Source organism: Mycolicibacter heraklionensis (assembly GCF_001021505.1).
Lineage (GTDB): Bacteria > Actinomycetota > Actinomycetes > Mycobacteriales > Mycobacteriaceae > Mycobacterium > Mycobacterium heraklionense.
In genome coordinates, this window is sequence record NZ_LDPO01000019.1 from 1 (window position 1) to 57,671 (window position 57,671).

Sequence of the window (57,671 nt, forward strand, 5' to 3'; positions counted from 1 at the left end):
CGCCCCCGCCCACGCACCCTCGGCCCGCCATTCCGCCGGCGCCGACGGGAGCGAGCAGGGCCCCAGCACCGGCGGTCAGTCGGTGGCCGACCTGTTGGCCCGGCTGCAGCCCACCCCCGGCGAAGGCCGCCGACGCCGACGCCGCGAGGACTGATCCGCGGTCAACTGCGACCAACGTCACTCGCAGTGCCGGGACCGATCGGGATAGACTCTCCCGCGACCGTCCGGTACCCGCAGCGCGGGACTGGAACGAATACCAAGAGAACCTGTGAGGTCGTCTGCATGGCGCAGTTCGACGGACTGCGGCCCGCCCGGCTCAAGGTCGGCGTCATTTCGGCTGGCCGCGTCGGCACCGCACTCGGTGTTGCGCTGGAGCGCGCCGAGCATGTCGTGGTGGCGTGCAGTGCGATCTCCGAGGAGTCGCGGCAGCGCGCCCAGCGTCGGCTGCCCGACAGCCTGGTGCTGCCGACGCCCGATGTCGCCGCGGACGCTGAATTGCTGCTGCTCGCCGTGCCCGACACCGAACTGGCCGGCATCGTGTCGGGTCTGGCCGCCACGGGCGCGGTGCGCGCCGGCACGATCGTGGTGCACACCTCCGGCGCCACCGGGATCAGCGTGCTGGCGCCGTTGACCGAGCAGGGTTGTCTGCCGCTGGCCATCCATCCCGCGATGACCTTCACCGGCTCGGATGAGGACATCGACCGGTTATCGGAGAGCTGCTTCGGTATCACCGCCGCCGATGAGATCGGCTATGCCGTCGCCGAGGCGCTGACGTGCGAGATCGGCGCCGCGCCGTTCCGGGTCGAGGAGTCCGCCCGCACCCTCTACCACGCCGCGCTCTGCCACGGCGGAAACCACGTGGTCACCGTGATCGATGACGCGCTGGCGGCGTTGCGGGCGGCGTTGCCGGGACGGGTCGGCTCGGCCGTGGCCGATGACCCCGACGGTATCGCCGAGCGGGTGCTCGGACCGCTGGTGCGCGCCGCGCTGGCCAACACCCTGCGTGACGGCCGGGCCGCGCTGACCGGGCCGGTGGCCCGCGGAGACTCGGACACCCTGGCCCGGCACCTGGGGGCGCTGGCCGACGTGGACCCAGACCTGGCCGAGGCCTATCGCACCAACGCACTGCGCACCGCGCACCGTGCCGGTGCCGCCAATGACGTGTTGGAGGTGCTGGCTCGATGAGCTCGAACACGGCCCGGGGTCCGCAGCCCACCTTCACGGCCGGTGCGCTCAACGTCTACGAGCGCCCGGACGATGTCGCGCGCGTCAGCCGCGCGCTGCGGTCGACCGGTCGCCGGGTGATGCTGGTGCCGACCATGGGTGCCCTGCACGAGGGTCACCTGTCGCTGGTTCGTGCGGCGCAGCGGGTGCCCGGTTCGGTGGTAGCGGTGTCGATCTTCGTCAACCCGCTGCAGTTCGGCGCCGGTGAAGACCTCGATGCCTATCCGCGCACTCTGGACGACGACCTGGCTGCGCTGCGTGCCGCAGGGGTCGACCTGGTTTTCACACCGACTGCCGCGGCGATGTACCCGCACGGCCCGCGGACCGCCGTGCACGCCGGTCCTCTGGGAGCCGAACTCGAAGGCGCCGCGCGCCCGACCCACTTCGCGGGCATGCTCACCGTGGTCGCCAAATTGTTGTCGATCGTGAGCCCCGACCGGGTGTTCTTGGGCGAGAAGGACTATCAGCAGTTGGTGTTGGTGCGCCAAATGGTCGCCGACCTCAACCTCGACGTCACCGTGGTGGGCGTGCCCACCGTGCGGGAATCCGACGGCCTGGCGATGTCGTCGCGCAACCGCTACCTCGACCCCGCGCAGCGCGAAGCCGCGACGGCCCTGTCGGCCGCCCTGGCCGCCGGTGAGCGCGCGGCCGCGGCCGGCGCGCAGGCGGCGCTGGACGCCGCCGCCGCGGTGCTGTCCGCGGCGCCCGCCGTCGATGTCGACTACCTGCAGGTGCGGGGTGTCGATCTCGGCCCGGCGCCCGCCGATGGGCCCGCGCGGCTGCTGATCGCCGCCCGCGTCGGTGCGACCCGACTGCTCGACAATGCCGCGATCACACTCGGACTTCCCATCGACGCCGATGTGGCTTTGGCCGGTTCGGAGGCCGGTTCAGACCGATATCACGCAACCCGGAGGAATTGATGTTTCGGACGATGCTCAAGTCGAAGATTCACCGTGCCACGGTCACTCACGCGGACCTGCACTATGTCGGCTCGGTGACCATCGACGCCGACCTGATGGAGGCCGCCGACCTGCTCGAAGGCGAGCAGGTCACGATCGTCGACATCGACAACGGTGCTCGGTTGGTGACTTACGCCATCACCGGGGAGCGGGGCAGCGGTGTCATCGGAATCAACGGTGCGGCAGCGCATCTGGTGCATCCCGGTGACCTGGTGATCCTGATCGCCTACGGCACCATGGACGACGCGGAGGCGCGGCGCTACCAGCCGCGGATCGTGTTCGTCGACTCCGAGAACAAGCAGGTGGACCTCGGCAACGACCCGGCCTTCGTGCCCGACGACGTATCGGACCTGCTCTCACCCCGAAGCGTGCGGTAGCCGTGCTGCTGGCGATCGACGTCCGCAACACCCACACCGTCATCGGCCTGATCGCGGGTTCCGGTGACAATGGAAACGTCGTGCAGCAGTGGCGGATTCGCACCGAAGCGGAGATCACCGCCGACGAGCTGGCGCTGACCCTGGACGGGCTCATCGGCGACGACGGCGAACAGCTCACCGGGGCCGCCGCACTGTCCACCGTGCCGTCGGTGCTGCACGAAGTCCGGCTGATGCTCGACCAGTACTGGCCCTCGGTGCCCGCGGTGCTCATCGAGCCGGGTGTGCGCACCGGGATACCACTGCTGGTGGACAACCCCAAGGAAGTGGGGGCCGACCGGATCGTCAATGGGCTGGCTGCGTTTCACAAGTTCAAGACGGCGGCGATCGTCGTCGACTTCGGTTCGTCGATCTGCGTCGACGTGGTTTCGGCCAAGGGCGAATTCCTGGGCGGCGCCATTGCGCCGGGCGTCCAGATCTCGTCGGACGCCGCCGCAGCTCGCTCCGCCGGCCTGCGCCGGGTCGAACTCACCCGGCCGCGCTCGGTGATCGGCAAGAACACCGTCGAATGCATGCAGGCCGGCGCGGTCTACGGGTTCGCCGGTCTGGTCGACGGCCTGGTTCGCCGGGTCCGCGAGGAGGCCGCGGGCGCCGGGGACGACGTCACCGTGGTGGCCACCGGGCACTCCGCACCGCTGTTGCTGGCCGATCTGGAGACGGTCGACCATCACGACGCCAACCTCACCCTGGACGGACTGCGGCTGGTGTTCGAACGCAACCGGGACAGCCAACGGGGCAGGCTTCGCCCGGCGCGCTGAGCGCCGCCGGCTTTTCGTTCTGCCGTCCCTGTTCCTCTAAGCTGGCGGGTCGTGAGCTCCGCCGATGTATCCCCTGAGACGCAGGACGAATCCGACCTCCCCGAGCAGTTCCGGATCCGCCGCGACAAGCGGGCTCGATTGCTGGCCGAAGGCCGTGATCCTTACCCGGTGGCAGTGGACCGCACCCACACGCTTGCCCAGATCCGGGCCGACTACCCCGATCTGGTCGCCGACACCGCCACCGGCGACGTCGTGGGTGTCGCCGGCCGGGTGGTGTTCGCCCGCAACTCGGGCAAGCTGTGCTTCGCAACCCTGCAGGAGGGCGACGGCACCCAGCTTCAGGTGATGATCAGCCTGGCCAGTGTCGGCGAGCAGGAACTCGAGGCGTGGAAGGCCGACGTGGACCTCGGCGACATTGTCTACGTCCACGGCGAGGTGATCAGCTCCCGCCGCGGCGAGCTGTCGGTGCTGGCCGACTCCTGGCGGATGGCCTCGAAGTCATTGCGGCCTCTTCCGGTCGCGCACAAGGAGATGAGCGAGGAGTCGCGGGTTCGGCAGCGCTATGTCGACCTGATCGTCCGACCGGAGGCGCGTACGGTGGCGCGTCAACGTATCGCGGTCATTCGCGCGGTGCGTAACGCCTTGGAGCGCCGCGGGTTCCTCGAGGTCGAAACGCCGATGTTGCAGACATTGGCCGGCGGAGCGGCCGCTCGGCCTTTCGTCACCCATTCGAACGCCCTCGACGCGGACCTTTTCCTGAGAATCGCACCAGAACTTTTCCTGAAACGGTGCGTTGTCGGTGGGTTCGACCGGGTCTTCGAACTGAATCGGGTGTTCCGGAATGAAGGCGCGGATTCCACACATTCGCCCGAGTTTTCGATGCTGGAGACCTACCAGGCCTACGGCACCTATGACGACTCGGCGGTGGCCACCCGCGAGATTATTCAAGAGGTCGCCGATGAGGTGATCGGTACCCGGCAACTGCCGCTGCCCGACGGCAGCATCTACGACATTGACGGCGAATGGGCGACGGTCGAAATGTACCCGTCGTTGTCGGCCGCACTCGGCGAGGACATCACACCGGCGACAGCGGTGGCCGACCTGTGGGCGATCGCGGATCGCCTCGGCGTCGAGATACCCAAAGACCGTGGCTTTGGTCACGGCAAACTGGTCGAGGAACTGTGGGAACATGCCGTCGGCCACGCCCTGAGTGCGCCGACTTTCGTCCGGGATTTCCCGGTCGAGACGACGCCGCTGACCCGCCAGCACCGCAGCATTGAGGGCGTCACCGAGAAGTGGGATCTCTATATGCGCGGTGTCGAACTGGCCACCGGCTATTCCGAACTCATCGACCCAGTGGTGCAGCGTGACCGTTTCGCCGCTCAGGCGCGCGCGGCGGCCGCCGGAGATGACGAGGCGATGGCGCTCGACGAGGACTTCCTGGCAGCGATGGAACATGCGATGCCGCCGTGCACAGGTACCGGAATGGGTATCGACCGCCTGTTGATGGTCTTGACGGGTCTATCAATTAGAGACACCGTTTTGTTTCCGATTGTTCGTCGTCACGGCAACTGAACTGCACCGAGGCCTGTTGTGTTGAAGCAGGCGTATTTTTATGGCAGATTAGTCGGCGAGGTCGAATACGGCTTTGCGCACCGATTGCGCGCAGGAAAGCTAACCAAGGGGTACCAATGGCGAAAAAAGTGACCGTCACCTTGATCGATGATTTCGATGGTGAGGGTGCCGCCGACGAAACGGTCGAATTCGGCCTGGACGGGGTGACCTACGAGATCGACCTTTCGAGCAAGAATGCTACGAAACTGCGCGCAGAACTGAAGAAGTGGGCCGACGCGGGCCGTCGGGTGGGAGGCCGTCGGCGTGGACGGTCCGGTGGCGGTCGCCGCGGCACCATCGACCGTGAGCAGAGCGCCGCGATCCGCGAATGGGCCCGCCGTAACGGGCACAATGTGTCCACCCGCGGGCGTATCCCGGCCGACATCATCGACGCATTTCACGCCGCGACCTAAACCCGGCGGTTTAGCGAGCCTCGACGAAGGTTTCGCTTCTGGCGAACCGGATGATCCCTGGGAAACGCATTCGGGGGTTTAGGCGTTGTGCCCTTGCATCCGGTGCCAGGTCCTTCGGGGCCGGCCACCGGGTGGTCGATTCAGTACGCGCTGCAAGGCAGGTCACAGCGCGCTGCGTCGCCCACTAGAGTGGACAGCAGGCACGCCGGCCGAGCCGAGGCCGATCAAGTGCCGATCGCGAGGGAGAGCAGGTAGCCACCGATGTTCGAGAGATTTACCGACCGCGCCCGCAGGGTTGTCGTCCTGGCCCAAGAAGAGGCCCGGATGCTCAACCACAACTACATCGGGACCGAGCACATCCTGCTGGGCCTGATCCACGAGGGTGAAGGCGTAGCCGCCAAGTCGCTGGAGTCGCTGGGCATCTCTTTGGAAGGGGTGCGCAGCCAGGTCGAGGAGATCATCGGCCAGGGCCAGCAGGCGCCGTCCGGGCACATCCCGTTCACCCCGCGCGCCAAGAAGGTGCTCGAGCTGAGCCTGCGTGAGGCGCTGCAGCTCGGCCACAACTACATCGGCACCGAGCACATTCTGCTCGGCCTGATCCGTGAGGGTGAGGGCGTCGCCGCCCAGGTGCTGGTCAAGCTGGGTGCTGACCTGACCCGGGTGCGTCAGCAGGTGATTCAGCTGCTGAGCGGCTACCAGGGCAAGGAGACCGCGGAGGCCGGCACCGGCGGACGCGGCGGCGAGTCCGGCTCACCGTCCACCTCGCTGGTGCTCGACCAGTTCGGCCGCAACCTGACCGCGGCCGCCATGGAGGGCAAGCTCGACCCCGTCATCGGCCGGGAGAAGGAAATCGAGCGGGTCATGCAGGTGCTGAGCCGCCGCACCAAGAACAACCCGGTGCTGATCGGTGAGCCCGGCGTCGGCAAGACCGCTGTCGTCGAGGGCCTGGCCCAGGCCATCGTGGCCGGCGAGGTCCCCGAGACGCTGAAGGACAAGCAGCTCTACACCCTGGACCTGGGGTCGCTGGTGGCCGGCAGCCGTTACCGCGGTGACTTCGAGGAGCGCCTGAAGAAGGTCCTCAAGGAGATCAACACCCGCGGCGACATCATCCTGTTCATCGACGAGCTGCACACCCTGGTCGGTGCCGGTGCGGCCGAGGGCGCGATTGACGCGGCCTCGATCCTCAAGCCGAAGCTGGCCCGCGGGGAGCTGCAGACCATCGGTGCCACCACTCTCGACGAGTACCGCAAGTACATCGAGAAGGACGCCGCCCTGGAGCGCCGGTTCCAGCCGGTGCAGGTCGGGGAGCCCACCGTCGAGCACACCATCGAGATCCTCAAGGGCCTGCGGGACCGCTACGAAGCCCACCACCGGGTCTCGATCAGCGACTCGGCGATCGTGGCGGCGGCCACCCTGGCCGACCGTTACATCAACGACCGGTTCCTGCCGGACAAGGCGATCGACCTGATCGACGAGGCCGGTGCCCGGATGCGAATCCGCCGGATGACCGCGCCGCCGGACCTGCGTGAGTTCGACGAGAAGATCGCCGACGCGCGCCGGGAGAAGGAGTCCGCGATCGACGCGCAGGACTTCGAGAAGGCGGCCAGCCTGCGGGACCGGGAGAAGCAACTGGTCGCGCAGCGCGCCGAGCGCGAAAAGCAGTGGCGCTCCGGGGATCTGGATGTCGTGGCCGAGGTCGACGACGAGCAGATCGCCGAGGTGTTGGGCAACTGGACCGGCATCCCGGTGTTCAAGCTGACCGAGGCCGAGACCACCCGCCTGCTGCGCATGGAAGACGAGCTGCACAAGCGGATCATCGGGCAGGAGGACGCGGTCAAGGCGGTCAGCAAGGCCATCCGGCGCACCCGCGCCGGGCTGAAGGACCCCAAGCGGCCGTCGGGCTCGTTCATCTTCGCCGGCCCGTCCGGCGTCGGTAAGACCGAGCTGTCCAAGGCGCTGGCCGAGTTCCTGTTCGGCGACGACGACGCGCTCATCCAGATCGACATGGGTGAGTTCCACGACCGGTTCACCGCGTCGCGGCTGTTCGGCGCCCCTCCGGGCTACGTCGGCTACGAAGAGGGCGGTCAGCTGACCGAGAAGGTGCGGCGCAAGCCGTTCTCGGTGGTGCTGTTCGACGAGATCGAAAAGGCCCACGCCGAGATCTACAACAGCCTGTTGCAGGTTCTCGAGGACGGCCGGCTCACCGACGGGCAGGGCCGCACGGTGGACTTCAAGAACTGCGTGTTGATCTTCACCTCCAACCTGGGCACCTCCGACATCTCCAAGGCGGTCGGACTGGGCTTCACCCAGGGCGGCGGGGAGAACAACTACGAGCGGATGAAGCTCAAGGTCAACGACGAGCTCAAGAAGCACTTCCGCCCGGAGTTCCTGAACCGTATCGATGACATCATCGTCTTCCACCAGCTCACCAAGGAAGAGATCATCGAGATGGTCGACCTGATGATCGGCCGGGTGGCCAAGCAGCTCAAGGCCAAGGACATGGACATCGCGTTGACCGACAAGGCCAAGTCGCTACTGGCCAAGCGCGGCTTCGACCCGGTGTTGGGGGCGCGTCCGCTGCGGCGCACCATCCAGCGCGAGATCGAAGACCAGCTCTCGGAGAAGATCCTGTTCGAAGAGCTGGGTCCTGGTCAGCTGGTCACCGTCGACGTCGACAACTGGGACGGCGAGGGTGCACACGAGAACGCGGTGTTCACCTTTGCCGGTAGCCCGAAGCCGACGGCGGAGGCTTCCGACCTGGCTAAGGCCGGCGCGGAGTAGTTGCTACTGACGCGAAACGGGCGGCACACCTTCACGGGTGTCGCCCGTTTCGCGTCCAGCAGGGCCGTCAGCTGAGACCTCGGTGCCAGAAGAAGTGATGCACCATCCCGCTGGGGCTTGGGATCTGCTCAAGATGGAACCGGTCCACCAGTTCGTCGGGGCTCGTCCACAACCTTTCCCCGCGGCCGAGTTCGGTCGGTGCCACCGCGACATGCATCGTGTCGATGAGATCGGCGTCGAGGAACTCCCGAACCGTGGCCACGCCGCCGCCGATGCGTACGTCCCTGCCGTCAGCTGCAGACAGTGCTCGCGCCAGTGCGTCCTCGGGGGAGGCGTCGAGGAAATGGAATGTGGTGTCGCCCAGTGTGAATGATGGCCGCACGTGGTGGGTGAGGACGAACACCGGTGTGCGAAACGGCGGCTCGTCGCCCCACCACCCTTGCCAGTCATAGTCTTCCCACGGCCCGCGCTGCGGACCGAATTTGTTGCGCCCCATGATCTCTGCGCCGATATTGTTGGCCCAGTCGCGGGTGATGTAGTCATCGAGTCCGAAGCTGCCGCCGGGATCGGTCCGGTTGACCCAGTGCGCGGTGGCGCCTGCCCAGGACATGAAGTCCGCCGGATCGGCGTGACCGAACGGACGCTCGACGCTTTGCCCCTCGCCGGCGCCATACCCGTCGCTGGAAATGCTGAAGTTCTGCACACGAACCAGTTGTCGCATGGGGTCCCTTCCCGGGCTAGCGCTGGACGGGTAACAGGCCGAACGCCTGCTTGGCGACCTGCAGCATCCAGCTGCCGACGCTCTTGCCGTGGTCACGCGGCCAGTTGAGCTGGAAGCTGACCACCCACGGCTGACCACCCCGGTCGACGGCGTACCAGCTGAAGGTCAGGTCGCCGGGCAGGCCGCCCGCTTTGGCGCCGATATAGGGCCAGTCGGTGCGCGGCAGATCGATGCCGCGAACCGCGGACAGGATCTCGCGGACCGGTGCGGCCTTGTCCACCGCGGCGGCCTGCAGCGCGACGTGCACCCGGCAGATGTCCTCGGCGCTGCCGTACCACTCGGCGCCGTAGGCGGATGCCGGGATGTGCGCTCGGATCGGGTCGGGCTCATACGGCCGGGAGTCGGCCTGCCGCAGCAACTTCGCTCGCTCCTGCGGCGAGCCGTGCTGCCACTGCTCGCGCAGGTCGGGCTTACCCCAGCCCACCGAGAACAGTTCATACATGGTGGGAAACGGAGTCATGCTGGCCGGGTCGTGGTGGCCGGCCGCGGCCAGTGCGCGCTCGACCGCGCGCGTGCCCACCCGGCCGATGAGCAGATCGGTCGCCATGTTGTCGCTGGTTGCGATCATCTTCTCGGCAGCTCTGCGCACCGAGACATGGGCGCCGTCGGGCAGTTCCTCCAGCCCGGATGAGCCGACCGCCTTGGCCCGGCCGGTGATGGTCAGCGGGTCGTCCCAGGACACCGTCCCGGCCTTCACCTCGTTGGCCACTGCCAGCAGCACATACAACTTGAAGATCGATGCCAGCGGCAGGGACTGGGTGGTGTTGGCGCCGGCCACCGGCTTGCAGACGCCGTGCTCGACGCGCGACGCCTGGTAGGAGTACCGGGCACCGGTCTTGTTCAGCACCGAATCAAGGTCATGCCAGGAGCGGATGTCCGGTGCCTCGGTGGTCGGTTTGAACAGGTCCACCATGCCGTTGTCGTCAGTGCGGATCCGGATGTCCTGACGAGCACCGTAGGAGGTGGTCAGGTGCAGGGTGGCCGCTCCGGCGCGAATGTCGACGCTGTCGAGGTGGAACGGTCGGTCCCACCACAGCGACTCCATGGTCGCGACCACCTGCTCGACCTTGTCCGGCGCGGCCAGCGTTGCCACCCCGATCGGACCGATCGGCCAATCGGAGTTCAGCATGTCCATGGTCTGCTTGGCGCGCAGACCGGGCGGCGTCTTGGTCGAAATAGTCACGCCGCCCGCGGAACCGGGGTCGCCGGGAGATGCCGGCGAGGGTGCGCAGCCGGCGGCTGCGGCTGCCAGCGTCGCCGTCACTACCCAGGCGGCCAGCGGTCGCCTCATCGGGCTAGCCCTGTGCGGCGGTTCCGGCGACGTCAAGCACGACCTCGAACTCCAGCAACGATGCCCCGGTCGCCACCGGCTTGGCGCGCTGGCCGGCGTGGGCTTCGACGGCGGGCCCCTGCGCCCAGGCCTGGAACGCTTCGTCGGACTCCCAGTGCGTCACCACGAAGTAGCGGTCGTCGCCCTTGACGGGGCGCAGCAGCTGGAAGCCAAGAAAACCGGGCTGGTTCTCCACCGCGTGCGCGCGATTTGCGAACCGTTTCTCCAGTTCGGGCCCGGCATCGGCGGGCACCTCGATTGCATTGATCTTCACCACTGACATGGGCCTAGGCTACCGTGCCCTGGGTGGGGATCGCGTCGACCGAGCTGCTGACCTACCGCGGCGGGCACGGGGCGCCGCTGGTGCTGGTTCACGGACTGATGGGCCGTGGCACCACCTGGCCGCGCCAACTGCCATGGCTGACCAGGCTGGGCGCGGTCTACACCTACGACGCCCCCTGGCACCGTGGCCGTGAAATCGCCGACCCCCACCCGATCTCCACCGAACGCTTCGTCGCCGACCTGGCCACCGCCGTGGAGCAGTTGCCGGGCCCGGTGCGGCTGATCGGGCACTCGATGGGCGGCTTGCACTCGTGGTGCCTGGCGGCCCGTCACCCCGAGCTGATCTCCGCACTGGTGGTCGAAGACATGGCGCCGGACTTCCGGGGCCGCACCACCGGACCCTGGGAGCCGTGGGTGCATGCCCTGCCGGTGGAGTTCGCCAGCGCTGAGGAGGTGATCGCCGAATTCGGCGACATCGCCGGACGGTACTTCCTGGAAGCCTTCGACCGCACCGAGACCGGCTGGCGGCTGCACGGCCGCCCCGAGTGGTGGTTGCAGATCGCCGCCGAGTGGGGCACCCGCGACTACTGGGAGCAGTGGCGCGCGGTGCGTGTGCCGGTGTTGCTCATCGAGGCCGGCAACTCGGTGACCCCGCCGGGGCAGATGCGCGAAATGCACCGCATTGCAGTCGACAGCAGCTATCTGCACGTCCCCGATGCGGGGCACCTGGTGCACGACGAGGCGCCGCAGATCTACCGCGAGGCTGTCGAGTCGTTCCTGTCCTGACCGGGCAGCGCGAAGCGGCCGTCGGCGAGCTGTTCCACCAGGCCGTCACCCAGCAGCGAGGTCAGGGCGCGTTCGCGTTGCACCGCGTCCACCGGCCAGGCCAGGTCAAGGTCGGCACGTGTCACCGCAACGGCGTTGTCCCGCAACACATCCAGTAGTCGCCCACGGACCTGACGGTCGGTGCCGGCATAGCGTTGGGCGGGACGCTTGGGTCCGGTGCCCGGCGGCGAACCGGCAAGCCGCCAGCTGCAGGTGTGGCGCAGCGGGCAGCCGTCGCAGCGCGGCGACCGCGCGGTGCACACGATGGCGCCCAGCTCCATCAGCGCCGCGGAGAACCGGGCGGCCCGGTCGGCCTCGGGCAGCAGGGACTCGACGTCGGCGTGGTCGCGCTTCGCCGACGGGGCACCGGCGTCGGCCTGTCCGTGCACCGCCCGCGCCACCACCCGGCGCACGTTGGTGTCCACCACCGGAACCGGCCGGCGGTAGGCGAAGCTGGCCACCGCTCTGGCGGTGTAGCTGCCGATCCCGGGCAGCTGCTGCAGAACATCGACGTCGTCGGGCACCACGTCGGCGAAGTCCTGAGCGATCACGGTCGCGCATTCGTGGAGCCGTTTGGCGCGGCGGGGATAGCCGAGCTTCCCCCATGCCCGCAGGACGTCGGCCTGGCTTGCGGCCGCCGTCGCCGACGGTGTCGGCCAGCGCGCCACCCAATCCGGCCAGATCGGCAGCACCCGGGCGACCGGAGTCTGCTGCAGCATGAACTCGCTCACCAGGATCTGCCACGGCGTGACATCGCCCGCCCGCCAGGGCAGATCGCGCTCGGCCACGGCGAACCAGCTGAGCAGATCGTCGGCTTCGACGCTCATCGAGCGCCCGGACCTGATCCCGTGCACAATGTCGGGCATGCCCAATTCAAACCCGATATCGGCGTGGAAAGCACTCAAGGAGGGTAACGAGCGCTTCGTCGCCGGCGAGCCCAGCCATCCCAGCCAGGATGTCGCGCGCCGCGCCGCGCTGGCCGCCGGTCAGAAGCCGACCGCGGTGGTGTTCGGCTGCGGGGACAGTCGAGTGGCCGCCGAGATCATCTTCGACCAGGGTCTCGGGGACATGTTCGTGGTCCGCACCGCCGGTCACGTGATCGACTCGGCGGTTCTGGGTTCGATCGAGTTCGGGGTGGAGGTGCTCGACGTGCCGCTCATCGTGGTGCTGGGCCACGACAGCTGCGGGGCGGTCAAGGCCACCTTGACCGCCCTCGACGACGGTGTCGTGCCGGGCGGCTACCTGCGCGACATCGTCGAGCGGGTGACGCCGTCGATCCTGGTGGGCCGCCGCGAAGGTCTCAGCAGCGTCGACGAATTCGAGGCCCGCCACGTCAACGAGACCGTGACGCAGTTGGCCGGGCGTTCCCGGATCATCGCCGACCAGATCGAACAGGGGCGGCTGGCGATCGTCGGCGCCACCTACCACCTGGCGGACGGCCGGGTGTCGGCTCGCTACCACCTCGGCGATATCGGCGACGAGTCGTAGCTCAGCTGCCGTACCGCGGTGTGACGATGCCGTGGTCGTAGGCGTAGACGATGGCCGCCGCACGGTCGCGCAGGTCGAGTTTGGCGAAGATGCGACCGATGTGGCTTTTCACCGTCACCTCCGAGATGTAGAGCTCGTCGGCGATCTCGCCGTTGGAGCGGCCTAGCCCGATCAGCCCGAGGACGTCGCGCTCGCGTGCGGTCAGTTCTGCCGCCGCATCGGTACGGTGTGCGACGGCGACGGCCCGGTAGGTGTTGAGCACCCGGGCGGTGACGGCCGGGTCCAGGTAGCCGTCGCCGCCGGCGACTGCGCGTACCGCGCGGATCAGCTCCTCGGCCGAGGAGTCCTTGAGCACGAACCCGGACGCGCCGGCCCGCAGCGCCCCGGACAACAGCTCGTCCTCGTTGAAGGTGGTCAGGGCCAGAACCGGCGGTGAGCCGGGCGTAGCGGCGAGTCTGCGGGTGGCTGCGATGCCGTCCACCCGTTTCATCCGTAGATCCATCACCACCACGTCCGGCCGGTGTTCGGCCACCGCACCGGGTACCTCGTCGCCGTCGGCGCATTCGGCGATGACGACGAAGCCGTCCTTGCGGCGCAGTATCCGGCGCAACCCGGAGCGGACCAGGTCTTGGTCGTCGACCAGCAGCACGGAGATCTCAGGGTCGGTCATGCCCACACCGCCGGCGTTGCGGGCCCGGGTCGGTCAACGGGATCTCCGCGCGCACCGACCAGCCCTGCGGGCCCGGTCCGATGTCGATGGTGCCGCCGAGCAGCTCGACCCGTTGGCGCATTCCGGTGATGCCGTGGCCGTCCGCTGGTGGCCAGACCAGCGCGGCGGGCGTCCGGTTGACAACCGACAGCACGACCGTCGACGGGGAAACCGCGAGGTCTACCAAGGCTTTCGAATCCGGGGCATGCTTGGCGACATTGGCCAGCGACTCCTGGGCGATGCGGTAGAGGGCCAGGCCCACCGCGGCCGACACCGTCTCGATCCGGCCGTCGCTGCGCAGTTCGGCGTCGACGCCGGCCTGCCGGTAGTCGACGACCAGCGTGGGGATGTCGGCGACACCGGGTTCGGGTGCGTTGCCGGTGCGGCCATCGTCCAACAGCCCGACCGTGCGCCGGATGTCGGCCATCGCCTGGCGGCCCAATCGCTCGGCATCGGTCAGCGCCTCGACCGCGTCGTCGACGTCGCGGTCCTGCTGCAGGGCGCGGCGCGCCCCGGTGACGTGCAGCAGGGTGATGCTCAGCGAATGGGCGATCACGTCGTGCACCTCGCGGGCGATCCGGCGACGTTCGTCGGCCGCGGCAGCCCGGGCCAGATCTGCCTGCAGTTCCTGCTGGTGCACCAGCAAGCCGGCCTGGATTCGGGTCAGGATCCCGACCAGCCAGCCCATCGCGGCCATGCCCAGATACAGCGTCGGAGATTCCAGGCGGTGCGCCCCCGCGGCTGCCATCAGCAGTGCGGAGACCAAGCCGAGCGCCACCGCCCCGGACAGCAATGGGGACAACGCCGCGAACGCTCCCAAGGCCACCACCAGCAGCACCGGCGCGAGATCACCCGGGACCGGGGTAGAGGTGGCGAAGAGCAGGACGGCGGTGGCCGCGGCGGATGTTGCCAGCACCAGTCCGGGCAGGAATTTGATGCCGGCCAGGAAGAACAACAGCAGGGGCGCCGACGCCACCACCGCCGCCCCGATGCCGACGGGCAGATCAGCACCGGGCCGCTGCAGCAGCGCCGCTGCCAACCCGGCCAGCATGGCCCCGTCGATCAAGAGCACGAACAACCAGGAGTACCCGGGCGGGATGAGCGTGCTGCGATGCCGGAGCTGATCGCGCACGAACGTGGTTACCACCCGCAGCATCGGCTCATCGTAGAAGGGGCACCGCCCGGCGCACATCCTGCCGTGGTCGGATTTTCACTGCGACCGGAGTAGGAGACCGAAAACGGGACCGCGGCACGATGTCGAGGCGCTCGCCGATTCTTAGCGTTGTCGGCATGAGTTGGAATCACTTTCACGAGCGGATGGCCTTCATGGCCGAGCTGATCGACCGGGCCGCCGAATCCCCGGACTCGGCAATGCATTTAGATGGAGACCCCTCGGACATCGAGCGATTGTTCGGTAGCGAGGAAGGACTACTGCTGGCGTTGCAGCACCGCTGGATGACCACTTTGACCGCCAGGCTCGACCAGGCGCACTACGAAGGCATCCCCGCCGAGGTCGCTGTCGCCGAACTGGCAGCACAGCAGCCGGGCCTGCGCGCCCTGCTGGACGCCGCCGGGGCATGGTCCACCCGGATCCGGGGGCTGCAGCGCCGGGAACCGCAGCTCGCCGTGCAGTTCGACGGAACCCCATTCGGGCAGCAGTACATTGCCTGACCTGCTGACCCGTGTCGCGCGGTGGCTGCAGCGCCGGGCCGTCGTGGTGGTGCTGGTGTGGATCGCGGTGGCCGGCCTGGCCAACGTATTCGTGCCGCAGCTCGAACGGGTCGTGGTGTCGCACTCCGGGTCGTTCATGCCCGCGGACACCGCCAACAACCTCGCTGCCCTGCGCTCCTCGGAGCTGTTCGGCAACGCACCCGGAAACAACATCAATTATGTTGTGCTGGAACGAGAAGAGCCGCTGCAGACCGAAGACCGGAACTATTACCAGGCGCTGGTCTCCGCACTGCGAGCCGATACCCGCCATGTCGATGCGGTGACCGAACTGTGGACATCGCCGCTCACCGCGGCCGGCGTACTGAGCGCTGACGGCCGAGCAGTCGACCTGATGGTGCGGCTGTCCGGGGCGCTGGGCACTTCGGCCGCCGCCGATTCCGTCACCGCGGTGCGGGATGTGGTCCAGCGACTCGGACCGCCGGCCGGTCTGCAGGTGCTCGTAACCGGGCCCGGCGCCACCCTGGTCGACGAGTTCGCCGCGATCGATCACCAGATGCTGGCCATCACCGCCGCCACCGTCGTGGTGATCCTGCTGTTGCTGCTGGTCGTCTACCGTTCCCCGGTCGCCGCGGCGGCCCCGCTGATCTCGGTCGGCCTGGCGTTGGCGGTGGCCCGCCCGTTGGCCGCGATACTCGGCGACCGCGGACTCGTCGAGGTGTCGTTGTTCACCGTCGCGCTGATCGCGGCGCTGATGCTGGGCGCCGGAACCGACTACGCGATCTTTCTGATCGGCCGTTACCACGAGGGCCGCCGCGGTGGGGACCGTCCCGACGACGCGCTGGCCGCGGCCTACCGCGGTGTCGCCCCGGTCGTCATCGGGTCCGGACTGACCATCGCGGCGGCGCTGGCCTGTTTGAACCTGGCTCGGATCAGCATGTTCCGAAGCGCCGGATTGCCGTGTGCGATAGGAATTCTGGTCGTGGTCATGGCGGCGCTGACGTTGACGCCCGCGTTGGTCTCGCTGGCAGGCCGCCGTGGTCTGCTGGAACCGCGCCGACCGGTCATCGCTCGCCGGTGGCGCCGGCTCGGGGTGATGATCGCTCGCTGGCCCGCGCCGATAATGGCCGTGAGCGCGGGACTGATCCTGCTCTTGACGGTACCGCTGGCCGGGATGCGTACCGGGTGGAACGAGCCGTCGGCGACCCCGGCCGGTACCGAGTCCAATCGTGGTTACGCCGCGATGGACCGCCATTTCGCGGTCAACCGGCTACTGCCGGACTTGGTCACCATCGAGGTGGACCATGATCTGCGCAATCCGGCCGGTCTGATCGCCATCGAACAGATCAGCAAAGGGCTCATGGCAATTCCCGGAGTGCGCGGTGTGCAGTCGGCGAGTCGCCCGGCCGGCACGGTGCCCGAGGAGGCAACCCTGACCCACCAGTCCGGGCTGGTCGGTGAGCAGATCGCAGACGGAATGGGTTCGCTGACCGAACGGCTGTCCCGGGTGCTCGACATCGAGGCCGTGCTGTCGCAGGTGGCGGAAACGCTGGATTCGCTGGAGAACGGATTGGTTGGCGGTACCTCCGGTCTGCGCCAGATCGACGCGGCCGCAGGCGATATGCGCGCCGGAATGGACGGTATACGGCACAACCTCGATACGGTCTCGGGATATCTCGATCCGCTGCGCGGCTTCGTCGACAACACCCCGGACTGCGCGGCCAACCTGATCTGTTCGGTGGTGGGCCGGGTCGTCGAACCCGTCGACGACGTCATACGCAACTCGGCGCAGCTGTCCGACGGCGCCGCCAGGTTGACCACGGGATCCGATATCGCGAACACCGCGCTGGCCGGCATACCGGCGGCGGTGCGGTCGATGCGGGAGGTGGTGAGCCGAGCCCGCAGCGCCACTGACGAATTGCGCGGGGTGGCGGAGGGCCTTGCGCCGCAACTGGACGGACTCACCGGATACCTGCGTGAGGCCGCCGGCGATTTCCGGGACAGTGCTGCCGGCGGCTTCTACCTGCCGTCGCGGGCGCTCTCGGACCCGAGATACGCCGAGGTCCTGCGCACCTTGGTGTCGCCGGACGGCCGGGCCGCCCTGCTGCTGGTGTACGGCGACGGCCAGGAGTGGGGTGCGGACGGCGCCCGCCGGGCCGGGCAGATCGAGCAGGCGGTGGTCGAGGCGACTAAGGAGGGCACGGTGACCGGGGTGGCCGTGCATCTGGCCGGCGTTGGGCCGGCCACCCGGGATCTGCAGTCGCTGGTTCGGGGCGACATCACGCTGCTGGTCGCGGCAACGCTGGCATTGATCTTCGTGATCGTCGCGGTGATGCTGCGCAGTCCGGTGGCAGCGATGGCGGTGGTCGGCACCGTGATCGTCTCCTATGCGTCGGCGCTGGGGGTCAGCGTCTTGGTGTGGCAGCGTCTGCTGGGCCTGCCGCTGCACTGGGCGGTGGCGCCGATGGCGTTCATCGCGCTGGTGGCCGTCGGCACCGACTACAACCTGCTGCTGGCGCTCCGGATCCGTGAGGAGGCGGTCGCCGGAATCGGCACCGGGCTGATCCGCGCCTTCGCCGGAACCGGCGGCGTGGTGACCACCGCCGGCATCGTGTTCGGGATGACGATGTTCGCGCTGGTGGGCAGCAGCGTGCTGAGCATCACCCAGATCGGCGTGACGGTCTGCGTCGGGCTGCTGCTGGACACCCTGGTGGTGCGGACCTTCGTGATGCCCCCGCTGATCATGCTGTTGGGCCGCTGGTTCTGGTGGCCGCGCCGGGCCGCTGGCACAGCTGAATACTCGGGCCAGGTCACAACGCGGCTACGACACGCCGCGAAGGGTCGGACAACTCGCGGTGAGGTCGTCCTACCGTGAGAACGTGCTCGATTTGGAACCGCAGGGTCCACTGCCTTCGCAGATCTATTGGCGACGACGTGGCCTCGCGCTGGGCATTGTGCTCATCGTGATTGCAGTCGTGTCGGCCATCATCTTCGGCATCGTCCATGGCAGCGCCGGTGCCGACAATGCCGACGGGAAGAAGACCGCCGCCGCGCAGCACGCCAAGCCACAGAACTCCTCGCCCGAAGAGGTCAAGACGCCCGTGGTGGCGCCCGCCGAGCAAGCCCCACCGCAAGCGCCGACGCCGACCGCCGCGGTGACCCCGCCTCCGGTGCTCAAGGAGGGCGACGACTGCCCCGACTCGACGCTGGCGGTCAAGGGATTGACCGGCCCGCAGTACACCGTGGGTGAACAGCCCCAATTCACCATGGTTGTCACCAACATCGGGCTGGTCGCCTGCAAGCGTGACGTGGGTGCCGCGGTGCTGGCCGCCTACGTCTACTCGCTGGACAACCAGCGGTTGTGGTCGAACCTGGACTGCGCGCCGTCCAACGAGACCCTGGTGAAGACCTTCGACCCCGGCGAGCAGGTGACCACCACGGTGACCTGGACCGGAATGGGTTCGGCGCCGCAGTGCCCGCTGCCGCGTCAGCCGATCGGACCCGGCACCTACAACCTCGTCGTCCAACTCGGCAATCTGCGATCCGCGACGGTGCCGTTCATGCTTACCGAGCCGTCACCGGACATGCCGCCGCCGGGCCAGGACGTGCCCCCGCCGGACGCTCCGCCACCGGGCAACTGAGCTAGCTTCGATCCAGTAGCTGCGGCGGCGCCAGATGGCCGCCGCGCCGGTCAGCGATCTCGACCAGGTGGTGCAGCGCCGCAACGATGTTGGCGGCCGGCACCGTGCGCAGGCCGCCGACGGTGGCCGGGGCGCCCGGGGGAGTGAGCGCGGTGGTGAATCCCAGCCGGGCCGCCTCGGCGAGCCGGCGGTCCATCCCGCTGATCGGCCGCAGGTCACCGGCCAGGCCGACTTCGCCCACCACCACGGTGGTCGCCGGCAGCGGCAGATCCGAATACGCCGAGGCCAGCGCGATGGCGACGGCCAGGTCCGTGGACGGGTCAGTCAACCGCATACCGCCGACCGTGGACAGGTAGATGTCGCCGGCCGCAATCGGCAGCTCGGCGTGCTTGTCGAGCACCGCGGTGATCATGGCGGCCCGGGCGTGGTCGATACCGCTGACCGCACGCCGCGGCGAGCCGCCCGCCGGTTTGGCCAGCAGCGCCTGGACTTCGCCGATCAGCGGGCGCTTGCCATCCAGGGCGACGGTGATTGCGGTGCCCGGCACCGGCTCGCTGCGCTGCTCCAGGAAGAGACCGGACGGGTCGGCGATCCCCTCGATGCCGTCGTCGCGGAGCAGGAAGCAGCCCACCTCGTCGGTGGCGCCGAACCGATTCTTGACCGCCCGCACCATCCGCAGCACCGAGTTGCGGTCGCCCTCGAAGTGCAGCACCACATCGACGAGGTGCTCCAGGGAACGCGGGCCGGCGATCGCGCCGTCCTTTGTCACGTGTCCGACCAGGACCAACGCCACATCGGCACTCTTGGCGGCCGCGGTCAGGGCGGCCGTGACGGCCCGCACCTGGGTGACCCCGCCGGCCACGCCGTCGGTGTCGGCGGCCGCGACGGTCTGCACCGAATCGACCACCACCAGGGTGGGCCGCACCGCCTCGATGTGGCCCAATACGGTCTGCAGGTCCGATTCGGAGGCCAGGTAGATCTCGTCGTGGCTGCAACCGGTGCGCTCGGCGCGCAGCCGGATCTGCCCCGCGGACTCCTCTCCGGATACATACAGCGCCCGGCGCCCGGCCAGCGCCCAGCGGTGGGCCACCTCGAGCAGCAGCGTGGATTTGCCGACGCCGGGATCGCCGGCCAGCAGCGTGACCGAGCCGGGGACCACTCCGCCGCCCAACACCCGGTCGAGTTCGGTGACACCGGTCGGCGCCGGTCGTGCGCGACCCGCCTCGATGGAGCTGATCGGCACCGCGGGCCGTGCCGGTGCCGCCGGCCGCAGCCCGCCCGCCGGTGCGGCTGCTTCGCCTACCGGGTCGATACCGCCCCAGCTACCGCACTCCGGGCAGCGGCCCAACCACTTCGCGGTGGTGTTCCCGCATTCCGAACAGCGAAAGAGCGAACGTGCCTTGGCCACTCGGCGACCGTATCGGCTAGGTCCGACAGTGTCGGCGGTGACGCGCTCGCGTCAGTGGTGTGAAGCTGGGCCGGCAGAGATCGGCACGTCCACGCGCACGTCGCCGGCCTTCCTGAAGGTGAAGGTGAAGTCGTAGGTGAGCCCGTTGCGGATCGCCTTGTCCAGGGTCACCGTCGCCGAGGCGGTGTTGGCGTTGGCGACCTCGGGCAGCGCCTTGGCGGCGGGAGCGGTCGGCAGGTCGGGACCGGCCGGGGCGCTGAAGACCAGGACGCCGCCGACGGGCACGGTCTTGCTGCCGGTCGGTGACACCTTGCCGATCGAGGTCTTGATGTCGGTCAGCTCGTCGTCGGAGTCGGTCGACTGATTGCTGACCGCGAACACCAGGTCGACGGTCTCGCCGGGCTCCAACGCGTCGCCGGTCTGCGTCGCCTGGATGCGCACGTCGCGCAGTGCCAGGTTGCCGATGGTGGCCGAGGCGCCATTGACCGCGGACGCCTGGTCAGCGGTCTGAGAGATCTGTCCGGTACCGCAGCCGGCCAGCGCCGCCGCAGCAACCAGCGCGATCGCAGCCTTGTTGAAGGCCCTGCTGAACGAGTTCACGTATGGTCTCCTGCTCGGCCGTCGCGACTTGTGACTATGCACTGTAGTAGCAACCATCTCATGGCGGTAGCGCAGGGTTGCGGGCCGTCCGCCACCCCCGTCGACCAGCCCTGATCAGGCTCCGATCAGGATTGACCCAGCACGCTTCTGTCGTGCTGTCAACCCCCCTTCTGGGGCTGCGGTGCCCCTGACCTGCACCGTTGGTGGTCGCGTGTTGTGGCGGCGTGTTAGCATGGGGTAGCGAAAGGGGCTCAAATCAGATGATCTTTAAGGTCGGAGACACCGTCGTATATCCACACCACGGTGCAGCGTTGATCGAGGCGATTGAAACCCGGACCATCAAAGGCGAGCAAAAGGACTATCTGGTCCTCAAGGTGGCGCAGGGCGACCTCACCGTTCGAGTTCCCGCTGAAAATGCCGAATATGTCGGTGTGCGTGACGTTGTCGGCCAAGAAGGCCTGGACAAGGTCTTCCAGGTGTTGCGTGCCCCGCACACCGAGGAACCGACCAACTGGTCGCGTCGCTACAAGGCCAACCTGGAGAAGCTCGCCTCCGGCGACGTGCACAAGGTAGCCGAGGTTGTTCGTGACCTGTGGCGGCGTGACCAGGAGCGCGGCCTGTCCGCCGGCGAGAAGCGGATGCTGGCCAAGGCGCGTCAGATCCTGGTCGGTGAGCTGGCCCTGGCCGAGAACACCGATGACGCCAAGGCGGAGACCATCCTCGACGAGGTGCTGGCCGCGGCGTCCTGAGCTGCCGGGAAATAGGTGGCAACCACAGTAGCCGTGGTGCCGGCCGCCGGTTCGGGTGTGCGGCTCGGTGCTGGCGTACCGAAGGCATTCTTTCTGCTGGGCGGCGTGACGCTGGTCGAGCGCGCCGTGGCGGGGCTGCGACAGTCCGGGGTGGTCGACCAGGTTGTGGTCGCGGTGCCACCCGATCGCACCGATGAGGCCAAGCTGATCCTGGGCGGGACGGCCACCGTGGTGGCCGGCGGTGCTCATCGTGTCGACTCGGTGCGGCTGGCGCTGGAGAGTGCCGGGGATCCCGAATTCGTGCTGGTCCATGACGCGGCGCGACCCCTGACCCCACCGGCGCTGGTGGCCCGGGTGGTCGAGGCCTTGCACGCCGGGTACCGTGCCGTCGTTCCGGCGCTCCCGGTCGCCGACACCATCAAGGCGGTCGACGCGAACGGCACCGTCCTGGGCACGCCCGAGCGGGCCGGCCTGCGGGCCGTGCAGACCCCGCAGGGCTTCGCCGCCGACCTGCTGTTGCGGGCCTACCAGCAGGCCGGAGCGGGCACGCAGTTCACCGACGACGCCTCGATGGTCGAACACGTCGGCGGCCAGGTCCAGACCGTCGAAGGCGATCCGCTGGCCTTCAAGATCACCACCGCGCTGGACGCGGTGCTGGCCGAGGCCGTGGTCAACCGGTGAGCGCGCTGCCGCGGGTCGGCTTGGGCACCGACGTGCATCCGATCGAGCCGGGACGGCCCTGCTGGCTGTTGGGGTTGCTGTTTCCCGACGCCGACGGCTGCGCCGGGCACTCCGACGGCGATGTGGCCGCACACGCCCTGTGTGACGCGCTGCTGTCGGCGGCAGGATTGGGGGACCTGGGGGCGGTGTTCGGCGTCGACGAGCCCCGCTGGGCACGAGTAACCGGTGCTGTGATGCTCGGCCACGTGCGCGAACTGGTGGCCGAGAGCGGGTTCGTGATCGGGAACGCCGCGGTGCAGGTCATCGGCAACCGGCCGAAGGTGGGGCCCCGCCGTGTCGAAGCGGAGCAGCTGCTGTCGGAATTGCTGGGCGCACCGGTTTCGGTGTCGGCAACCACCACCGACGGCCTGGGACTCACCGGTCGAGGTGAGGGACTGGCCGCGGTGGCTACCGCGTTGGTGGTGCCTGCTTAGTTGCTGCGGCGGATTTAGCAGCCGATGCCGAAGATGGCGCCGATGATCCCACACGGGATCTCGGTGGCCGCCGCCGTGCCAATCTGCGCGCCCGCATCCGCACCGAGGTTGGCGACTTCCGCGCCGATGTTGGCGCCAAGGTCTGGGACAGTGTCGAGAATTGCGCTGGAAGCGGTGTCGCCAGCTGCGCCGGCGGCGTCACCCAGAGCGCCGGCGGTGTCACCCAGAGCGCCGCTCAAGAGGTCCGTGCTGGTCCCTGTGACCAAGTCGGGATCCACGGTGGACAAGAAGTCGATATTGCCCAGATCAAAAGGCAGATCCGCGGCGGAGGGCGCGCTGAAGAGGTCGGTCGCAGCGGCCGAGCCGACTTCCGCGGCTCCCAAGTTCAAAGCGTCGGTAGCCGCGGCCGAACCGGCGGCGGCGTCGGTCGAGGAGTTGGCTACGGTGGAGGCCGCTGAGCTGGTAAAGAGGCTCATCGCCGGCGTGGCCAGCATCGGCGCGTACATCGCCAACATCGGGGCCATCATCGCCATCTGCATGCCGATCTGGGGACCCATCGCAGCCATGCTCGCGGTGCTGGCGCCGGCGCCGGCGGTGGTGGCGGTCTGACCCATCTGGTCGGCCTGCTGCTCCGCCTGCTGCCGCTGCTGCTCGGCCTGGGCGTCCTGCACCATCTCCTGCTGGCCCGGCGCGATCGCCTGCTCGGCGGGCGTGATCTCCTGCTCGGCCGGTGCTGCCTGCTGGACCGGCGCAGAAACAAGTTCGGCGGGCTGAGGCTGCTGCTGCTGGTTGTTGTTCGGCTCATCGGCGTATGCCGTCGCGCTACCTGCGAATGCGACCGCAGCCAAGAGTGCACCCGAGACTGCCACCAGACGTTTACCCACTGCCGCAATATATGCCACGTCACACCACCTGTCCACCGATGCGGCAGTTGGTAGCCGTTCCTGGCAATCCCTGGTAGCGGCGCGCGTGGCGGTCGAAGACCCGGCGCCCGGTAAGCTGGCCCGTCGTGACCGATCGCCCCAGCCTGCGGCTGCACGACACGGCAACCGGCGCCGTGCGTGAATTTATCCCGCTGCGGCCCGGTCATGTGTCTATTTATCTATGCGGTGCCACCGTGCAGGCGCCGCCGCATATCGGCCATGTCCGCAGCGGCGTGGCGTTCGACGTATTGCGCCGGTGGCTCACCGCCCGCGGCTACGACGTCGCCTTCGTGCGCAACGTGACCGACATCGACGACAAGATCCTCACCAAGGCCGCCGCGGCGGGCCGGCCCTGGTGGGAGTGGGCCGCCACCTACGAACGTGAGTTCACCGCCGCCTATGACGCGCTGGGGGTGCTGCCGCCGTCGGCCGAACCGCGCGCCACCGGACACATCACCCAGATGGTCGAGCTGATCCAGCGCCTGATCGACTCGGGACACGCCTACACCGGCGGCGGCGACGTGTACTTCGACGTGCTCAGCTACCCCGACTACGGCCAGCTGTCCGGTCATCGGATCGACGACGTGCACCAGGGCGAGGGGGTCGCCACCGGCAAGCGCGATCCGCGCGACTTCACGCTGTGGAAAGGCGCCAAGCCCGGTGAGCCCAGCTGGCCCACGCCGTGGGGACCGGGCCGTCCGGGCTGGCACCTGGAGTGTTCGGCGATGGCCCGGACCTACCTCGGCGCCGAATTCGACATCCACTGCGGTGGGATGGATCTGGTCTTCCCGCACCATGAGAACGAGATCGCCCAGAGCCGCGCCGCCGGGGACGGATTCGCGAACTACTGGCTGCACAACGGCTGGGTCACCCTGGGCGGCGAGAAGATGAGCAAGTCGCTGGGCAATGTGCTGTCGATGTCGGCGGTGCTGCAACGGGTTCGGCCCGCCGAACTGCGGTACTACCTGGGCAGCGCGCACTACCGGTCGATGCTCGAGTTCTCCGAGACCGCGCTGCGCGACGCCGTCAACGCCTACGTCGGCATCGAGGACTTCCTGCACCGGGTGCGCAGCCGGGTGGGTGCGGTGAATCTGGGCACCTGGACACCGCGGTTCGCCGCCGCGCTCGACGACGACCTGTCGGTGCCGATCGCCCTGGCCGAGGTGCACCGGACACGCGCGGAGGGCAACCGGGCGCTGGACTCCGGCGACCACGAGGGCGCGCTGGCCGCGGCCGGTGCGATCCGGGCGATGATGGACGTGCTGGGCTGCGACCCGCTCAACGAGCGCTGGGAGTCGCGCGATGAGACCTCCGCGGCGCTGGCTGCGGTCGACGTCCTGGTGCGCGCCGAGCTGGAACGCCGGGAAACCGCTCGCGCGGAACGGGATTGGCAGCTGGCCGACGAGATCCGCTGCCGACTCAAGGACGCCGGCATCGAGGTCACCGACACCGGGGATGGTCCGCAATGGTCACTGCTGGTGGAGGGGTCTGAGTAGATGGCCGGAAATTCCAAGCGCAAGGGTGCGGTGCGTAAGCCCGGCACCAAGAAGGGTCCGACGGTCGGCTCCGGCGGCCAGCGGCGCCGTGGGCTCGAAGGCCGCGGCGCCACGCCGCCGGCCCACAAGCGCGAATACCACCCGGCGGCCAAAGCGGCCAAACGCGCGGCCAAACAGCGCGCCTACCGGACCGCCAAGCGCACCGACGAGAACGAGACCGTGCTGGGCCGCAACCCGGTCCTGGAGTGCCTGCGTGCCGGAATCCCGGCCACCGCCCTGTATGTGGCGCTCGGCGCCGAGGCCGATGAGCGCCTGACCGAATCGGTCACTCGCGCAGCCGATTCCGGATTGCCGATCCTGGAGGTTCCGCGGTCCGACCTGGACAAGATGACCACCAATGGTCTGCACCAGGGCATCGCGCTGCAGGTTCCGCCGTACGCCTATGCCCACCCGGACGATCTGCTGGCCGCCGCCCGGCAGGATGCCGCGCCTGCGCTGCTGGTCGCGCTGGACAACATCTCCGATCCACGCAACCTGGGAGCCATCGTGCGCTCGGTGGCGGCGTTCGGCGGACACGGCGTGGTGATCCCGCAGCGTCGCTCGGCGTCGGTGACCGCGGTGGCGTGGCGCACCAGTGCCGGTGCGGCAGCGCGCATTCCGGTGGCACGGGCGGCAAACCTGAACCAAACCCTGAAGGCGTGGGCGGACCGCGGCCTGCAGATCGTCGGGTTGGACGCCGGCGGCGACACCATGGTCGACGACCTCGACGGCGCCGGCCCGATGGTGCTGGTCGTCGGTTCCGAGGGCAAGGGGCTGTCCCGACTGGTCCGGCAGAACTGCGACGCCATCGTGTCGATTCCGATGTCCGGACCCACCGAGTCGCTCAACGCATCGGTGGCCGCCGGGGTGGTACTGGCCGAAATCGCCCGTCAGCGACGGTGATTCGCCGCGCCTTCCTCGCGGCGGCGCTGATCGCTGCGGTGGTGAGTCCGTCGGCAACGGCCGCCGCGCTACCGCCGACGTTCGACCTGCAGGCGCATCGCGGCGGCCGGGGCGAGACCACCGAGGAGTCGCTGCGCGCCTTCGCCAAGTCACTCGAGCTGGGGGTCAGCACGCTTGAGTTGGACATCGTGCTGACTCGCGACGCCCAGCCGCTGGTGTGGCACGACCCGGTGATCGAACCGGCGAAGTGCACCGACACCAGCCCGGCCTTCATCGACGACCCCGACTACCCGTACGTGGGCAAGCGGGTAGCCGATCTCACCCTCGTCCAGATCCACACCCTGGACTGCGGACAGCTGCTGCCGGAGTTCCCCGATGCGGAAGTGGTGCGGCACAACGTGATCGCGACCTTGCCGGAGGTCTTCGCGCTCGCCGGTCACACGGGCATCCGCTACAACATCGAGACCAAGGTCGACGCGCGCAACCCGCAGCAGATCGTCGACGTGATCCTGGCTGCGGTGCGCGCCGCCGGCAAGCTGGACGCCGTCGACATCCAGAGCTTCGACTGGCGCACCCTGGCGTTGGTGCGCGCCGCGGAACCGGCCATTCCGCTGGTCGCGCTCTGGGAGGAGGGGCCCGACCCGATCTCCGGTGCGGTGACGGCCGGCGCCGACGTCGTGTCGCCGGACTACTCGGTGGTGGATCGAGCGTTCGTGCAACGCGCACATGCGGCTGGGCTGCGGGTGATCCCGTGGACGGTCAACGACGCCGACGCCATGCGTCAGCAGATCGCCGCAGGAGTCGACGGGCTCATCACCGACTATCCGGCGCGGGCGCGTGCCGTCATGGCCGAGCTCGGTATGTCGTTGCCGCCCGCCTACCGGGTCGGTTAGACACCGAGCAGCCGAGCACCGGCCCACAGGGCCAGCACTGCCACTCCCAGCGTGGCCGGAACCGTGCACAGCCCCAGGCGGGTGTATTCGCCGACTCCGGCCGCAACGCCATAGCGGCGCAACACCCGGCGCCACAGCAGGTTCGACAGTGAGCCGGTGTAGCTGAGGTTGGGTCCGATGTTGACCCCGATCAACACTGCCAGCACCGCGAGCGGGCCGCTCGGTGCCACCAACGGCACCAGCACCAGCGTCGCCGGCAGATTGTTGACCACGTTGGCCAGCACCGCGGCCACCGCCGCGACGCCCAGCAGCGCCGGCAGACCCGATCCCGCCGGCAGCACCGTGGTCATCTGTGCGCCCAGCCCGTTGTCGACGACGGCGCGCACCACCACGCCGAGGGCCAGCACGAACACCAGGAAGCCGGGGTTGGCGGCCCGCAGAATGCCGGCCGGCGTGCTGCGCCGCTGTGCCAGCCCTCGGGCGGCCAGCACGGCCGCACCCGCGACGGCCGCCCACGCCGCCGGTACGCCGAATGTCTCGGCGACCACGAAACCGGCGAGCGTCAGCCCCAGCACCACCAGCACGAACACCGGAACCGGGGGCGGCGGGCCGGCGTGCTGATGCACCGGTGTGGCCCGCAGATCGGCCCGGAAAAACCAGCGGAAGATCAGGTAGACGACCGCGGTGGTGGCCAGCCACGGCGCCGTCATCAGCGCGGTGAACCTCACGAACGACAAGCCGGCTTGGTTGAACGCCAGCAGATTGGTCAGGTTCGACACCGGCAGCAGCAGCGACGCTGTGTTGGCCAGGTGCGCGGTCGCGTAAGCGTGTGGGCGCATCGGGGCGTGGCGGCGGCGGGCCATCATCAGCACCACTGGCGTCAGCAGCACCACCGTCGCGTCCAGGCTCAGCACCGCGGTCAGACCCGCGGCGATCACGAAGACGCGGCGCAGCAGATGGTGCGGCGGGCCGACGTCGGCACGTGCCATCGCCGCGCCGGCCGCCTCGAACAGGCCCTCGTCGTCACAGAGCTGCGCCAGCACCAGCACCGCGCCCAGGAATGCGACGACGTGCAGCAGCGTGGCGGCTTCGGCGAGTGCGTCGTGCATCGAGATCGCGCCGGTGGCAACCAGGATGACCGCGGCCGGCACCGCCGCGAACATCTCCGGCCAGCCCTGCGGGCGGGCCACCGCGAACCCCAGCACCACGGCAAGCAGCAGCAGTGCGAGAGCCAGGTTCAGGCCCACGGATCCTCACGACGCCACACCGTGGGCAGGTGTAGCCCGACTCCGTCGGCCTCGGCGAGCTCGCTGAGAACCCGCATCGTGACGTCGAGGTCGTCGCCGGCGTAGGGCAAGGCGCGCAACGGTTTCGACAGCGGCCAGAAGAAGTCGTCCCAGTGGATCGCCACTACCGTCTTGGCTCCGACCGCGCGCACCGTTTCCGACCAGTAGTCCACCAGGTATTGCCGGGGCTGCAAGCCGAGCTGGCCCACGCCCAGGTACGCGACCTCGGCGCGGTGCCCGGCCAGTGCTCCGGGGATGAACCCGGCGCTGCCGACGATCAACAGGCGTCGGCCGGACGGGCGGTGGGCCACCAGCACCGACCATGCCTCACCGCACCGGTACGCCGCGGTCGGCACCGGTGGTATGACCGGTTCGGTGATCAGTCCGGGAAACCGATCCGGTGGGCAATGATGCGACTCGACCAGGGTGACGTCGTAGGAGCCCAACGTGATCGGTTCGGCCGGGGCGGCGACGACGAGACGATCCTCGGACAGACCGTGCCCGCGTCCGACATTGGCGGTCGACTCGCCGCCCACCAAGACCGCCCCGGTGCGCTCGGCGACCACCGGCGAATCCATCACATGGTCGAAGTGGGTGTGCACCGCGATGATCCCCGCCAGCTCCTGTACCCCGGCGCGGGACAGGCAGCCGTCGATGCGGGCCGGTGACGGTGACAGCTTGCCGAACGCCGCCCGCAGCAGGCCGGGCCGGGAGAAGAAGCCGTCGGTCATCAGCGCCGACGACCCGTCGTCAACCAGCAGTGTGGAGACCCCGAGCCAGGTCACCGACAGCGGCGCGCCCGGCGCCGCGGAGGGTACGTCGAACCGGTCGGTGTACCGGCCGATGTCGGGGCGGCCGAGCTTGAGACGCATCCGCTCAGGCTAACGGGGCGGCGGTGGCGCCCCTGATCCTGGCTGTCTCGGGCATCGCGGTCAGGTAGAGCACGAAACCCGCGCCGGCCACCGCTGCCAGGGCGATGAACGCCGTGTCGTAGCCGGCGGCCGAGACGATATGGCCGGCGATGAAGTTCGACAAAGCGGCGCCGACACCGCAGGCCGCGGTGATGGCCCCCAGGCTGACGTTGAAGCGGCCGGTGCCGTGCGTGACATCCTGCACCACCAGCGGGAACAGTGCACCGAAGATCCCCGCTCCCACCCCGTCGAGCAACTGCACCCCGACCAGCCAGTAGGAGTTGTCCCAGACCGGGTAGAGCAGCCCCCGGATGGTCAGCACCGCGAACCCCACCAGGAAGATCGGTTTGCGACCCCAGACATCGGCTTTGGAGCCGGTCAGATAGGCCACCGGCACCATCACCAGCTGGGCGGCCACGATGCACGCCGCCATCAGAGCGGTGCCGACCTCGGTGTTGACCAGAGCCAGTTCCTGGCCGACCAACGGCAGCATCGCCGCGTTGGCGAAGTGGAACGTCACCACGGTCGCGCCGAACACCAGCAGTTGCCGGTTGCGCAGCAGCACCGCGAATCCCGATGGCTGCGGATGGGGCTCGCCGGCCAGATGATCCATGCCCCGGGCGACGTCGTGATCGATCGCGGACTCGGGGACGCGCAGCGTCGCCACCACGCTCAGCGCAGCCATGGCGGCCAGCATCCAGAACACCACGACCGGGCCGTAGAAGTAGGCGAGGCCGCCGGTGGCGGCCGCGGTCGCGGCATTGCCGGCGTGGTTGAACGATTCGTTGCGGCCGAGCCGTTTTGCGAACATACGTGGACCGACCACACCGAGGGTGATCGCGGCCAGCGCCGGCGCGAACACCGAAGCCGCGATTCCGGTCAGCAACTGCAACGCGGCGACGCTGTAGAAGCCGGGGAACAGCGGCATCGCCAATGCCGCCGCGGTGACCGCCAGCGCACCGACAACGAGCAGTGCGCGTTTGGCGGTGGTTCGGTCGACCAGGGCACCCATCGGGGTCTGCGCCACGACCGCGGCGATCCCGCCGATCGCCATCACGAGGCCGATCGACGCCTGGTCCCAATGGTGGGTCACCAGCAGGTAGACCGACAGATAGGGGCCCAGCCCGTCGCGCACGTCGGCCAGGGTGAAGTTCAACAGGTCCAGCGCGTGCGCCAGCCGGCGCGGAATCGGATCCGCGACCGGTTCTGAATCTGGTGAACCGGCGCGCATCTTCTTCGAAACTGGGACTAGACCTTGGGACTGTCGTCGTCGCCGATCAGCAACCGGACCGCCAGGTCCAGGCGGGTGCTGAAATCGGTGGCCGACGCCCGCCGGGTCAGCCAGGCGAGCAGGTTGGACAGCCACACATCCGAGATCACCCGGGAGATGTGGTACTGCTCCTCGGTCGGCTCGCCGTCGCTCATGGCCCCGGCGAACATCGAGTCGATCAATTTCTGGACATGGTCGACTTCGCCGGCCGCCGAGGCGTCGGCGAAGACATAGGCCCGAGTCATGGCCTCGGTGAGCAGCGGGTTGCGCTGCATGGCGCGGTTGAGTTTGTTGACCACCAGGTTGAGCCGCTGGTGGCGAGTGGTGGCGGCGAACGTCGCCGGATCGGTCTTGGTGTCCACCCGCGCGATCTCCCGGCCCATCGCCGAGACCAGTAGGTGAACCTTCGAAGGGAAGTAGCGGTACAGGGTGCCGACGGCCACGTCCGCACGGTCGGCGACCGCACGCATCTGCACCGCGTCGTAGCCTCCCTTGGAGGCGATCGCCAGCGTTGCGTCGAGGATGCGCTTGCGGCGTTCGCGTTGCGCTTCGGAGCCCAGGTCGGATTCAGTCAGCACAGCGACGTTGACCACCTCGCGCGGTTGGCTGGCCGACCCGCGGCCCGCGGTGCCCTCAGCTGGTGACGTCATGTGCTGCGCGGCTCCCTCCGTCGATCTGCTGGCCCATAACGATACGCACCGCGGTGTCGAGTTTCCGTACTCCCGACGCCGGCCGGACCCAACGTGTCCAGCCACAACGGTTCGACTTGACGCTCGGACGCTGGCACCATTAGAACACGTTCTAGTGGTTGGTGGGGGCGTTCGTGACCCGCCTCTCCCAAGCCCATCTCGACACCGAGGAGCCCAGCGTGTCCGTGACCACCACCGACGAACAGCTCGCTGCCCGCGAGCTGGTCCGCGACTGGGCCGCCGCCGCGGGCACCACCGAGGCGATTCGTGCCGCGGAATTGGGCGAAACCGATTCCTGGCGAGCCGTTTTCGCGCGCCTGGCCGAGCTGGGCCTGTTCGGGGTGGCGGTGCCCGAGGAGTCCGGCGGGGCCGGCGGGCGTCTCGAGGATCTCTGCGCGATGGTCGACGAGGCCGCCAAGGCCCTGGTCCCCGGGCCGGTGGCGACCACCGCGCTGGCCACCCTGGTGGTCACCGATCCGGCGCTGGCCGAAGCCCTGGCCGCCGGCGAACGGGTGGCCGGGGTGGTGACCGACCCGTCCGCGGCGAACGTGAGTTTCGATGCCGCGGCCGGCCAGGCCACCGGCACCGCGGATCGGGTGCTCGGCGCCACCACCGACGGGCTGCTGCTGCTGCCGGCCGGCCAGGACGGCCAGGCTTGGATCCTGGTGGACGCCCGCGCGGACGGGGTGGTGGTCGAGCCGCTGGCTGCCACCGACTTCTCCCGGCCACTGGCCAAGGTGACGCTGTCGGCAGCCCCGGCCGTGCCGCTGGAGGCCGGCAGCCGGGTGGAGAACCTGGTGGTCACGGTGCTGGCCGCCGAGGCCGCCGGGGTGGCCCGCTGGGCGTTGGACACCGCCGTCGAATACGCCAAGGTGCGTGAACAGTTCGGCAAGCCGATCGGCAGCTTCCAGGCCGTCAAGCACCTGTGTGCGGAGATGCTGTGCCGGGCCGACCAGGCCGCGGTGGCCGCCAGCGATGTGGCGCGCGCCGCAGCCGACCCCGATGACCAGCAGTTCGCGATTGCGGCCGCGGTGGCCGCCGCCATCTGTATCGACGCTGCCAAGGCCAATGCCAAGGACTGCATCCAGGTCCTCGGCGGCATCGGCATCACCTGGGAGCACGACGCGCACCTGTACCTGCGCCGGGCATACGGCATCGGGCAGGCACTGGGCGGGCCCGAGCGCTGGCTGCGCCGCACCGCCGCACTGACCCGCGACGGCCTGCGGCGCCGGCTGGAGGTCGACCTCGGCTCGGACGATGTGGCCACCGACGTCCGGCCCGAGATCGCTGCGGAGGTGGCCCGCATTGCGGCGTTGCCGACCGATCAGCGTCAGGTGGCGCTGGCCGAATCGGGTCTGCTGGCACCGCACTGGCCGGCGCCCTACGGACGCGCGGCCGGCCCCGCCGAGCAGCTGGTGATCGACCAGGAACTCGCCGCGGCCGGCGTCGGACGTCCCGACCTGGTGGTCGGCTGGTGGGCGGCCCCGACGATTCTCGAGCACGGCACGCCCGAGCAGATCGAGCGCTTCATCCCGGCCACCCTGACCGGTGAGGTGTTCTGGTGCCAGTTGTTCTCCGAGCCGGGCGCCGGCTCAGACCTGGCGGCGCTGCGCACCAAGGCGGTGAAGGTCGACGGCGGCTGGCGGTTGACCGGTCAGAAGGTCTGGACGTCGCGAGCCCACGACTCGCAGTGGGGCGTCTGCCTGGCCAGAACCGATCCCGACGCGCCCAAACATAAAGGCATCACCTACTTCCTGGTCGATATGGCCGCCGAGGGCATCGACATCCGGCCGCTGCGGGAGATCACCGGCGAGGCCCTGTTCAACGAGGTCTTCCTCGACGACGTATTCGTCCCCGACGAGCAGGTGGTCGGCGGCGTCAACGACGGCTGGCGGCTGGCCCGCACCACCCTGGCCAACGAGCGCGTCGCGATCGCCGGCGGCACCGCGCTGGGCAACCCGATGGAGGAGCTGCTCAAGACCCTGGCGGATCGGGAGCCCGACACCGCCACCGCCGAGCGGCTGGCCCGGTTGATCATCGCCGCGCAGGCGGGTTCGCTGCTGGATCAACGCATCGCCCAGCTTGCGGTCGGCGGCCAAGACCCCGGCTCGGAGTCTTCGGTGCGCAAGCTGATCGGGGTGCGCTATCGCCAGGAGCTGGCCGAGTTCCGGATGGACGTGGCCGACGGGGCCGGCGCGGTGGCCGGGCGCGAGGTGCACGACTTCCTCAACACCCGGTGCCTGTCGATCGCCGGTGGCACCGAGCAGATCCTGTTGACGCTGGCCGCCGAGCGGCTGCTGGGGCTGCCGCGCGGGTAGCTCACCGCTGTCGCGCTGGCCGTCGGTCGCGTAGCTTTCCGTCACCGCGGGTACCCACTGTCGGAATCGCAGCCGACGAACGGAGTACTGGGTGCCGGGCCGAATCGAGGTCGATGGCGTTACGCCGGTTGTGTCCTGCGGCAGGCACCCCGCCCCGCAGCAACTGCGCACGCTGCGATTCCACTCGATCGACAACGACGCGCTGTTGGCCTACAGCAAATTCGATCCGGCCAGCGGTGACACGGTGCTGGGCATGGCGGCCTGCGAGCGGTTCGGGGTGCGTGACGAGAGCGGGGAGGAGTACCAATGGGGGCAGGACAATTACGTGCGACTCGACCCGGTGATGAGCGCGCAAGCGCGAACCGAGCAACTGCATCGGAGGTGAAGGCCCGATGACACGAAGCAAACACCAGGCCGGTGGGCTGGCCGTGAACCTCGAAGATGTCGACCGGCTGATGTCCGGCGTGCACTACGACCCGCACGCGATCCTCGGCGCCCACGACGACGGTGAACACACCGTGATCCGAACGCTGCGCCCCGGTGCGCACGCGGTGGCGGTCTTGGTCGGCGGTGACCGGATCCCGATGCAACACCTGGGCGATGGGCTGTTCTCCGCGACGCTGCCGTTCGCCGACCTGATCGACTATCGGCTGCAGATCGACTATCCGGGCGCCGCGGAGCCGCTGGTGGTGGCGGACGGGTATCGCTTTCTGCCGACGCTGGGCGAGATCGACCTGCACCTGTTCGCCGAGGGGCGACACGAACGGCTGTGGGAGGTGCTTGGCGCCCATCCCCGCACGTTCACCACCCCAGACGGGGCGGTGACAGGGGTGTCGTTCGCGGTATGGGCGCCCAACGCCAAGGGAATCGGCCTGATCAGTGACATCACCGGTTGGGACGGCATCGGAGCGCCCATGCGGGCGCTGGGTTCTTCCGGTGTGTGGGAACTGTTCTGGCCGGACTTTCCGGTCGACGGGCTGTACAAGTTTCGGGTCCACGGCGCAGACGATGTCGTCACCGAGCGGGCCGACCCGATGGCGTTCGCCGCCGAAACCCCGCCGCACACCGCGTCGCGCGTGACTGCCAGTCGCTACACCTGGAGCGACAGCGACTGGATGAGCCGGCGAGCCACCGCCAACCCGGCGTTCGAGGCGATGAGCATCTACGAGGTCCATCTGGGGTCCTGGCGCCCTGGGCTGAGCTACCGGCAGCTTGCCGTGGAATTGACGGACTACGTTGTGCAGCAGGGGTTCACCCACGTCGAACTGCTACCGGTCGCCGAGCACCCGTTCGGCGGGTCGTGGGGCTATCAGGTCACTTCGTACTACGCGCCGACCGCTCGCTTCGGCACGCCCGACGATTTCCGTGCGTTGGTCGACGCGCTGCACCATGCCGGCATCGGGGTGATTGTGGACTGGGTGCCGGCGCACTTCCCGAAAGACGCCTGGGCATTGGGCCGGTTCGACGGCACCCCGCTGTACGAGCACGCTGATCCGCACCGCGGCGAGCAACTCGACTGGGGCACCTACGTGTTCGACTTCGGCCGGCCCGAAGTGCGCAACTTTTTGGTGGCCAATGCGCTGTACTGGCTCCTCGAGTTCCACATCGACGGGCTACGGGTGGACGCTGTGGCCTCGATGCTCTACCTGGACTACTCGCGACCCGAGGGCGGCTGGACACCCAACGTCCACGGCGGTCGAGAGAACCTGGAGGCGGTGCAGTTCCTGCAGGAGATGAACGCAACCGCACATAAGTCGGCGCCCGGTATCGTCACCATAGCGGAGGAATCGACCTCGTGGCCCGGTGTTTCCAGGCCGACAAGCCTTGGCGGGCTGGGCTTTTCGATGAAGTGGAACATGGGCTGGATGCACGACACCCTGGCCTATCTCGGTCACGACCCGGTGCACCGCTCCTACCATCACCACGAGATGACCTTCTCGATGCTCTATGCCTACAGCGAGAACTTCGTGCTGCCCATCAGCCATGACGAAGTGGTGCACGGCAAGGGCACGCTATGGAGCCGCATGCCCGGCGACGACCATGCCAAGGCGGCCGGGGTGCGCAGCCTGCTGGCCTACCAGTGGGCGCACCCCGGCAAGCAGCTGCTGTTCATGGGCCAGGAGTTCGGCCAGCGCGCGGAGTGGTCGCAGGAACGGGGGCTGGACTGGTTCCAGCTCGACGCATCCGGTGAACACGACGGATTCTCTGCCGGAATACAGTGCCTGGCACGCGATCTCAATGCCGTGTACCGCAGCCGCCCCGCGCTGTGGAGCCAAGACATCAACCCGGCCGGTTATTCCTGGATCGACGCCAACGACTCCGCCAACAATGTGCTGAGCTTTCTGCGTTACGCGGCGGACGGATCGGTGCTGGCGGCGGTGTTCAACTTCTCCGGTGTGGCGCACGCCGACTACCATCTGGGCCTGCCGTTCGCCGGCCGGTGGCGCGAGATACTCAACACCGATGCCGTCGACTACAAGGGCGGCGGCGCCGGCAATCTCGGTGGCGTGGACGCCGTCAACGAGCCCCGTCACGGCCGTCCGGCCTCCGCCGTACTGGTGCTGCCCCCGCTGTCGGCGCTGTGGCTCGAACCTGCCCAGTGATGGCTGCGACGCGGTGTCAGGCGGCGGTCAGCCGAGTCAGCGCCCGCAGCGGAATGGGCAGCCAGGCCGGCCGGTGGCGGGCCTCGTAGCCGGCCTCATAGACCGCCTTGTCCACTTCGTAGGCGGCCAGTAACGCGGCGCTCTCACGCGGGTCGGCGCCAGATTCGGCCCCATAGCCCTCACAGAAGGCGCTGCGGCAGCGGTCCAGCCACTCGCGGGCGCGGGTGGCCAGTTGCCGGTCGTGGCCATCACGCGACACGTCGGCCAGTTTCCCGTACGCGGCGTACTCGTAGGACCGCAGCACCCCCGCGACATCTCGCAGCGGCGAGTCCGGCCTCCGACGCTCCGACAACGGCGCGCCGGGCTCGCCTTCGAAATCGATCAGCAGCCACCCGTTCGGGGTACGCAGCACCTGACCCAGATGCAAGTCGCCGTGGACTCGCTGCACCGTGATCTTCTCGTCGGCCAGCGCCGCGAATCGTTGTTCGATCGCAGCCATGTGGGGGCGCAGCTCGGGCACCGTCTCCGCCGTCGCCGCCAGCCGCGACAGCAGCGTCTGCGCCGGGAAGACCGACTCCGACGTCCCCAGGCTTTCGGCGAGTGTCCGGTGCACCGACGCGACAGCCTCACCGAGCCGGTACGACTCGCCGGCGAAGTCGCCGCCTACTTCGTAGGCGTACAGGTCGGCTTCGGCGAACAGATCGCGCACACTCGCGGTCGCCATCGCCCAGCCTTCGGCGGAGTTCATCGCGTATTCGCTGACCATGCCCAGTGCGTAGGTGAGCACGCCGGAGTCGCCCGGTAACTCGATCCGGTAGGAGCCCAACAGCCGCGGCACGTGGGGGTTGGCGGCCCGGCCCAGCGCCGCGTTGAGCTCGATGTCCGGATTGATGCCGTCTCTGGGTCGCCGGAACACCTTGAGGACCACTTTCTCCTCGACGATGACGCTGGTGTTGCTCTGCTCGGCTTCCGATACGCGAGAGTCGGCCCGGACCGGCAGCGCTGCCCCCGGCTCCGGTGCGAACGTGACGTCGCCCCGCTGGGCCGACGAATCGATCAGTGACAACAAGACTCGGGTGGTCGCGGCGTCATACAGCGCGTCATAGGCGGTGTGGCCCGCATGGGTTCCGATCATCGCGATCTGGGCGTATTCCGGCGCCAGGTCCACGTCCCAGGCGACTATCACCTGGTAGCGATCGGCGGTGCCGTCGGTGTAGCCGACATCGATCAGCACCAGCTGCAGCCCGTCACCCAGCTCCTGCACCACAACGGAATCTGCGTTCCTCAGTTGCCGATTCCGTCCCGCGTACCAGCGTCGGGTCGGTAGCCATTCCGCCCACGGCAGGCCCGCTGGTTCGCCGGTGCCACCAGTCATGACATGTCCTCCTTCGACTCGCATGGCTCGCACAGCTGAAACCAGTAGAAGCCGTGCCCGGGCAGCGTGAGCAGGTATGGGAGTTTTCCGATTCGGGGAAATTCCACGGACCCGGTGAGTTCCACCGGCGTATGGCCGTCCCAGTGCTGCAGATTCAATTCGATCGGCTGCGGAAACCGGGACAGGTTGTTGACGCACAAGACGGTGTTCCCCTCGTCGCCCGAGATCTCCCGCACGTAAGCCAGCACTGACGGATTGGACCCTCCCAATTCCCGGAACCCGCCAAGGGCGAAAGCCTCATAACGGCGCCGGATGGCGAGCATGGTGCGGGTCCAGTTGAGCAACGACGTCGAGGTGTCGCGTTGCGATTCGACGTTGACCGACTGATGGCCGTAGACCGCGTCTTGAATGGGCGGCAAATAGAGGCGACCGGGGTTCGCGGTCGAGAAACCGGCATTGCGGTCGGGTGTCCACTGCATCGGGGTGCGCACCGCGTCCCGGTCGCCCAGCCAGATGATGTCCCCCATGCCTATCTCGTCACCGTAGTAGAGGATCGGGGAGCCGGGCAACGACAGCAACAGGGCGGTGAACAGCTCGATCTGGTTGCGGTCTTTGTCCAGCAGTGGAGCCAGCCGGCGCCGGATCCCCACATTCGCCTTCATCCGCGGGTCTTTCGCGTATTCGGCGTACATATAGTCGCGCTCGTCGTCGGTGACCATCTCCAAGGTCAACTCGTCATGGTTGCGCAGGAAGATTCCCCACTGCGCCAGATGCGGGATCGGCGGAGTCTGCGCCATGATCTCTGAAATCGGGAAGCGTGACTCGCGGCGCACCGCCATGAAAATGCGTGGCATCAGCGGGAAGTGGAATGCCATGTGGCATTCGTCGCCGCCGGTGTCGGGATCGCCGAAATATTCGACCACGTCGGTGGGCCATTGATTGGCCTCGGCCAGCAGCACCGCGCCGGGGAACTCGTCGTCGACAACCTTGCGGCAGCGTTTCAGGAAATCATGTGTCTCGGGCAGGTTTTCGCAATTGGTTCCCTCTCTCTCGAACAGGTACGGCACCGCGTCCAAACGAAAACCGTCGATGCCGAGGTTCAGCCAGAACCGCAGCACGTCGATCATGGCCTCCTGCACCGCCGGGTTGTCGTAGTTCAGGTCGGGCTGGTGGGAGAAGAACCGGTGCCAATAGAACTGGCGGCGAACCGGGTCAAAGGTCCAGTTGGACTCTTCGGTGTCGACGAAGATGATCCGTGCGTCGGCGTACCGCTCGCTGGTGTCGCTCCACACGTAGTAGTCGCCGTGCGGGCCGTCCGGGTCCTGGCGCGACTGTTGAAACCACGGATGGCTGTCGGAGGTGTGGTTCATCACCAGGTCGGTGATGACCCGGATGCCCCGTCGGTGCGCAGCGTCGAGCAGTTCGACGAAGTCATCGACGGTGCCGAACTCCGGCAAAACCTTGTAGAAGTCCCGGATGTCGTAGCCGCCGTCGCGCAGCGGCGAGTCGTAGAACGGCGGCAGCCACAGGCAGTCGACGCCGAGCCACTGCAGGTAGTCCAGCTGCTCGGTCAGGCCGCGCAGGTCACCGATGCCGTCGCCGTTGGAGTCGTAGAACGCCCGGACCAGCACCTCGTAGAACACCGCACGTTTGAACCAGACGGGGTCCGCAGGCAGTGCCGCGGCATCGCCGAAGTCGTCTGCGCTCGGGTGCTCGACGATGCCGTCCTCGACATGGCTACCCGATGCGGGGTCTGGTGGGTCCTGACCAAATTCGTGGTGAGCGTCGATGGCCATATCTCGACTTGTACCCCATTCCGCACGTGATTACCTGCCGGATGTTTCGTGACCTTCGTCGGGCGAGAACAACGCCGCGATGCGGGCGATCCTCGGGTCGGCTTGCAGCTGCTCAAGAGGTTGGGGCAGCGGCAGCCGCCAGTTCGGGTATTGGTCGACGGTGCCGGGCAGGTTGGGCTGACACGGCTCGGCCAGCACGTCGTAAGGGGAGACCAGCTTCAGCCGGCTCGGGGTGGCCGCCAGAAATCGGTGCAGGGCGTCGATGATCGTCTGCTCATCCGGCGCCCCGGTGTCCTCGGGCCCCAGCAGCCCTTCGGAACGCAGCAGCGCGAGCCACTCGGCGCGTTCTTTGTCGGCGGCGGCCTGCGCGGCCGCCACGTCGTCGAGCAGCCCCCGGGTGGCGCGTGCCCGCACATGCTCGGCGCGGAAGAACCCGGCCGCGGTGGGCAGGTCGTGGGTGGAAATGCTGGCGGCCACCCGCGATGGCCACTTCGCCGGCGGAAGCAACGGCTGGCCGGGGGTCGACTCATCGCGGGTGAACCAGGAGACCGCGCAGCCCAGCATTCCGTTGTCGGCCAGTGCCCGGGTGACTTCCGGTTCGACGGTTCCCAGGTCCTCGCCGATGACGACCGCGTTGGCGCGATGCGCCTCCAGCGCCAGAACCGCGAGCATGACGTCGGCGTCGTAGTGCACGTAGGTACCGCGATCGGGGCTCTCACCGGGTGGGATCCACCACAGCCGCCACAAGCCGGCGACGTGGTCGATGCGCACACCATCCGCGTGGGCCAGCACGGCCCGCAGCATGTCGCGGACCGCGGTGTAGCCGGTGGCCGCCAAGCGGTCCGGCCGCCAGGGCGGTAGCCGCCAGTCCTGGCCCCGGGGGCTGAAGGTGTCCGGAGGCGCACCGACACTGGCCTGCACGGCCAGCACGTCGGCCAGGGCCCAGGCATCGGCGCCATCGCCGTCGACGCCGACTGCCAGGTCATGCAGCACCCCCAGCGCCATGCCGGAGTCTTTGGCGGCGGCCTGGACCGCCAGCAGCTGCTCCGCGCAGCGCTGCTGCACCCAGGCATGGAACGCGACCCGCGGCGCGAGCTCTCGGCGCGCCGCCGCCACCGCGGATCCGGTTGCGTCGCGCAGCGGCGCCGGCCAACTCGACCACCGCCCGCCATGTCGTTCAGCCAGCGCGCAGTAGGTCGCCCAGTCGCGCAACGCCCTGTTCTCCGACGACTCGTCAACGGGGCAGGGGCGACCCTCGGCACGCCAGAGCAACTCCAGGGCCGCGCGTTTGGCCGCCCAGACCAGGTCGTAGTCGATTCGCGCGGTGTCCGCAGCCACCCGTAGCGCGTCGACTTCCGCCCGGGTGTCCGGATCGGCGCGGTGGTAGGCGGCGAGGTCGACGATGCTCAGTGCCAGCGGGTTGGCAAACCGCCGGCTCGACGGCGTATACGGCGACGGCTGCACCGGATGCGTCGGACCCGGCGCGTGCAGCGGATTGAGCAGGACCGCACCGGCGCCGTGTTCGGTGGCAGTCCAGGCCACCCAATCCCGCAGGTCTGACAGGTCGCCGATGCCCCAGGAGCGCGCGGACCGCAACGCGTACAACTGCAGCATCCATCCCCACGTGGCCGGCGCCTGCGGCACCCGGGCGGGAGCCGCCACCAGCGTGACTTCCTGGCCATTGCGCAGCTGAAGTCGGTACCAGCCCGCAGCCAGCTCGGCGGGCAGTTCATCGCGCACCACCGTGCGCTCGCCGTCCTCGCTCAGCACCGCGGTGGCCCCCGGGAACGACAGGGGCAGTCCGGTCACCCGGACGGCGGCCGTGGGTGGCGCCGCACCCGCACGCCGGCGTTCGTTCAGCCTGGCCAACTCACGACGACGGTCGGCTTCGTTGCCGGCCTCGACTTCGAGCAGCCGAAGCACCCGGACCACGACGTCGGTGTCGACCTGCACCAACTCGCGCCGTTCGTTGCGGTAGGCGGTCGCCACGCCGTGTGCCGTTGCCAGCCGGCGCAGGTCATCAGCCACCACGACAACGTCTATACCCGCGTCGGGGGCGTTTCAACAACGGCCACCGTAATGTCGTAGGCGGCCATAGTTTGACCGTCCGGCAGGCGGGTAGCCAGCACCGGCAAAGGTGCGTGGAATCGAAAGTCCTGACGAGGTTGGGTGAGTATGAGCGTTACGCACACCGTCTGGCCGGGCAACAGCGCCCCGCTCGGTGCCAGCTACGACGGTGGGGGAACCAACTTCGCCCTCTTCTCGGAGATCGCGGAGAGCGTCGACCTGTGCCTGATCGATGACGACGGCGACCAGACCTGCGTCCCGCTCGAGGAGGTGGACGGCTACGTCTGGCACGCCTACCTGCCGACGGTGTCGCCGGGACAGAACTACGGCTTCCGGGTACACGGGCCGTTCGACCCGCCGGCGGGACATCGCTGTGATCCCAGCAAACTGTTGCTGGACCCGTACGGCAGGGCGTTCACCGGCGACTTCGACTCCAATCAGGCGCTGTTCTCCTACGACATGGCAGCCGGTGAGGAACCGCCACGGGCCGACACGCTGCCGAGGGTCGACTCGCTTGGGCACACCATGACCAGCGTGGTGATCAACCCGTACTTCGACTGGGCAACTGATCGGCCGCCCAAGACTCCGTACAACGAGACCATCATCTACGAGACCCACGTCAAGGGCATGACGCAGACTCATCCGGACATCCCCGAGGAACTGCGCGGCACCTATGCCGGTTTGGCCCACCCGGTCGTCATCGACCACCTTGTGGCACTGGGCGTGACAGCTGTCGAGCTGATGCCGGTACACCAGTTCATGCACGACGACCGCCTGCTGGAGATGGGACTGCGGAACTATTGGGGCTACAACACTTTCGGGTTCTTCGCCCCGCACAGTCAGTACGCGGCAAATCGGCAGCCGGGGGCGGCGGTCGCGGAATTCAAGACCATGGTGCGCACCTTCCACGAAGCCGGCATCGAGGTGATCCTCGACGTGGTCTACAACCACACCGCCGAGGGCAACCACCTCGGCCCGACCATCAACTTCCGGGGAATCGACAACGCCGCCTACTACCGGCTCGTCGACGACGACCGAAGCATGTACATGGACTACACCGGCACCGGCAACAGCCTCAACGCGCGCCATCCGCATGCCCTGCAGCTGATCATGGACTCACTGCGGTACTGGGTGACCGAGATGCACGTCGACGGGTTTCGCTTCGACCTGGCCTCGACGTTGGCCCGCGAATTCTATGACGTGGACCGCCTTTCGGCATTTTTCGACCTGATCCAGCAGGACCCGGTGGTCAGTCAGGTCAAGTTGATCGCCGAGCCGTGGGACGTCGGTGAAGGCGGCTATCAGGTCGGCAATTTTCCCGGACTGTGGACCGAATGGAACGGCAAGTACCGGGACACCGTCCGTGATTACTGGCGTGGCGAGCCGGAGACGCTGGGGGAGTTCGCCTCCCGGCTCACCGGTTCGTCAGACCTCTACGAGGCCACCGGGCGGCGGCCCGGCGCCAGCATCAACTTCGTGGTCGCCCATGACGGATTCACGTTGCATGACCTGGTCTCCTACAACGACAAGCACAACGAGGCCAACGGCGACGACAACACCGACGGCGAGAGCCACAACCGGTCGTGGAACTGCGGAGTCGAAGGCCCCACCGATGACCCGGAAGTCCAGAAACTGCGGGCACGGCAGATGCGCAACATGCTGGCCACCCTGCTGCTGTCCCAAGGCACACCGATGATCGCGCACGGTGACGAACTGGGCCGCACTCAGCAGGGCAACAACAACGCCTACTGTCAGGACTCCGAACTCGCCTGGATGGACTGGTCGCTGGCCGACACGAATGCCGATCTGCTGGCCTTCACCCGCCAAGTGACGCAGCTTCGCAAAGAGCATCCGGTGTTTCGCCGACGGCGGTTCTTCGAGGGCCGCCCGGTGCGCCACGACGACGAGATCGGCGACATCGCGTGGTTCACCTCCGCCGGCCAGGAGATGAGCCAAGACGATTGGGACAACGGCTTCGACAAGTGCATCATGGTCTTCCTCAACGGTGAGGCGATCCGCGAGCCTGATATGCGCGGTCAGCGGGTGGTGGATGACTCGTTCCTGCTGTGCTTCAATGCGCATCAGGAGTCGGTCGAGTTTGCCGTCCCCGGAAAAGATTACGCGCAGGAATGGACCGTCGAATTGGACACCGCGGAGCCGGCTTCCAGGGCTGAGCAGGCTGTGCATGCCGGGGGCGAGCTACCCGTTGTCGGACGTTCGCTGCTCGTCCTGCGGAAAGTGCGCTGAGGAATGGCCCTCCCGGTGCTGTCCACATATCGGTTACAGCTGCGGGGCGCGGAAAGCGGCTTCGCGTTCACCTTCGCCGACGCCGAGGAACTGCTCGACTACTTCGACGCACTCGGCGTTTCGCACCTCTATCTCTCACCCGTGCTGACCGCGGTACGCGGATCGACCCACGGTTACGACGTGGTTGATCCCACCACGGTGTCTGCCGAACTGGGTGGCGCCGAGGGTTTGGCGCGGCTGTCGGCGGCCGCGCGCGCACGCGGAATGGGTCTGGTCATCGACATCGTGCCCAACCATGTCGGGGTGGCCAGACCGGAGCAGAACCCGTGGTGGTGGGATGTGCTCAAGCATGGCCGGGCATCGCGATACGCCGCATACTTCGACATCGATTGGGAACTCGGTGACGGCCGAATCATTCTGCCGGTACTGGGATCTGACCACGATGTCGCTGACCTGGCGGTCGACGGCGACACACTGCGGCTGGGTGATCTGGTGTTTCCGATCTCGCCCGGAACCGGCAGCGGCAGCGGCGCCCAAGTCCACGATCGCCAGCACTATCGGTTGGTCGGCTGGCGCAACGGTATCTGCGGATACCGCCGCTTCTTTTCGATCACATCGCTGGCCGGCCTGCGCCAAGAGGATCGGACCGTTTTCGAGGCCTGGCACGCCGAGCCGGCCCGCTGGTTCGACGCCCGGCTGGTCGACGGCGTGCGGGTCGATCACCCGGACGGGCTGTCGGATCCGCAGGGATATCTGGAGCGGCTGCGCGCGCTGATCGGGCCTGACGCCTGGATCGTCGTCGAAAAGATTCTGGCCGTTGATGAGTCGCTCGAACCGAGCCTCCCGGTAGCCGGCTCGACCGGTTACGACGCCCTGCGGGAGATCGGCGGGCTGTTCATCGACCCCACTGGCGAGCCGGCGTTGACCGAGCTGTTCGAAACCACCGGGGTCGACTATCGCGCGATGCCGGTCCTGCTGGCCGAACAGAAGGAGAGCGCGGCTGCCGAGACGTTGGGCAGCGAGCTGGCGCGACTGTGCCGCTGTGTGGTGAGCGCTACCGGCGCCGAACATCCGCTGTTGCCCGATGCCGTCGTGGCTCTGCTCGGTCAGGTCGGTGTCTATCGCAGCGACTATCCCGGCTTGGCCGCGATACTGCCGGTGGCGCTGGCGCAAACTCACGCCGAGCGGCCGGAACTCGACGAGCCGCTTGAGCTGGTCGCGGCTGCGATCGCCGACGACGGCGAAGCCGCGGTGCGGTTGCAACAGCTGTGCGGGGCGGTGACCGCCAAGGCAACCGAAGACTGCCTGTTCTACCGGGACGCAAGGCTGGTGTCGCTCAACGAGGTCGGCGGCAATCCGCGGTATTTCGGTGTGGGATCGGCGGAGTTTCATCACCGGGCCGCCACCAGGGCACGGCACTGGCCGCACACCATGACCACGCTGTCCACCCACGACACCAAACGCGGCGAGGATGTACGGGCGCGTATCGGCGTGTTGTCGCAGGTGCCGTCGTTGTGGGCGGAGTTCGTCGCCCGTTGGGAATCCAGGGCGCCGTCACCCGACCTGGCTACCGGACTTTTCCTGTGGCAGAACATTTTCGGTGTCTGGCCACTCGACGGTCGGGTGACCACCACGCTGCGGGAGCGACTGCACGCCTATGCCGAAAAGGCGGCTCGCGAAGCGGACCGGCGGACATCGTGGCACGACCCCGACACAGAGTTCGAGAGCGCACTGCATCGTTGGCTCGACGACATCCTGGATGGGCCTATCGCGCAAGAACTGACGGAGCTCGTCGCCGAACTCGCACCGCACATCGACAGCGACATCCTGGGTCAGAAACTGGTGGCCCTGACCGTCCCCGGCATCCCGGACGTCTACCAGGGCACTGAACTGTGCGACGACAGCTTGGTCGACCCGGACAACCGGCGGCCTGTCGACTACGGCGCGCGCCGTGAAGCGCTCACCTCTTTGCGCCACCCGAAGATGGCAGTGGTCGCTACCGCGTTGCAGATGCGACGAGCCCGGCCCGCCACCTTCCTGCACGGTGGTTACCGCCCGGTGCTGGCGTCCGGTCCGGCGTCGGAACATGTCGTGGCGTTTCGCCGCGGCGATGACGTCGTGGTGGCGGTCAGCCGGTGGACGGTGCGCCTGCAGGGCACCGGATGGCGCGATACCGCCGTCGCACTGCCGCCGGGCACCTGGTCCGACGCGCTCTCCGGCGTCAGGCACAGTGGACCGGTGCCGGCTGTCGAGTTGTTCGCCGAACTACCGGTTGCGCTGCTGGAGCGTATCGATGACTGACTTCGCCGTCTGGGCGCCAACGCCGGCAGTCGTCGCCCTCGACGTCGAGGGGGTGGCGCACCCGATGGCCCGTTCGGGTGGTGGGTGGTGGCGGACAACGCTCGACGTGGCGCCTGATGCCCGCTACGGGTATCTGCTCGACGACGACCCGCAGGTGCTGCCGGATCCGAGGTCGGCCCGCCAGCCCGAGGGCGTGCACGCGCGTTCGGCGGTGTGGGACGAGGGCAGCCTGACTTGGACCGACGACGACTGGGCAGGGCGGCCGGTCGAAGGCGCGGTGATCTATGAACTGCACGTCGGCACATTCACTCCTGCGGGCACCTTCGATTCCGCCATCGAGAAGCTGGATCACCTGGTCGACTTGGGTGTCGATTTTGTGGAGCTGATGCCGGTCAATGCCTTCTCCGGTCCGCACGGCTGGGGGTACGACGGCGTGCTGTGGTACGCGGTGCATGAGCCCTATGGCGGCCCGAATGGGTTGGCGCGCTTTGTCGATGCCTGCCACAACCGCGGCCTGGGGGTGCTGGTCGACGCCGTGTTCAACCACCTCGGCCCGTCCGGGAATTATCTTCCGCGCTTCGGACCGTATCTGTCGGAGGCACGTAACCCGTGGGGCAATGCCGTCAACATCGACGGCGCCGACTCCGACGAAGTGCGCCGCTACATCATCGACTGTGCGCTGCGCTGGATGCGTGTCTTCCATGTCGACGGCCTACGGCTGGATGCCGTGCATGCGCTGGTGGACACCACCGCGATCAATATTCTCGAGGAGCTGGCTGCCGAAACCGACACGCTCGCTGCGCAGTTGGGCCGGCCGCTGTCGCTCATCGCGGAAAGCGACCGCAACGACCCACGGACCATCGCCCGTCGCGAAGACGGTGGCTACGGGATGACCGCGCAATGGGACGACGACATCCACCACGCCATCCACACCGCGGTATCCGGTGAGCGGCAAGGCTATTACGCCGACTTCGGCAGCATGGCCACCTTGGCGACCACGTTGCGTAACGGCTTTTTCCATGCGGCCACCTATTCGTCGTTTCGCCGCCGGCGCCACGGTCGTCCGCTGCCGATCTCGCAGATTCCGGCGACCCGCTTGTTGGCCTACACGTGCACCCACGATCAGGTCGGCAACCGAGCGCTCGGCGACCGACCCTCGCAGAACCTGACCGCCGGACAGCTCGCGATAAAGGCCGCACTGGTACTGCTCTCGCCCTACACCGCAATGCTTTTCATGGGCGAGGAATGGGGCGCACTCACCCCGTTTCAGTTCTTCAGTTCGCACGAGGATCCGCAGGTGGCGCGCGCCACCGCCGAAGGCCGCAAGGCCGAGTTCGCCGAGCACGGCTGGAACGCCGACGAGATCCCGGACCCGCAGGACCCCGAAACCTTCCAGCGGTCCAAGCTGGCCTGGGGCGAGCTCGCGGAGCAACGCCACCGAGAGCTGCTGGGCGTCTACCAGGCGCTGATCGGGCTGCGCGCTGAAATCGGTCCGGCCGGGCCGTGGTTGAGCCAACTCACGATCGACTACGACGAGGACGCGCGCTGGTTCGCCATGCGCCGCGGTCCGCTTCTGCTGGTCTGCAACCTCAGCGAGACCGCGGCGAGCGTGCCGTTCGACGGCGAGCCGGTGCTGGCCTGGGGAACACCACGGGTTGACACCGACACCACACTGTTACCGGGACATTCGTTCGCGGTCCTACGCCAGGCTCAGGAGTCCTTGGCCGGGGAGTGATTCGCGCAACACCGGTCCGCGATTGCAGTCGGCGTCACCCATGGTCAGCAACCCTGCAGGAATATCGCAACCCGTGGTAATGGTCCCGAAATGATCTTGAAACCTGCGCGCGGCAGGGTGACGGCAAGGCCCGCAACCGCAGGAGGTGACCTTCCGTGCCCGCGCAAGACGACTCCCAGCGTGCAGAGGCCGTCACCACCCTGTGCGCCTACTGCGGGGTCGGCTGCGGCATGGTGCTGCAGGTCGAGACCGATGCGGCCACCGGACGCCGGCGGGTGGCCAAATCTGCCGGCGACAAGTCCCACCCGACCAACTTCGGCCGGTTGTGCACCAAGGGAGCCACCACCGCGGATCTGCTCGCCGCGCCGGGCCGGATGGAGTCGGCATTCGTGCGGCCCGGACGCGACGAGCCCGCCGAGCCGACCGATGCCGGTGCCGCCATCACGCACTGCGCCGCCCGGCTGCGGGCGATCATCAACGAGCACGGACCCGACGCCGTAGCGCTCTACGTCTCCGGCCAGATGTCGCTGGAGGCCCAGTACCTGGCGAACAAGCTCGCCAAGGGCTTCATCGGCACCAACCAGATCGAGTCCAACTCGCGGCTGTGTATGGCCAGCGCAGGCAGCGGTTACAAGCAGTCACTCGGCGCCGACGGACCGCCCGGCTCCTACCAGGACTTCGATCACGCCGACGTGTTCTTCGTCATCGGCGCCAATATGGCCGACTGCCACCCGATTCTGTTCCTGCGGATGATGGACCGGGTCAAGGCCGGTGCCAAGCTGATCGTCGTCGACCCGCGCCGCAGTGCCACCGCGGAGAAAGCCGACCTGTTCTTACAGATCGCGCCCGGAACCGATCTGGCGCTGCTCAACGGGCTGCTGCATCTGATCGTCGCAAACGGTCACACCGACGAGGAGTTCATCGCCGAGTACACCCAGGGCTGGGACGTCATGCCCAGCTTCCTCGAACAATTCACGCCGGAGGCGGTGGCCGAGCTCACCGGAATCCCCGAGGCCGACATCCGCACCGCCGCAGCGTGGATCGGCGAGGCGGGCAACTGGATGAGCTGCTGGACAATGGGGCTCAACCAGAGCACCCACGGAACCTGGAACACCAACGCCATCTGCAACCTGCACCTGGCCACCGGCGCCATCTGCAAGACCGGCAGCGGGCCGTTCTCTCTGACCGGCCAGCCCAATGCGATGGGTGGCCGGGAAATGGGTTACATGGGCCCGGGGCTGCCCGGCCAGCGCAGCGTCGTCTCTGCCGACGACCGTGAATTCGTCGAGGACATCTGGGGTGTTCCGCGTGGCTCGCTGCGCACCGAGGTGGGTGCCGGCACCATCGACATGTTCTCTCGGATGGCCGATGGCCAGATCAAGGCGTGTTGGATCATCTGCACCAATCCGGTTGCGACAGTGGCCAATCGCAAGACTGTGCTGGAAGGGCTGGAACGGGCCGAGTTGGTGATCGCCCAGGATGCGTTCGCCGAGACCGAGACCAACGCCTACGCCGACGTGCTGCTGCCGGCGGCGCTGTGGAGCGAGTGCGACGGGGTGATGGTCAACTCCGAGCGCAATCTCACGCTCTTTCAGCAGGCGGTCGACCCGGTCGGGCAATCGCTGCCGGACTGGCAGATCATCGCCCGCGTCGCAGCGGAGATGGGATACGCCCAGGCGTTCGACTACTCGAGCGCCAAGGAGGTGTTCGAAGAGATCAAGCGGTTCCACAATCCGAAGACCGGCTACGACCTGCGCGGCATCAGCTATGAGCGGTTGCGCCAGAACCCGATCCAGTGGCCTTGCCCGCCGGGGAGCGGCTGCGACCGCCACCCGATCCGTTACCTCAACGACGGGGCCAGTCAGACACAGCTGGTCCGGGAGGACGGCAGTGTGCCGCGATTGGCGTTCGCGACCGAGTCCGGCCGAGCGGTCTTCTTCGCGCGGCCGCATCTACTGCCCGACGAGATGCCCGATGACGATTATCCGTTCCTGCTCAACACCGGACGGCTGCCGCATCAGTGGCACACCATGACCAAGACCGGAAAGGTCGCCAAGCTCAACAAGCTCAACCCGGGCCCGTTCGTGGAGATCCACCCCGACGACGCCGTCCGGCTGGGCGTCGTCGACGACGACCCGGTGGAGATCGCCTCGCGCCGGGGCCGCGCCGTGCTGCCGGCGGTGGTCACCGACCGGGTGCGGCCGGGGAACTGCTTCGCACCGTTCCACTGGAATGACGCGTTCGGTGAGTACCTGTCGATCAACGCCGTCACCAATGACGCCGTCGACCCGACCTCGCAACAGCCGGAGTACAAGGCGTGTGCGGTCACCCTGGTCAAGGTCGCCAAGCAGCCGGCCGACGAGGTCGAAGCGCCACCGGAAGGGGAGGAGAGCTACTTGTCGAAGGTTGACGCCCTGACCGAGCTGTTCGGGATCGCCGCCGATGTCGAAGCACCGCAATTCGACTCGTCGCAGCGGCGCTATCTGGGCGGACTGGTGACGGCGTTGCGCACCGAGGCCGGTCGCAGCGCCGCCGGAGTGCCGACGCTGCCGCTGAGCGCCCCGTTGGATGCCGATGCGCGGATGTGGGTCGACGGTGTGCTGGCCGGATTGTTCTCGCGCAGCACGCAACCGGGCGCCACCGTGCAACCGGATCCGGCGCTTCCGCAACCGCCGTCGCCGGCGCCGGACGGCGGGGCGAAGGCCACTCCCGTCGTCGTGCTGTGGGCGTCGCAGACCGGCACCGCCGAGGAAGCCGCGGAAATGTGTGCGGCCAGACTGGGCGAGAGGGGCGTGGCGGTCACCCTGTACGGCATGGACGACTTCCCGCCGGCCGAGCTGGCGAGCACGCCGGTGCTGTTGCTGGTCACCAGCACCACCGGCGACGGTGATCCGCCGGACAACGGCTGCGCCCTGTGGGAGGCGCTGAACGGCCCTGGCGCGCCCCGGTTGCCCGACACCCGCTATGCCGTACTGGCGTTGGGCGACTCCAACTACGACGACTTCTGCGGGCACGGGCGCAAACTCGACGGCCGCCTCGCCGAACTCGGCGCGCGCCGCATCGTCGACCGCGTCGACTGCGAGCCCGATTACGGGGCTGCCGCGGCCGGGTGGCTGGAAGCGATCAGCGAGGCCCTGGTCCGTGCGCCGGTGCCCGCAGGTGAGGCCCCACCGGCGCCGGCGGCGCCCGCTGCCCCGCTTACCCCCGAGCCGCAGCCGTACGGCAAGAAGAACCCGCTGATCACCGCTCTGGTCGGCAACACCCGGCTCAGCGGGCCGGGATCGGCGAAAGATGTGCGGAAGTTCGCCTTCGCGCTTCCCGAGAACACCCTGCACTACCAGGCCGGCGATGCCCTGGGCGTGTGGCCGCGCCACCACCGCGAGCTGGTCGACGAATGGCTGCGCGTCACCGGATTGGACGGCGACGACGGTGTGGAAATCGTTGAGGGACAGCTGATGGCGCTGCGTGACGCACTGCGGGAGCGGTTCGCCATCGCCCGGCTGAACCCGGACCTGGTGAGGTTCGTCGCGGAACGCAGCGGGAGCGCGGAGCTGGCCGAACTGGTCAAGCCGGAGAACAAGGCTCGCTTCGCCGAGTGGGCGTGGGGGCGCCACCAGATCGACCTGCTGGCCGAGCTTCCAGTGCGGGTATCCGCCGACGAGTGGCTCGCGGTGCTCAAACCCCTTCAGCCACGGCTATATTCGATATCGTCGAGTCCGAAACAAGATCCTCGCGAAGTGCAGCTGACCGTTTCAACGGTGCGCTACGACTTCCGGGGGCGCCCCCGTCGGGGGGTCTGCTCGACCTATCTCGCCGACGCCGCTGCTCAGGACTCGGTGGGGATCTTCGTGCAGAAGGCCAACCACTTCCGGCCGCCGAGCGAGCCGGACATCCCCATGATCATGGTCGGCCCCGGAACCGGGATCGCGCCGTTTCGGGGATTCCTGCATGAGCGGCGCGCGCTCGGCCACACCGGAAGAAACTGGCTGTTCTTCGGGGAACAACATGCCGCCACCGACTTCTACTACCGCGACGAGATCACCGGGATGCACGCCGACGGCTTCCTCACCGAACTCGACTTGGCTTTCTCCCGCGACCAGCCGGAAAAGATCTACGTGCAGGATCGGATGCGCGCGCGGGGCGCCGAGTTGTGGCGGTGGCTGCAGGACGGCGCGCATCTCTACGTCTGCGGCGACGCGCAGCATATGGCGAAGGCAGTCGAGGCCACCGTCGTGCAGATCGCCGAGCAGCACGGTGGCCTGCAGCACGATGCCGCGAAGGCCCATGTGCGGGCGCTGGCTTCGGCGGGACGCTACCAGCGCGACGTGTACTGAGCCGCCTTAGAACACCGTCTGCGCGCAGGTGGACGGCGTGGTCAGGTTGACCCCGCTGTACACCACCTGCACGTGGGTGCAGACGATCACATTGGCGTCGGTCTTGGGACGGCCGGTGGAGTATTCCAGCACGTCGATGCTGCCGTTGGTCTGGTATTTCTCCGGCGGGCCCTCGCCGTAGTACATCGATTGGATCACCGCGCCGGTGCCGTCCTTGAACACCTTGGTTCCCGGGCCGCCGCGGTCCTTGAACCAGCCTTCACCGCCGTCGGTGTGCACATCGAGGTAGGCGGTTCGCTTCGACGAGCGGATCTCAGTGCTTTGGCGGGCCCACAGGTCCGGCGGGAAGCCGGCCAGCCCCCCGGGCGTCTGCAGTTGCACCCCGACGGTGAACCGGCACAGTGGCGGCGCGCTGCAGTCGACCCAGCTGTGGGTCTGCAGCTGGTCGGCGTCGTTGACCGGGAGCAGTGACGTCTTGGTGTCACTTGCCGCCGAGGAGCTCGCCGGGGGGATCAGCGCGGCCAGCAGCGTCAAGGCCGCCGGGATCATCAGCAACCGTCTCATGTCGCACCAACCTAGACCGGGGATCACTCGTCGTAGGTCACTTCCACCGAATCGGTCTCGGGATGGGCTTGGCAGGCCAGGATCAGCCCTTCGGCGAGGTCCTGGGGTTCCAGCACGTCGTTGATCTCCATGCTGACCTTGCCCTTCTTCAGCTCGCAGGCGCACGCGCCGCAGTGGCCCTCCCGGCAGGAGAACGGGGCGTCAAGACCCTTGTCGAGCAGCAGGTCGAGCAGCTTGACGTGCCGTGGCCACACCAGCTCGTGCTTTTCGCCGTCCAGCTCGACGACGACGGTGGCCGGCGCTTCGGCCTGCTCGCCCTCGGGAGCGTCGGTGATCTTCACCGCGGCGAACGGGTCGCTGTCCAGTGACTTGAACACCTCGAGGTGGACCTGCTCGGCCGGGACCTGGCAGGCATCCAGGGCTTCGCGAGCGGCCTGCATGAAGGGGCCCGGGCCGCAGATGAAGACCTGGCGGTCGGTGTAGGGGGCGGCCAGCTGGGCCAACGCCGCGCGGCTGGGCAGGCCCTGGACCGACTCCAGCCAGTGCACGACGGTCAGCCGGTCGGGGTACTTGTCGGCCAGCTCGCGCAGCGCGGCGCCGAAGATCACCGACCGCTCGTCACGGTTGGCGTAGACCAGCACCACCTTGCCGCTGCCCTGCGACAGCGCCGACTTGCAGATCGCCATCATCGGGGTGATCCCGCTGCCGGCGGCCAGCAGCAGAAAGTCGGTGTCCAGTGACTTGGGCACGAAGGTGCCCGAGGGTGCCAGCACATGAATGCGCATGCCGGGGCGGGCGTTGTCGCACAGCCAGTTCGATGCGTAGCCGTCGGCGGTCCGCTTGACGGTGACGGCCAGCGAGTCGTCGGTGAACGGCGAACTGCACAACGAGTAGCAGCGGGCCACCGAGCCGGTCTGGTCGCTGGGGATCCGCAGCGTCAGGAACTGGCCCGGCGAGTACTTCAACCGCTGTTCGGGGATCTCCGGGTCGTCGGGCCCGTCCGGCACGCCGAATACCAGCGAGCGCGCATCGTCGGTCTCGGTGACGACTTCCGTGATCTGCAGTTCCAGCACGTGACTGCCGAGTGGTTCGTCCGGAATGGTCTCCGTCACGGGCCGCCCTTCATCTTCGGTCATAACTAGAACAGGTTACAGAAAAGTGGTCCGGTATTGCTACCAGCTGCAGGAACACCCCGCTCGACACAAATCGGAACGTGTTCTAATCTCACTCTAGGCTGGTTGGAAAACGGGCCGGAAGAACCTGTTCACTTCTGGGAGGCAATCTAGTGACGTCCATTCAACAGCGTGACGCGCAGTCGGTGTTGGCCGCCATCGACGACCTTCTGCCGCAGTTGCGTGACCGCGCCCAGGAGACCGAAGACCTCCGCAAGCTGCCCGACGCCAACGTCAAGGCGCTCGAGGACATCGGCTTCTTCCGGCTGCTGCAGCCCGAGCAGTGGGGCGGCATGCAGTGCGACCCCACCCTTTTCTACGAGGCGGTGCGCCGGCTGGCCAGTGCCTGCGGCTCCACCGGTTGGGTCGCCGGGATCATCGGCGTGCACAACTGGCACCTGGCGCTGTTCGACCAGCAGGCCCAGGAAGACGTCTGGGGTGAGGACACCAACGTCCGGATCTCCTCGTCCTACGCGCCGATGGGCGCCGGTGTGGTCACCGAGACCGCCGACGGCTACATCGTCAACGGTTCGTGGAACTGGTCGTCGGGATGTGACCACGCCACCTGGGCGTTCCTGGGTGGCCCGGTGATCAAGGACGGCAAGCCGGTGGACTTCGGCAGCTTCCTGATCCCGATCTCCGACTACCGCATCGACGACGTCTGGCACGTGGTCGGGCTGCGCGGCACCGGCAGCAACACCGTGGTGGTCAAGGACGCGTTCGTGCCGCGGCACCGCTTCCTGTCCTACCGGGCCATGAACGACGGCACCGCCGGCGGCTACCAGACCAACACCGCGCCGGTCTACAAGATGCCGTGGGGCACCATCCACCCCACCACCATCTCGACGCCGATCATGGGTATGGCCTACGGCGCCTACCAGGCGCACGTCGAGCACCAGGGCAAGCGGGTGCGCGCGGCATTCGCCGGCGAGAAGGCCAAGGACGACCCGTTCGCCAAAGTCCGGATCGCCGAGGCCGCCAGTGACATCGACGCCGGCTGGCGTCAGCTGATCGGCAACGTCGGCGACGAGTACGCGCTGCTGGCCGCCGGCCAGGAGATTCCGTTCGAGCTGCGGGCCCGGGCCCGGCGTGACCAGGTGCGAGCCACCGGCCGGGCCATCGCCTCCATCGACCGGCTGTTCGAGGCGGCCGGCGCCACCGCGCTGTCCAACGACGCTCCGGTGCAGCGGTTCTGGCGCGACGCGCATGCGGGTCGGGTGCACGCGGCCAACGACCCGGAGCGCGCCTACCTGATCTTCGGCAATCACGAGTTCGGGTTGCCTCCCGGCGACACCATGGTCTGATCGGAGGCTGGCTGATGAGTATCCGTTCGCTGGGCTACCTGCGGATCCAGGCCACCGACATGGCGGCCTGGCGGGACTTCGGGTTGAAGGTCCTCGGCATGGTCGAGGGCTCCGGTGCGACCGACGGTGCGCTGTACCTGCGGATGGACGAGTTCCCCGCCCGGCTGGTAGTCGTGCCGGGTGACACCGACCGGCTGCTGGTATCCGGTTGGGAATGCGCCAACGCCGAAGGGCTGGCCGAGATTCGGCAGCGTCTGGACGCCGAGGGCACGCCCTACAAGGAAGCCACCGCGGCCGAGTTGGCCGAGCGCAGCGTCCAGGAGATGATCGCGTTCGACGACCCGTCCGGCAATCACCTGGAGGTCTTCCACGGAGTGGCGCTGCAGCATCGGCGGGTGGTCAGCCCCTACGGTCACCGGTTCGTCACCGAAGAGCAGGGCCTGGGTCACGTGGTGCTGTCGACCAAGGACGACGCCGAGGCGCTGCACTTCTACCGCGATGTGCTCGGCTTCAAACTGCGCGATTCGATGCGGCTGCCCCCGCAGATGGTCGGCCGGCCCGCCGACGGCGACCCGGCCTGGCTGCGGTTCTTCGGCTGCAACCCGCGCCACCACAGCCTGGCCTTCCTGCCCATGCCGACTCCGACCGGAATCGTGCACCTGATGGTCGAAGTGGAGAGCGCGGACGACGTCGGGCTCTGCCTGGACCGCGCCTACCGCCGCAAGGTGCCGATGGCCGCCACCCTGGGCCGGCACGTCAACGATAAGATGCTGTCGTTTTACATGAAGGCGCCCAGCGGTTTTCAGATCGAGTTCGGCTGCGAGGGTCTCGAGGTCGACGACGATGACTGGGTGGCTCGGGAGAGCACCGCGGTCAGCCTGTGGGGGCATGACTTCACCGTGGGTATGCAGTAGCGGTGACCGACGACCTACCGATCGACCCGCGTGCGTTCCGCAACGTGCTCGGCCAGTTCTGCACCGGTATCACGATCATCACCACCGTGGATGACGATGTGCCGGTCGGGTTCGCCTGCCAGTCGTTCGCCGCGCTGTCGCTGGACCCGCCGCTGGTGCTGTTCTGCCCGACCAAGCAGTCGCGGTCCTGGCAGGCCATCGAGTCCAGCGGAAAGTTCTGCGTCAACATCTTGGCCGAGGAGCAGAAGGATGTCTGCGCCCGCTTCGGCTCCCGCGAGCCGGACAAGTTCGCCGGCGTGGACTGGGAGCCGTCACCGCTGGGGTCGCCGATCCTGGCCCGGTCGCTGGCCCACATCGACTGCACGGTCGCTTCGGTGCACGACGGGGGCGACCACTTCGTGGTATTCGGTGCGGTGCAGTCCCTTTCGGACGTGCCGGAGGTGAAGCCGCGGCCGCTGCTGTTCTACCGCGGCGACTACACCGGCATCGAGCCGGACAAGACCACTCCGGCGCACTGGCGCGACGACCTGGAGGCGTTCCTCACCGCCACCACCGACGACACCTGGCTGTAATTTCTGCCGACGAGTGTGAATCCGGCGACGCCGGCGCGGCGTGTCGCGTCGTGAGATTCACACTCGCGGGGTGGGCTGGCGCCTGACGTCCACCCGGTGAAGCGACTTGGCTGGTCGGCGGCGGTATATGTCGGCTACAGCGTTGTGATGCTGGTGCTCGACGGCGTCGACGTCGACACCAATGCCCGGCTTGCCCGCGGTGCTGCACTCGGCAAGTTCGCGTTGTTGGCAGTGGCTCACGCCTACCTCGTCAGCGCGGTGGTTCGCCGGCGATCGTGAGCCGTGCCAGCAGCCAGCCGACCTGATCGGCGATGATCTGGGTTGAACGGCTGCTGACGAACGGTTCGAAGTGATCGACGTCGTAGTTCTTCCGGGTCGCCCGTGGCGCCCGCTGGGCGAGGCGATCGATGGCCCGCGCTGACACCGTGATGTCTCTGTCGCCGGCCTGAATCAGCACCGGGCAGGTGAGCTTTGCCGCCTGCGTGACCGGACGCCACAGCGGTAACGGCAGTGCCAGGCCGGCATGCACTTCGTTGCGCCAACCGGGTGTCACCACCGACAGAAATCCCTCCAACTCACCGGGGAAGGTGAGTCCGGCGTGGTCCCCCGGGGCGCCGGCCACCGGTACCAGCGCATCTCGCATCGCCTGGACCATCAGCCACAGTGCATTGCCGGGCTGGTTTCGCAGCCCGTGGACTGTCCGCCATCTGCCGTCGAGGAAGGGGCAGAGCAGGATCGCGCCCGCCACACGCTGATCGGTGACGGCTGCCTCCACCGCGGTGCCACCGCTCAGCGAGTAGCCCCACAGGATGATTTGGTCGGGATCAACGCCATCGAGGGTTCGTGCGAAGGCAATAGCTGCCAACCGGTCCTCGAGCTGCTCTGAGGTTCGAATACGTTGCCGGGGTTCGCCGTTCGAATCGCCCAGAAAGCGGTGGTCATAGACGAGCACCGCGACGCCGGCTTGCGCCAGCGCCTCGGCGTAGCCGGGCAGTCCATCGTGGCGCGTCAGCCCGAAGCCGTGAGCCATCACGACGCAGGGGATGTCGCCGGAGGCATCGCTCGGGCGATAGAGCCAGCCCGCGCAAGGCGTTCCAGCGGAGAGGAAGGTGACATCCGCTCGCTTCATGGACCGCAATCT

At 68.1% G+C, this 57,671-nt stretch carries 47 protein-coding genes and 1 pseudogene; 29 read left to right on the forward strand and 19 right to left on the reverse strand.

The genetic code is table 11. The features are described 5' to 3' along the window. Window positions 1–282: 282 nt before the first annotated feature. The 7 genes from ABW16_RS18485 (at window position 283) to clpC1 (ending at window position 8,183) form a co-directional block, all read left to right on the forward strand. Window positions 283–1,185, forward strand: coding sequence for a Rossmann-like and DUF2520 domain-containing protein (locus ABW16_RS18485; protein WP_047320661.1), 903 nt, complete (start codon window positions 283–285; stop codon window positions 1,183–1,185). Next, complete coding sequence (gene panC, locus ABW16_RS18490; RefSeq protein ID WP_047320662.1) at window positions 1,182–2,144, forward strand: pantoate--beta-alanine ligase; 963 nt, start codon at window positions 1,182–1,184, stop codon at window positions 2,142–2,144. Before ABW16_RS18485 ends, panC begins: the two co-directional genes overlap by 4 nt. After that, window positions 2,144–2,560 carry an aspartate 1-decarboxylase gene (gene panD / locus ABW16_RS18495; RefSeq protein ID WP_047320663.1) on the forward strand — a complete coding sequence of 139 codons (417 nt, stop codon included), beginning with the start codon at window positions 2,144–2,146 and terminating at the stop codon, window positions 2,558–2,560. Before panC ends, panD begins: the two co-directional genes overlap by 1 nt. Before the next feature lie 2 nt (window positions 2,561–2,562). Then, entirely contained in the window at window positions 2,563–3,375 is an 813-nt protein-coding gene (locus tag ABW16_RS18500; protein WP_047320664.1) for a type III pantothenate kinase, read from the forward strand. 51 nt (window positions 3,376–3,426) lie between these two features. Next, window positions 3,427–4,950, forward strand: a complete 1,524-nt coding sequence (gene lysS / locus ABW16_RS18505) for a lysine--tRNA ligase (protein WP_047320665.1) — start codon at window positions 3,427–3,429, stop codon at window positions 4,948–4,950. Between the two features lie 116 nt (window positions 4,951–5,066). Continuing rightward, window positions 5,067–5,402 carry a histone-like nucleoid-structuring protein Lsr2 gene (lsr2, locus tag ABW16_RS18510; RefSeq protein WP_024442366.1) on the forward strand — a complete coding sequence of 112 codons (336 nt, stop codon included), beginning with the start codon at window positions 5,067–5,069 and terminating at the stop codon, window positions 5,400–5,402. Between the two features lie 261 nt (window positions 5,403–5,663). Next, window positions 5,664–8,183 carry an ATP-dependent protease ATP-binding subunit ClpC gene (clpC1, locus tag ABW16_RS18515; RefSeq protein ID WP_047320666.1) on the forward strand — a complete coding sequence of 840 codons (2,520 nt, stop codon included), beginning with the start codon at window positions 5,664–5,666 and terminating at the stop codon, window positions 8,181–8,183. 67 nt (window positions 8,184–8,250) lie between these two features. Here clpC1 and ABW16_RS18520 read toward each other — a convergent pair whose 3' ends face one another. From ABW16_RS18520 to mhuD, 3 genes are read right to left on the reverse strand one after another with little or no spacing between them, the layout of a single operon-like run. Beyond that, window positions 8,251–8,904: a dihydrofolate reductase family protein gene (locus ABW16_RS18520; RefSeq protein WP_047320667.1), complete on the reverse strand. Its 654-nt coding sequence runs from the start codon at window positions 8,902–8,904 to the stop codon at window positions 8,251–8,253. Between the two features lie 16 nt (window positions 8,905–8,920). Then, window positions 8,921–10,255 carry a serine hydrolase gene (locus ABW16_RS18525; RefSeq protein ID WP_047320668.1) on the reverse strand — a complete coding sequence of 445 codons (1,335 nt, stop codon included), beginning with the start codon at window positions 10,253–10,255 and terminating at the stop codon, window positions 8,921–8,923. 4 nt (window positions 10,256–10,259) lie between these two features. Then, the gene (gene mhuD, locus ABW16_RS18530) at window positions 10,260–10,577 is read right to left on the reverse strand and encodes a mycobilin-forming heme oxygenase MhuD (RefSeq protein ID WP_047320669.1); all 318 of its coding nucleotides are present in this window, start codon (window positions 10,575–10,577) and stop codon (window positions 10,260–10,262) included. A 23-nt stretch (window positions 10,578–10,600) separates the two neighbouring features. Here mhuD and ABW16_RS18535 point away from each other — a divergent pair, with 23 nt between their 5' ends. Beyond that, on the forward strand, window positions 10,601–11,362 hold the full coding sequence (locus ABW16_RS18535; RefSeq protein ID WP_268768046.1) for an alpha/beta fold hydrolase: 762 nt from the start codon (window positions 10,601–10,603) through the stop codon (window positions 11,360–11,362). Here ABW16_RS18535 and ABW16_RS18540 read toward each other — a convergent pair. Continuing rightward, window positions 11,329–12,228: an HhH-GPD family protein gene (locus tag ABW16_RS18540; protein ID WP_109519671.1), complete on the reverse strand. Its 900-nt coding sequence runs from the start codon at window positions 12,226–12,228 to the stop codon at window positions 11,329–11,331. The genes ABW16_RS18535 and ABW16_RS18540 overlap by 34 nt on opposite strands. Window positions 12,229–12,265: 37 nt before the next feature. On the opposite strand from ABW16_RS18540, the gene ABW16_RS18545 reads away from it, so the two are divergent. Continuing rightward, window positions 12,266–12,889, forward strand: coding sequence for a carbonic anhydrase (locus ABW16_RS18545; protein ID WP_047320671.1), 624 nt, complete (start codon window positions 12,266–12,268; stop codon window positions 12,887–12,889). A gap of 1 nt (window position 12,890) precedes the next feature. Here ABW16_RS18545 and ABW16_RS18550 read toward each other — a convergent pair whose 3' ends face one another. Together ABW16_RS18550 and ABW16_RS18555 are read right to left on the reverse strand one after the other, a co-directional pair. Continuing rightward, the gene (locus tag ABW16_RS18550; RefSeq protein ID WP_047320722.1) at window positions 12,891–13,559 is read right to left on the reverse strand and encodes a response regulator transcription factor; all 669 of its coding nucleotides are present in this window, start codon (window positions 13,557–13,559) and stop codon (window positions 12,891–12,893) included. Continuing rightward, entirely contained in the window at window positions 13,546–14,754 is a 1,209-nt protein-coding gene (locus ABW16_RS18555; protein WP_047320723.1) for a sensor histidine kinase, read from the reverse strand. The genes ABW16_RS18550 and ABW16_RS18555 overlap by 14 nt, the downstream gene beginning before the upstream one ends. A gap of 134 nt (window positions 14,755–14,888) precedes the next feature. On the opposite strand from ABW16_RS18555, the gene ABW16_RS18560 reads away from it, so the two are divergent. From ABW16_RS18560 to ABW16_RS18570, 3 genes are read left to right on the forward strand one after another with little or no spacing between them, the layout of a single operon-like run. After that, window positions 14,889–15,269: a hypothetical protein gene (locus ABW16_RS18560; RefSeq protein WP_047320672.1), complete on the forward strand. Its 381-nt coding sequence runs from the start codon at window positions 14,889–14,891 to the stop codon at window positions 15,267–15,269. Further along, window positions 15,262–18,141 (forward strand): MMPL/RND family transporter, encoded by a 2,880-nt coding sequence (locus tag ABW16_RS18565; RefSeq protein WP_233424808.1) that lies wholly within the window; start codon window positions 15,262–15,264, stop codon window positions 18,139–18,141. The genes ABW16_RS18560 and ABW16_RS18565 overlap by 8 nt, the downstream gene beginning before the upstream one ends. Before the next feature lie 4 nt (window positions 18,142–18,145). Beyond that, a complete protein-coding gene (locus tag ABW16_RS18570; RefSeq protein WP_047320673.1) occupies window positions 18,146–18,907 on the forward strand; it encodes a hypothetical protein in 762 nt (253 codons plus the stop codon). A gap of 1 nt (window position 18,908) precedes the next feature. Here the strand turns inward: ABW16_RS18570 and radA are convergent, their stop codons facing one another. Both radA and ABW16_RS18580 read right to left on the reverse strand, forming a co-directional pair. Next, window positions 18,909–20,315 carry a DNA repair protein RadA gene (radA, locus tag ABW16_RS18575; RefSeq protein WP_047320674.1) on the reverse strand — a complete coding sequence of 469 codons (1,407 nt, stop codon included), beginning with the start codon at window positions 20,313–20,315 and terminating at the stop codon, window positions 18,909–18,911. A gap of 51 nt (window positions 20,316–20,366) precedes the next feature. Continuing rightward, window positions 20,367–20,915, reverse strand: coding sequence for a hypothetical protein (locus ABW16_RS18580; protein WP_047320675.1), 549 nt, complete (start codon window positions 20,913–20,915; stop codon window positions 20,367–20,369). A gap of 260 nt (window positions 20,916–21,175) precedes the next feature. Here ABW16_RS18580 and carD point away from each other — a divergent pair, with 260 nt between their 5' ends. Genes carD through ispF form a run of 3 tightly spaced genes read left to right on the forward strand, consistent with a single transcriptional unit; the run spans window position 21,176 to window position 22,818 of the window. Continuing rightward, window positions 21,176–21,664: an RNA polymerase-binding transcription factor CarD gene (gene carD / locus ABW16_RS18585; RefSeq protein WP_013830798.1), complete on the forward strand. Its 489-nt coding sequence runs from the start codon at window positions 21,176–21,178 to the stop codon at window positions 21,662–21,664. Between the two features lie 15 nt (window positions 21,665–21,679). Then, window positions 21,680–22,345 carry a 2-C-methyl-D-erythritol 4-phosphate cytidylyltransferase gene (gene ispD / locus ABW16_RS18590; protein WP_047320676.1) on the forward strand — a complete coding sequence of 222 codons (666 nt, stop codon included), beginning with the start codon at window positions 21,680–21,682 and terminating at the stop codon, window positions 22,343–22,345. Continuing rightward, window positions 22,342–22,818: a 2-C-methyl-D-erythritol 2,4-cyclodiphosphate synthase gene (gene ispF, locus ABW16_RS18595; protein ID WP_047320677.1), complete on the forward strand. Its 477-nt coding sequence runs from the start codon at window positions 22,342–22,344 to the stop codon at window positions 22,816–22,818. The genes ispD and ispF overlap by 4 nt, the downstream gene beginning before the upstream one ends. A 14-nt stretch (window positions 22,819–22,832) precedes the next feature. On the opposite strand, the gene ABW16_RS18600 is transcribed toward ispF, so the two are convergent. Beyond that, on the reverse strand, window positions 22,833–23,702 hold the full coding sequence (locus ABW16_RS18600; protein ID WP_047320678.1) for a hypothetical protein: 870 nt from the start codon (window positions 23,700–23,702) through the stop codon (window positions 22,833–22,835). Window positions 23,703–23,827: 125 nt separating this feature from the next. Between ABW16_RS18600 and cysS the strand changes: the two genes are divergently transcribed. From cysS to ABW16_RS18615, 3 genes are read left to right on the forward strand one after another with little or no spacing between them, the layout of a single operon-like run. Continuing rightward, the gene (gene cysS / locus ABW16_RS18605; RefSeq protein ID WP_047320679.1) at window positions 23,828–25,237 is read left to right on the forward strand and encodes a cysteine--tRNA ligase; all 1,410 of its coding nucleotides are present in this window, start codon (window positions 23,828–23,830) and stop codon (window positions 25,235–25,237) included. Further along, window positions 25,238–26,179: a 23S rRNA (guanosine(2251)-2'-O)-methyltransferase RlmB gene (rlmB, locus tag ABW16_RS18610; protein ID WP_047320680.1), complete on the forward strand. Its 942-nt coding sequence runs from the start codon at window positions 25,238–25,240 to the stop codon at window positions 26,177–26,179. Beyond that, window positions 26,179–27,072: a glycerophosphodiester phosphodiesterase family protein gene (locus ABW16_RS18615; RefSeq protein WP_412178217.1), complete on the forward strand. Its 894-nt coding sequence runs from the start codon at window positions 26,179–26,181 to the stop codon at window positions 27,070–27,072. Before rlmB ends, ABW16_RS18615 begins: the two co-directional genes overlap by 1 nt. Here the strand turns inward: ABW16_RS18615 and ABW16_RS18620 are convergent. From ABW16_RS18620 to kstR, 4 genes are read right to left on the reverse strand one after another with little or no spacing between them, the layout of a single operon-like run. Next, window positions 27,069–28,313 (reverse strand): SLC13 family permease, encoded by a 1,245-nt coding sequence (locus ABW16_RS18620; protein WP_047320725.1) that lies wholly within the window; start codon window positions 28,311–28,313, stop codon window positions 27,069–27,071. The two genes, ABW16_RS18615 and ABW16_RS18620, sit on opposite strands and share 4 nt — an antisense overlap. Next, complete coding sequence (locus ABW16_RS18625) at window positions 28,310–29,230, reverse strand: MBL fold metallo-hydrolase (protein WP_047320682.1); 921 nt, start codon at window positions 29,228–29,230, stop codon at window positions 28,310–28,312. Before ABW16_RS18625 ends, ABW16_RS18620 begins: the two co-directional genes overlap by 4 nt. 4 nt (window positions 29,231–29,234) lie before the next feature. Beyond that, on the reverse strand, window positions 29,235–30,500 hold the full coding sequence (locus ABW16_RS18630; RefSeq protein ID WP_047320683.1) for an MFS transporter: 1,266 nt from the start codon (window positions 30,498–30,500) through the stop codon (window positions 29,235–29,237). A gap of 17 nt (window positions 30,501–30,517) precedes the next feature. After that, window positions 30,518–31,189, reverse strand: a complete 672-nt coding sequence (gene kstR / locus ABW16_RS18635) for a cholesterol catabolism transcriptional regulator KstR (protein ID WP_047320684.1) — start codon at window positions 31,187–31,189, stop codon at window positions 30,518–30,520. A 218-nt stretch (window positions 31,190–31,407) separates the two neighbouring features. On the opposite strand from kstR, the gene ABW16_RS18640 reads away from it, so the two are divergent. From ABW16_RS18640 to glgB, 3 genes and pseudogenes are all read left to right on the forward strand, one after another. Further along, window positions 31,408–33,546 carry an acyl-CoA dehydrogenase gene (locus ABW16_RS18640; RefSeq protein ID WP_047320726.1) on the forward strand — a complete coding sequence of 713 codons (2,139 nt, stop codon included), beginning with the start codon at window positions 31,408–31,410 and terminating at the stop codon, window positions 33,544–33,546. 145 nt (window positions 33,547–33,691) lie between these two features. Beyond that, window positions 33,692–33,931 (forward strand): annotated as a pseudogene (locus tag ABW16_RS18645) (alpha-1,4-glucan--maltose-1-phosphate maltosyltransferase); the annotation flags it as partial. Between the two features lie 7 nt (window positions 33,932–33,938). Then, window positions 33,939–36,149 (forward strand): 1,4-alpha-glucan branching protein GlgB, encoded by a 2,211-nt coding sequence (gene glgB, locus ABW16_RS18650; protein WP_047320686.1) that lies wholly within the window; start codon window positions 33,939–33,941, stop codon window positions 36,147–36,149. A gap of 16 nt (window positions 36,150–36,165) precedes the next feature. On the opposite strand, the gene ABW16_RS18655 is transcribed toward glgB, so the two are convergent. The 3 genes from ABW16_RS18655 to malQ are packed head-to-tail and all read right to left on the reverse strand — an operon-like array spanning window position 36,166 to window position 41,351. Next, complete coding sequence (locus tag ABW16_RS18655; protein ID WP_047320687.1) at window positions 36,166–37,524, reverse strand: maltokinase N-terminal cap-like domain-containing protein; 1,359 nt, start codon at window positions 37,522–37,524, stop codon at window positions 36,166–36,168. After that, window positions 37,521–39,320, reverse strand: coding sequence for a maltose alpha-D-glucosyltransferase (gene treS, locus ABW16_RS18660; protein ID WP_047320688.1), 1,800 nt, complete (start codon window positions 39,318–39,320; stop codon window positions 37,521–37,523). The genes ABW16_RS18655 and treS overlap by 4 nt, the downstream gene beginning before the upstream one ends. Before the next feature lie 30 nt (window positions 39,321–39,350). Beyond that, window positions 39,351–41,351, reverse strand: a complete 2,001-nt coding sequence (gene malQ / locus ABW16_RS18665; RefSeq protein WP_047320689.1) for a 4-alpha-glucanotransferase — start codon at window positions 41,349–41,351, stop codon at window positions 39,351–39,353. A 144-nt stretch (window positions 41,352–41,495) separates the two neighbouring features. On the opposite strand from malQ, the gene glgX reads away from it, so the two are divergent. The 4 genes from glgX (at window position 41,496) to ABW16_RS18685 (ending at window position 52,004) form a co-directional block, all read left to right on the forward strand. Continuing rightward, window positions 41,496–43,634, forward strand: coding sequence for a glycogen debranching protein GlgX (glgX, locus tag ABW16_RS18670; protein WP_047320690.1), 2,139 nt, complete (start codon window positions 41,496–41,498; stop codon window positions 43,632–43,634). A 3-nt stretch (window positions 43,635–43,637) separates the two neighbouring features. Beyond that, window positions 43,638–45,935, forward strand: coding sequence for a malto-oligosyltrehalose synthase (gene treY / locus ABW16_RS18675; protein ID WP_047320691.1), 2,298 nt, complete (start codon window positions 43,638–43,640; stop codon window positions 45,933–45,935). Continuing rightward, a complete protein-coding gene (gene treZ, locus ABW16_RS18680; RefSeq protein ID WP_047320692.1) occupies window positions 45,928–47,670 on the forward strand; it encodes a malto-oligosyltrehalose trehalohydrolase in 1,743 nt (580 codons plus the stop codon). The genes treY and treZ overlap by 8 nt, the downstream gene beginning before the upstream one ends. 230 nt (window positions 47,671–47,900) lie before the next feature. Beyond that, window positions 47,901–52,004: a bifunctional nitrate reductase/sulfite reductase flavoprotein subunit alpha gene (locus ABW16_RS18685; RefSeq protein WP_047320727.1), complete on the forward strand. Its 4,104-nt coding sequence runs from the start codon at window positions 47,901–47,903 to the stop codon at window positions 52,002–52,004. A gap of 6 nt (window positions 52,005–52,010) precedes the next feature. Here ABW16_RS18685 and ABW16_RS18690 read toward each other — a convergent pair whose 3' ends face one another. Both ABW16_RS18690 and ABW16_RS18695 read right to left on the reverse strand, forming a co-directional pair. Next, window positions 52,011–52,568: a hypothetical protein gene (locus ABW16_RS18690; RefSeq protein ID WP_047320693.1), complete on the reverse strand. Its 558-nt coding sequence runs from the start codon at window positions 52,566–52,568 to the stop codon at window positions 52,011–52,013. A 23-nt stretch (window positions 52,569–52,591) separates the two neighbouring features. Next, complete coding sequence (locus ABW16_RS18695) at window positions 52,592–53,680, reverse strand: ferredoxin--NADP reductase (RefSeq protein ID WP_109519672.1); 1,089 nt, start codon at window positions 53,678–53,680, stop codon at window positions 52,592–52,594. A gap of 173 nt (window positions 53,681–53,853) precedes the next feature. Between ABW16_RS18695 and hsaA the strand changes: the two genes are divergently transcribed. The 4 genes from hsaA (at window position 53,854) to ABW16_RS26225 (ending at window position 56,809) form a co-directional block, all read left to right on the forward strand. Beyond that, complete coding sequence (hsaA, locus tag ABW16_RS18700; RefSeq protein ID WP_047320695.1) at window positions 53,854–55,044, forward strand: 3-hydroxy-9,10-secoandrosta-1,3,5(10)-triene-9,17-dione monooxygenase oxygenase subunit; 1,191 nt, start codon at window positions 53,854–53,856, stop codon at window positions 55,042–55,044. 14 nt (window positions 55,045–55,058) lie between these two features. Next, complete coding sequence (gene hsaC, locus ABW16_RS18705) at window positions 55,059–55,958, forward strand: iron-dependent extradiol dioxygenase HsaC (RefSeq protein ID WP_047320696.1); 900 nt, start codon at window positions 55,059–55,061, stop codon at window positions 55,956–55,958. 20 nt (window positions 55,959–55,978) lie between these two features. Next, entirely contained in the window at window positions 55,979–56,530 is a 552-nt protein-coding gene (gene hsaB, locus ABW16_RS18710; RefSeq protein WP_200900690.1) for a 3-hydroxy-9,10-secoandrosta-1,3,5(10)-triene-9,17-dione monooxygenase reductase subunit, read from the forward strand. Between the two features lie 96 nt (window positions 56,531–56,626). Further along, window positions 56,627–56,809, forward strand: coding sequence for a hypothetical protein (locus ABW16_RS26225; protein WP_131721523.1), 183 nt, complete (start codon window positions 56,627–56,629; stop codon window positions 56,807–56,809). Here ABW16_RS26225 and ABW16_RS18715 read toward each other — a convergent pair. Beyond that, window positions 56,781–57,659, reverse strand: coding sequence for an alpha/beta hydrolase (locus ABW16_RS18715; protein ID WP_047320698.1), 879 nt, complete (start codon window positions 57,657–57,659; stop codon window positions 56,781–56,783). The genes ABW16_RS26225 and ABW16_RS18715 overlap by 29 nt on opposite strands. Between the last annotated feature and the right edge of the window lie 12 nt (window positions 57,660–57,671).

Bases quoted from the DNA above. Each gene is read 5' to 3' on its own strand.
- clpC1 (WP_047320666.1), top strand. From the start codon at position 5,664: ATGTTCGAGAGATTTACCGACCGCGCCCGCAGGGTTGTCGTCCTGGCC.
- ABW16_RS18655 (WP_047320687.1), bottom strand. From the start codon at position 37,524: ATGACTGGTGGCACCGGCGAACCAGCGGGCCTGCCGTGGGCGGAATGG.
- kstR (WP_047320684.1), bottom strand. From the start codon at position 31,189: ATGACGTCACCAGCTGAGGGCACCGCGGGCCGCGGGTCGGCCAGCCAA.
- hsaC (WP_047320696.1), top strand. From the start codon at position 55,059: ATGAGTATCCGTTCGCTGGGCTACCTGCGGATCCAGGCCACCGACATG.
- rlmB (WP_047320680.1), top strand. From the start codon at position 25,238: ATGGCCGGAAATTCCAAGCGCAAGGGTGCGGTGCGTAAGCCCGGCACC.
- treY (WP_047320691.1), top strand. From the start codon at position 43,638: ATGGCCCTCCCGGTGCTGTCCACATATCGGTTACAGCTGCGGGGCGCG.
- ABW16_RS18560 (WP_047320672.1), top strand. From the start codon at position 14,889: ATGAGTTGGAATCACTTTCACGAGCGGATGGCCTTCATGGCCGAGCTG.
- ABW16_RS18550 (WP_047320722.1), bottom strand. From the start codon at position 13,559: ATGACCGACCCTGAGATCTCCGTGCTGCTGGTCGACGACCAAGACCTG.
- panC (WP_047320662.1), top strand. From the start codon at position 1,182: ATGAGCTCGAACACGGCCCGGGGTCCGCAGCCCACCTTCACGGCCGGT.
- ABW16_RS18685 (WP_047320727.1), top strand. From the start codon at position 47,901: ATGGTGCTGCAGGTCGAGACCGATGCGGCCACCGGACGCCGGCGGGTG.
- ABW16_RS18525 (WP_047320668.1), bottom strand. From the start codon at position 10,255: ATGAGGCGACCGCTGGCCGCCTGGGTAGTGACGGCGACGCTGGCAGCC.
- ABW16_RS18485 (WP_047320661.1), top strand. From the start codon at position 283: ATGGCGCAGTTCGACGGACTGCGGCCCGCCCGGCTCAAGGTCGGCGTC.
- ABW16_RS18540 (WP_109519671.1), bottom strand. From the start codon at position 12,228: ATGAGCGTCGAAGCCGACGATCTGCTCAGCTGGTTCGCCGTGGCCGAG.
- lsr2 (WP_024442366.1), top strand. From the start codon at position 5,067: ATGGCGAAAAAAGTGACCGTCACCTTGATCGATGATTTCGATGGTGAG.
- panD (WP_047320663.1), top strand. From the start codon at position 2,144: ATGTTTCGGACGATGCTCAAGTCGAAGATTCACCGTGCCACGGTCACT.
- ABW16_RS18625 (WP_047320682.1), bottom strand. From the start codon at position 29,230: ATGCGTCTCAAGCTCGGCCGCCCCGACATCGGCCGGTACACCGACCGG.
- ABW16_RS18555 (WP_047320723.1), bottom strand. From the start codon at position 14,754: ATGCTGCGGGTGGTAACCACGTTCGTGCGCGATCAGCTCCGGCATCGC.
- ABW16_RS18690 (WP_047320693.1), bottom strand. From the start codon at position 52,568: ATGAGACGGTTGCTGATGATCCCGGCGGCCTTGACGCTGCTGGCCGCG.
- treZ (WP_047320692.1), top strand. From the start codon at position 45,928: ATGACTGACTTCGCCGTCTGGGCGCCAACGCCGGCAGTCGTCGCCCTC.
- ABW16_RS18545 (WP_047320671.1), top strand. From the start codon at position 12,266: ATGCCCAATTCAAACCCGATATCGGCGTGGAAAGCACTCAAGGAGGGT.
- ABW16_RS18520 (WP_047320667.1), bottom strand. From the start codon at position 8,904: ATGCGACAACTGGTTCGTGTGCAGAACTTCAGCATTTCCAGCGACGGG.
- mhuD (WP_047320669.1), bottom strand. From the start codon at position 10,577: ATGTCAGTGGTGAAGATCAATGCAATCGAGGTGCCCGCCGATGCCGGG.
- glgB (WP_047320686.1), top strand. From the start codon at position 33,939: ATGACACGAAGCAAACACCAGGCCGGTGGGCTGGCCGTGAACCTCGAA.
- ABW16_RS18630 (WP_047320683.1), bottom strand. From the start codon at position 30,500: ATGCGCGCCGGTTCACCAGATTCAGAACCGGTCGCGGATCCGATTCCG.
- ABW16_RS18715 (WP_047320698.1), bottom strand. From the start codon at position 57,659: ATGAAGCGAGCGGATGTCACCTTCCTCTCCGCTGGAACGCCTTGCGCG.
- treS (WP_047320688.1), bottom strand. From the start codon at position 39,320: ATGGCCATCGACGCTCACCACGAATTTGGTCAGGACCCACCAGACCCC.
- carD (WP_013830798.1), top strand. From the start codon at position 21,176: ATGATCTTTAAGGTCGGAGACACCGTCGTATATCCACACCACGGTGCA.
- glgX (WP_047320690.1), top strand. From the start codon at position 41,496: ATGAGCGTTACGCACACCGTCTGGCCGGGCAACAGCGCCCCGCTCGGT.